Source organism: Enterococcus sp. AZ196 (assembly GCF_050498845.1).
GTDB lineage: Bacteria > Bacillota > Bacilli > Lactobacillales > Enterococcaceae > Enterococcus_A > Enterococcus_A murrayae.
Window position 1 is genome coordinate 2,612,844 of sequence record NZ_JBIPAM010000001.1, and the last position, 57,671, is coordinate 2,670,514.

Consider the following 57,671-nt stretch of genomic DNA (forward strand, 5'->3'; position numbering starts at 1 on the left):
CGTCTTGATATTCTCATAATTTATAAAAATAAAATAATTATCAATTGTGAGAAAAAAACGACTATTACATTAGTCTAATGGCACTTCCGAGAATCCTATTAAAACAAAAAGAGAGCGCTCTTTTTGTTTTTAACGAGAAGTATATGGATCTGTTATTAATAAGCCCCCTGCGATTGTTAAAAAGACCAGGCTGAATAGGATCGTCCGCTGAGCGAAATAAGAAACTAAAAATCCATTTAATAAAGCACCTAAGACAAAGCTGCCTAAAATAATCAAGGTGTCACGAAAAGCTGTTTGCTTAGCGGCATCATGTTTGATGTAGCCTTCAAAAAAGTTAGTTGAAAGATTTCGTAGATTTCCTGTCATCATCAAAGAAGTAAAAGGCTTGCCCTTCAGCTTTTGAAATTCCTGAAGCTGAGCAGCCGCTGCTGCAGAGAGCAAGGCGTTCGCTAACAAATTTGGCAGATGCGAAGAGAAGAGACCTACGAGTAATAGTAACGTGCTTTCAAAAATCAAAAACCAAAGCTGCTGATTTTTTCGGAGCTTGGTTTGCAGGTAGCGTGCCAGCAATGCACTAAAGGCAAAAGCGAGAATCGGTACCAAATAATGGACTAACGCACGCCAGTGGCCCTGACCTAAATGAACCCCCAGCAAAATAAAATTACCTGTTTGAAGTCCTGCGAATACTTCCCCATGCACCAGATAAGTATAAGCATCCAAGCCTCCAGCTGTTGCTGCTAAAGCCATCCCGAAGACCAGCCGTTCATGAACGTTTTCTTCCATTTTTCTGCACCTCTTTTTTCTTCATCAGAAGTGTACGTCAAATGAAGAAAAACGACAAAAAAAGTGTCTCGTCAGTATGTTCTCCACAAAAAACAGGACAAGCGATTTCTTTTCGCTTGTCCTGTTTAAGCAGTAACTAGTTATTCGCAAAATAGTCTTTGGCAATTTTTTGCCCTTGATCAATTTTTGCCCACTGTTCATCAAAGGTTAGATTGTTTCCGCTGTCGCAGGAAGCAAAGCCGCATTGGTGAGATAAAAATAGGCGCTCTTTTGGAATGATCGTACTGGCTTTGTCGAGATATTGAAGCACACGAGCTTCATCATCTAATGTATTGGTTTTACTAGAAAGCAGCCCAAGCACCACTTCCACATTTTCTTTGTCTTTCAAGACTTCTAGGGCAGATAAGTCGCCCGCACGTTCATCATCCCATTCCAAGAAGAAGCGATCATAGTGCTGCTCACCGAGAAATTTTTCAGCAATGGCTTGATAGGTGCCGCCAGAAGCATGTCGAGATTCATAATTTCCGCGGCAATTATGGGTCCAGACCTGTAACCCCAGCTCGTGCCCGAAATCAGCAATCTCATTATTCACTGCTACGAATTCATTTGCTAAATCAATCAAATCCACATTGCCTTCTGCGAAGAAGCTGTCTTTATTACTAGAATCAAAGAGCTCCCAGAGGCAGTCATCGAATTGCACGATCTTACCGCCAGCTGCCTGATATTCTGTTAGGAATTCTTTGTAGGCGTTGATCAGTCCAGCTTTTAATTCTTCTTTCGTTTTGTAAACCTGATCCGTACCGAATAATCCGTCAAAGACGGAGAGTTCAGTAAAGGCATGAGCAATGCTCCATACGGTGATTTTAACGTCATGGCCCTGAGCCTGAGCAGCGGTTTTCTTAAAAATCTCAAGAAAATGATGGTTTTTTCCCGATAAAGGAGCAACGATTCGAATGCCGATATCTTTGCGCGTTTCAAAAGAATCACCGTCAAAGTCCTTAAACTGATATCCATGGTCAGCGATGTAGCGTTCGATTCCCTGAAGTCCCCAAATAAAATCAAGGTGCCACATTGATTTTGAATATTCGCCGTCTGTAAGAACATCGATTTGATGGTCTATTTGATCATGAATGATTTGTGAGATTGCCTTGCTTTCAGTTTCCTCATACCCAGCAAAATCAGCATAAAAGGGATAGGTGATGTCTTCACGTTGCTCGATTTGATTTTTGTAGTCTAATAATGATTGCGGACGTAATAGCGATCCGACTAATTGAAATCTTGATTTTCCCATTGAAAAAGCCCCCTATTGATTTAAGTTCACTTATCTTATCAAAATTCCGGTATAATAAGTAATACGTATTGACTTTAATTAGTTATAGGCTTTGCCTATCGATAGGAGGAAGCTATGCGCATCCAGCAATTAGAATATTTAGAAAAAATCGCTCAGACGGGTTCAATGAATGAAGCGGCCAAGCAGCTTTATATCTCCCAGCCTAGCTTAACTCAAGCAATCAAGGAGCTGGAAACAGAATATCAGCTCCAACTTTTTTATCGCAGCAAAACCGGAATGACCTTAACGAATGAAGGGCGGGAGTTCATCAACTATACGCGGGGAATATTGGATCAGGTCAATCTGCTCAATGCGAAATTTAAAACGGAAACGGTCCGTAAGCAGGTATTTAGTGTTTCCGCACAGCATTATGCTTTTGTGGTACATGCCTTTGTCGAGTTAGTCAAACAGCTTGACGTTGAGGAATATGAATTTACTTTACGGGAAACACTGACAGAGAATACATTGAACGATGTTCAGCATTTTAAAAGTGAAATCGGGATCATTTATTTGAACCGCTTCAACGAGATGGTTCTGAAACGCTTGATTAATGAGAAGGAACTGGAGTTTATTCCACTGTTCGAAGCGCAGCCGCATGTTTTCGTCGGCCGTGACAATCCTCTGACCCAAAAGAAAAAACTAAGTCTGGAGGATTTAACAGACTACACGTACTTATCCTACGAACAAGGGGACACGAACTCTTTTTATTTTTCCGAAGAAATTTTAAGTACGATGCACTACAAAAAACATATCAAAATCAGCGATCGCGCGACGATTTTCAATTTGATGGTAGGGCTGGACGGCTACACAATCAGCTCAGGGATCATCAGCAGTGAGTTGAATGATGAAAAAATTGTGGCGATCCCATTGGAGGTAGAGGATAGTATGCTGCTGGGCTATTTGAAGCACAAAAAAATCGCTCTCAATCCAATGGGGCGAGAATACATTGACTTGCTCAAGCAGCACATCAGAAATTACGGCTTCGAGGTTTTTGATAAATAAAAAAGGATCGTCAAAGACAAGTATCCAATACTAGTTCTTTGGCGATTCTTTTTCGCCGCAATTTTTATCGATGATGGCGTAAGGGGGCATCAATCATTCGATTCCCTCGTCTTCACGGATATTTTTTTCCCCCGCAGGTACCAAGTCAGACCGATGACATGACCAAGATATACGATAACTAGACAAATGCGCATCCATGCGTTGTCTACTAAAAGCCCAGGGATTAAAAATACTAGGAAGATCATGAAAAACATCCTGACTATTCCAGCATTCGTGATTTTCTTTTTGACGATCGGCTCCTCCACTGTCCGTTGATAGAAGGAAGACTGAATAAACCTATTGTAATAGTTATCCGAACTCCGCAGCCAAAAGAAGGCCGTCAGTAAATAGAAGACAGTTGTTGGTAAAAAAGGAAGAAAAATACCTAAGGTTCCAAGGGCAAAGGTGATCCCGCCAAGAGAAAAATAAATGATTTTTTTCACACATCTGACCTCCGTTTATAACTATAGTAAAAAAGAGCTTACCAGCCTATCTTAGGATAAATGGAAATGATTCACAAGTGATTTTTTAGCTCAGAAGAGTGAGAAATAAAAATCAAAGAGAGTCTGTGTTTATATAGAAAAGGGTTAAACTATCGATTCCTATCTTTATCAATTTAACGTAAAATAGTTTATATAGAAGAAAGTTGTCGCGTTGCAAATGCCAATCGATCGTTACTTAGCTAGCGAAAAGAGGTTAGATTGTGAAGAACTTTTTTAAAATGAGCTTGATCATTCTTTTGTTTCTCAGCGGGTGCGGGAGTAAGGAGCCGGAAAAAAGTGCTAAGGACACGACCTCGGACGTGTCGAAAACGGAAGAGGCTTCTTCAGTGCAGTTAAATTTTTCAGCAGTAGGAGACAACTTGATCCATGATTTTATTTACGATCATTTGCGACAGCCGGATGGGACCTATCGATTTGATGAGATGTATGAACCTACGCAGTATTTAAATAAAGATCGAGACATTTCCTACATTAATTTGGAGACGATCTGCGGGGGAGAAGAACTGGGACTATCTGGATATCCCACCTTCAATGGTCCAACACAGGTGCTGGATTCTTTACATAAGGCAGGCTATAACTGGCTATCTGCGGCTAGTAACCATACCATGGATAAAGGGGAAGAGGGCATCGTCAGGCAGCTGGACTATTTGGAGAACTATCCTGATATCACTGTGACTGGATCGCAAAAATCGCCTGAAGCCAAACGTCTCCATATCAAAAAAATCAAAGGAGTCAAGGTTGGCCTGATGTCCTATACGTTCGGGCTGAATGGGATTCCGCTGCCTGAAGGCAAGGATTATTTAGTGAATCTGATCGACGAAGAGCAGATAAAAAAAGATATGAAGCAATTGAATCAGCAGAGTGATATTCAAATCGTCAGTATGCATTGGGGTGAAGAATACCAATTTGTTCCAAATGAAAATCAAACACAGCTGGCACAGCTTTTGAGTGATGCCGGAGTGGATGTGATCGTTGGCGGACATCCTCATGTGATTCAGCCGATGGACTATCTAAAAGGAGAAGCGGGGAATCAAACACTCGTGATGTACTCTTTGGGGAACTTCATTTCCTCACAAGCAGAAAATGATCGAATGCTTGGCGGCATGGGACGCTGGACGATCGATTATGATAGGAAGAAGAAGGACGTCAAATTTGAAGACGTCGAATTCTGGCCGACGATCACATACATTGGCGATAATTATCAAACCTATCAAACCTATGCCTTGAAGGATTATACGAATGAGCTGGCGAATCAGCACATGATCCATGTCAATCAAGGGCAGGACTTGTCACGGGAGTATTTTATAGAACGGACAAAGCAGATCATGAACGATAAAGTAAAAATCGTCTATTGATTAAAAGAGCAAGTCAAATCAAGCGGCGCCTCTTCCTGATTCCTATAATAAATGTAGGGTAGTCGAAACGGAGGAAATCAAATGTATGAGTGGCAAAGACAAATTCAGCAGATCGTCGATGAAATCGATCAGTGCATCGAGAACTACAATGATGAAGCACTGACATTGCGCAGATTATCTCGTAAGATGGGCTATTCTGAGTTCTATACGACGCGAAAATTCAAAGAAATTTCCGGCATGCCATTTCGCGATTATTTGCGTCAACGGAAATTAGCCTTTGCTTTAAAGGAAGTCCGCGACAATGAGAAAAGCTTTTTGGAAATCGCCTTTGATTATGGCTTTTCTTCCCATGAAGCTTTTACTCGTGCATTTAAACGAATGTATGGCGTTGCGCCCAGTGAATATCGGAAAAAGCCCAGGCCAGTCGTACTTCGCACAAAAATCAATCCTTTCGACCGCTACTTTTTAGGATTAGGAGAGATCGGTATGGTGAAATCAACCGAAGATATCAAAACGTATTTTGTTACGATTCCAGACCACAAATTCTTACACATTAAAAACAATCAGAGCAACGGCTATTGGGATTTTTGGGAGAAGCAAAGCCAAATTCCTGGGCAAGACTGTGATACGATCAGCGGCCTGTTGGATAGCATCAAAGGAAAGCTGGATGATGACGGCGGCACCAAAACGGACAGCAGCAGTGGACAGGCGATGGCGTATATCAGTGATCCGGAGGGACGTCTTTGTGATTGGGGCTTTTTGCGTTCGGAGTGCTATGGTGTCCGTTTACCAGCAGACTATCAAGGGGAAGTACCGGAGCAGATGAGGATGATTGATGTTCCCGAAGCGGAATATCTCGTTTTTGAGCATGGACCATTTGATTACGAACAGGAAAATCGCAGTGTCGAGGAAGAGGTAGAAAAAGCGATGGCAAGCTTTGATTTTTCTGATACGGACTATCAGTATGATACCACCCCTGGGCGAGTGATCTATTTTTATCATGACCCAGAACGATTTTGGAAGTATGTACGACCAGTAGCTAAGAAATAGCTGGAAATAAATAGGTCTAAAGAGCATCTCGTTTTTAGTCAATCATAAGCGAAACAAAAGCAGCTGACCGGCTATTCGGTTAGCTGCTTTTTGTAAGCTAAAGCAAAGATTATTTTCTGCTCAATGTCCCTTTCAAAAATTCTTCATCATTTGGGTCGCCAGAGCCGCGTTGGTTTTTATCAATTGCAGCGATGAGCGACATTTCTTCATCTGTTAAGGTGAAGTCGAACACATCGATATTTTGTGCGATTCGTTCAGCGTGAACAGATTTCGGAATCACGATGATATCGCGTTGCAAATGCCAGCGCAAGATAACTTGAGCAATACTCTTATTGTGGGCCTCAGCGATTTTCGCTAAAGTAGGATCTTCCATCACATTCCCTTTCCCTTGTCCAAGCGGACCCCAAGCTTCGTGGGCGATATCCAAGCTCTTCAAGTAGTCATGAAGCTCTTTTTGTTGGAAGTAGGGATGCGTTTCAATTTGATCCACTGTGGGTTTGATTTTTGCGGTCGTCAATAATTTTTCCATATGGGGCTTTTCAAAATTTGAGACCCCGATAGACTTGATCAGGCCTTCGTTATACAAGCTTTCCAGCGCACGCCATTTTTCGTTATAGCCTTCGCTCGGCCAGTGGATCAAGTAAAGATCCAAGTAATCAGTTTGCAGTTTCTTCAATGATTCGTGGAAAGCCGCGATCGTATCATCGTAAGTCGTATTATTATTCCAGACCTTTGATGTGATAAACAGATCTTCACGTTTAACGTCGCTTTCAGCAAGAGCTTCACCCAACCAAGCTTCATTGTGATAGATTGTTGCAGTATCAAAGTGACGATAGCCGTCTTTCAAAGCCGCTGCTACAGCACTTTTTAAATCATCTGGATCTTGCACTTTAAAAACGCCTAGCCCTAATTGAGGGATCGTTTGACCATTGTTTAATTTCAACTGTTCCATTAAGAAAAACCTCCTAATATAGTAGTTACATAAACTAGTATAACGCGGATCAGTTTCAATCGTAATGATTTTGCTTAGAGGAAAGGGATTTTTCTGATAATCCATCGATTATTTGACTAGAGTTACTGGATACCTTATCGTCATTACTAGCTGATGATTCCGTTTATTAAAACTGAAGGGGCATACACATGAATTTTACTGAAAAATTAAAACAACAAGTATCAAATAATCACTATCTCCTGGGTATTGCTACTGCTACAGGAATGACCGCTTTATATGGAAAACGAGCGGGATCAGATTTTACTCTAGTACTAAATTCAGGAAAGTTCAGACAGATGGGACGTAGTTCATTAGGAGGCTATCTTCCTTTTAACAACAGCAATGAGCTAGTGGCTGATATTGGAAGAACAGAAATTTTACCCATATTAGCCAAACAGCCAGTGTTTTTAGGGGTCAACGCAACAGATCCCTTAATGGATCAAGAAGCTTTATTTACTTATTTGACACGCTACGGATATGAAGGCGTAATTAATTACCCGACAGTATGTCTGTTTGACGGTCAATTTCGTGAAGCGCTAGAAGAACAGGGGTTAGGCTTTGAAAAAGAAATCAATTTTCTTAAAAAGGCTAAAAACAAGGGCTTTAGCACGATTGCTTTTATCTCAAACAAAGAAGAAGCATTGGCAATGAGCGTAATAAAACCGGATATCATTTGTATTCATTTGGGTCTGACAGAAGGCGGACTTTTAGGAGCTAAAAGAGTCCGAAGCTTCAACTCTATGTTGGAGAAGCTTTCGTCAATTTGTGAGGATTTAAGTGCGGCTGGTTCTACCTCGGTCCTGATGATTTATGGTGGTATATTAAATGATCTTAATGAAATTCGTTACGTCTACAATCAAATACCTCAAATCAGCGGATATATAGGCGGGTCTACATTTGAACGGATCAATTCTGAACAACAACTGATCGGACAAATAACTTCGTTTAAAAATGCGGAAATTACTGCGAATGATAATCTGACGTTACAGATACTAGATGGGGTTCATAAGTATTATGATTATGTTGATTTTGTGAAAAAATACATTGAAGAGAATTACTCTGCACCCATTTATCTATCTGAATTGGCGGAGCTAGCGCATCTTAATACCAGTTACTTAAGCACTCTTTTCAAGCAAAAAACAGGCACAAATTTTACAGAATATTTGATCCGATTTCGAATAAATAAAGCAATTGAGCTAATGCAAACAACAGATTTAAAAATCCATGCGATTGCTGAGATGGTTGGATATCCAAACTATGCACAATTCAATAAAATTTTCCGAAAGTATACTGATTATTCGCCAAGGAAATATAAACATCTAATATAAACACTACTTAATTAAATATGAAAACCTTTTCTTAACTATTTTATTTTCCTAAAATTAAGGTATTAAAAAAGCAAGGAGGGAAAATAAATGAAAACTATTGCATTAATCGGGACCTTTGACTCAAAAGGAGAAGAATTCCAATATGTAAAATCGTTGCTCATGTCAATGAACAATAATGTCCTTACAATCAATACAGGAGTTTTTGAACCTACGCTAAAACCAGATATCGATGCGAATTTGATTGCTGAGGAGGTAGGAGAGTCCATCGAAGTAATCAGGGCTAAAAAGGACCGTGCTTATGCGACAGAAGTTCTTTCTCGGGGTGTTGAAAAACTGCTTCCGCGCTTATACGAGGAAGGTCTTTTCGACGGCATTTTATCATTTGGCGGCACTGGCGGAACGTCATTGGTGACCCCAGGAATGCGTCAAATCCCTATTGGCGTTCCAAAAGTAATGGTTTCTACAGTAGCTTCAGGAGATACTAGTGCTTATGTTGGTACTAGTGATATTCTAATGATGCCGTCAATCGTGGATGTATCTGGTTTAAATACAATTTCTAGAACGATTTTTCAAAATGCGGCTGCGGCGATCTCAGGTATGGTCCATGCGAAGTTTGAAAAAGTAGAAGACGATCGTCCATTGATTGCAGCATCTATGTTTGGAGTAACTACACCTGCAGTTGATTATGCACGAAAATATTTGGAAGAAAATGGCTATGAAGTGCTTGTCTTTCATGCGACTGGCGTGGGTGGAAAGACGATGGAACACCTAATACGAAATGGATACTTTGCAGGGGTTCTAGATTTAACGACGACAGAATTAGCAGACGAGCTTGTAGGAGGCGTCTTATCTGCTGGTCGGAACCGTTTGTCGGCTGCTTCTGAAACAGGTGTTCCTCAAGTAGTTTCTTTAGGGGCACTGGATATGGTTAACTTTGGTCCGTATGAGACAGTTCCGCAAAAATTCTGTGATAGAAATCTATATAGGCACAATCCAACCGTTACATTGATGAGGACTACTAATGGAGAAAACATAGAGTTAGGCAAAATTATCGCCCACAAGCTGAATAAGGCTCACGATAAAACAGTACTACTGATTCCAAAGGCTGGGGTGTCATTAATTGATGCACCTAACAATCCGTTTTATGGACCGGAAGAGGATAATCAGCTATTCAATACCTTGCTGAATCATTTATCGAATGAAAAGGTACAAGTAATCGAGAGAAATGTAAATATTAATGATCCAGCATTTGCTGAAGAAAGTGCGAAGTTATTAATCAAATTAATCGAGGAGGATACTCATGAATAAACAATCAAGAAAAGAAATTATTAAAGCCTTTAAGGAACGGACAAAAAATGGGGATATCTTAGTAGGTGTGGGAGCTGGAACGGGAATTACTGCGAAGAGCAGTGAAGCTGGAGGCGCCGACATGCTGATCATTTATAACTCAGGTCGCTATCGGATGGCAGGCCGTGGATCACTTGCTGGGTTGTTGTCTTATGGTGATGCCAATGCAATCGTTGTTGAAATGGGTCAGGAGGTACTTCCCGTAGTGAAAGAGACGCCTGTCCTTGCAGGGGTTTGTGGTACGGACCCCTTCCGTGTTATGAGTGTTTATCTTGCTGACTTAAAAGCTCAGGGATTCAATGGTGTACAAAATTTTCCAACAGTAGGTTTGATTGATGGTGTGTTCCGTCAAAATCTTGAAGAGACTGGCATGGGTTATGACCTTGAAGTAGATATGATTCGTCAAGCACATGAATTAGACTTATTGACCACACCTTATGTGTTTGATGAAGAACAAGCCAAAAAAATGGCTGAAGCTGGGGCAGATATTTTAGTCGCTCATATGGGGCTTACTACAAAAGGAACAATTGGTGCGAAAACAGCATTGACTTTGGATGATTGCGTTGAAAAAATTGAGGCAATCATAAAGGCAGGTAAATCTGTCAATCCTGATATTATGGTTATTTGTCATGGAGGACCAATCGCAGAACCGGCAGACGCAGAATACATTATCAAAAAAACAGAAGGAATTGATGGCTTCTTCGGGGCCTCAAGTATTGAACGCTTTGCGGCAGAAAAAGGTATTCGAGAACAAACAGAAGCCTTTAAGAATATTGAAAAATAAAGATGATACTCAAAAAGACGTCATTGACTAATAAAAAGTCGATGACGTCTTTTTGATTTATCTCCAGCCTAAATCAGGCGCGATATCTTTTACGATTGTTTCAAGTAAATGCATATTGTATTCGACACCCAATGTATTTGGGATCGTGACAAGTACAGTATCAGCTTCCTTGATTGCTTCATCATCCGCCAACTCTTTAGCGATCTTATCTGGTTCGCCTGCGAAGGTTTTTCCGAAGATTGTCGGATTTTGATGGTAAGCCAGAAAACCAACTTGATCATAATTTGCCTCATCCCCTTGATGACCAAATAGTTGACGATCAAGATCTGTCGTGATGGGTTGAATAGAACGAGTGACTAATGTGCGCGGTTCGAAGTTATGACCGGCGTTTTTCCATGCTTCCTTATAAGCGCGTAATTGTTTGGCCTGCTGCACATGGAAAGGTTCATTGGTTTCGTAGTTTACCAAGGTTGATGATTGCAGGTTCATCCCAAGCTGCGCTGCCCATACCGCTGTTTGTGTGGAACCGGCGCCCCACCAGATACGCTGGCGCAACCCTTCAGAATAAGGTTCTAAACGCAATTTTCCAGGAGCTTGCGGGAACATGGGTTGCGGATTTTGTTCCGCGAATCGATCACCCTCGATCAACTTTAAAAACTCCAATGTCCGTTCACGCGTAATATCTTTGATTTCCTCTTCACTGTAGTCATAGCCGAAATATTTCCAACCATCGAGGACCTGCTCTGGTGAACCACGGCCTACGCCCAATTCTACTCTGCCTTGAGTAATGATATCGGTTAATCCAGCATTTTCCGCCATCATATAAGGATTTTCATAACGCATGTCGATCAAGCCAGTTCCGATTTCGATCTTGCTGGTTTTTGCTCCGATTGCGGAAAGTAGTGGAAAAGGTGAACCAATCTGATCCGCAAAATGATGCACGCGATAGTATGCGCCATCGATCCCGATTTTTTCTGCTTCGACGGCTAATTCAATGGATTGTAAATAGGAATCTTTGGCGGTTTTTACAAGTGAACCTTGATCCATCCAATGACCAAAACTCAAAAAGCCAATTTTTTTCACGATAGAAACCCTCCTTAAATCACTGTGATTTACTTACTATTAATAAGTTAATCTGATTCTACTACTTTCCATTTTTAAAAGCGAGGATTTGTTCTCGGGGGAGAAAATATTGAAAAAAAGACCGCTATGCCTGAGCAAGCGGATAGATTACTGTTTATTTTAACTAGGATTGAGGCGCATGGAATGATCTTGGATACATTGTCTGACTTGATCCAAACTTTGTTCGATTGTTTGAGTGGTTGTATCCAGCACGTGTGCTTCAAATTCTCCCAACTGATTGAATTGATCCCACATTGTTTGAATCAATTCCAGATTAGTTGCTTCATCTAATTTGTTTCGATTCCTGCCTCTAGTGAGTGTTTCCTCCTTCGAAGCTCGTAAAATAATATAATGGACATCGAATCCATCTTTTGCTGCTTGAAACCACGGGTCTAAAAACCAAGGTCCGACGATACCATCAACAATTACATCATATCCATTTTTAGCAAAAACCTTCGTAGCTTCTAAAAAAGCGTTAATAACGATCTTATTTTGCAAATGAGCTTCTTTCAAATGAGGTGCAATCCTGCCTTTTTTAATGAAGTGATAAAAATCATCTGTATGCATGTGGACAGATTTTTCTTTATCAGATTGATACGCAAGCAGTGAAGCGAGAGTGCTTTTCCCTGTCGCAGGTGTACCGGTGATGATGACGATTCTTCCTTGAGTCATAGATGCCTCCTGTTGTTCCCGCCCTATTTCCTTGGTGCCACTCCTTTAACTAAAACCTCTGTCCATTCCGCTGTATAAGGAAGGATTTGTTCATAAATCTGCGGATTGGAGATACCTTCGAGCAGGGCTTGAAAGAACAGCATTAAAAATTCATCGGAATACTTTAAATCAACTTTGCCTTCTTTGCGACCGCGATGGAACATATCCAACATGATTCCGAAGCTTTGATCCGTGTATTCCTGCATCATTCGAGTGAAGCCGTTGTCCTCTTTTTTGGTGTAATACTTCATTAGATCTAGATAGAATTGCTTATTGATTTTTTTTAGGTAGTTGATTTTATTTTGACTCATGGCGATCAACGTCTCTTCGAAGGGGGCGTTTTTCGCCATGATTTCTTTGGCAGTACGGGACATCTCATCCATAGAACGCATGAATACTTCATGGATGAGGTTTTCCTTGCTGCCGAAATATTTAAAAATCGACGTTTTTCCGACATTTGCTAATTTAGCCACATCATCGATCGTCAGATTCTCGATGCCATTATCCGTGTTCATCAATGTAAAGGCGGCCTGCAGCACCTGGTCTTTTTTCTCTTGTGTTCTTCGTTCAAACCCATTCATAAAAACGCCTGCTTTCTATAAAAAAGAACTTTTTGTTTTAAATAGTTCGTAATTCGATTTAATTATATTATATAGGAAAGAATACGAACTTACAATGGAATAGTAGTTTTAAAATTCACTGTTATTATCGTTGACTCTCTTGTTAAAAGGGGATATTATTGGAGTTGTAAATGAACTTTAGTTTGAAACAAAGGTTAAATCAGCCAATTATGAACTTTATACATATGATAAGTTCGTAAAATGGACATCGTTTTTTGTTTTGGACTGGAAAGCACGTTATAAAATTATGTCGAGAGAGGGAGTTTCGTACCATGACAGAAATTGTAAAAGTACAAGGCTTGCAGAAAAAATTTGGCAAATTCCAGGCATTGAAGGACGTGTCATTCACAGTGAATGCTGGTGAAGTAGTTGGATTTATCGGGCCAAACGGTGCAGGAAAATCAACGACAATTCGCACGCTGCTGGGAATCATCAACCGAGACAAAGGCGATGTCGAAATATTCGGCAAAGATGTTTGGAAGGACAGTTTGGAGATCCACAAACGAATTTCCTATGTTCCTGGAGATATTGCGCTTTGGGGCAGTCTTACCGGTGGAGAGATCATTGATTTATTCATTAAGCTTCATGGCGGCGGCAGTAAAGAAAAGCGAGATTACTTGATCAAACGATTTGAACTTGATCCAAAGAAAAAGGCCAAAGGATATTCAAAAGGAAATCGGCAAAAGGTTGGTTTGATCGCGGCGTTGTCGGTAGAATCAGATCTATACATTCTAGATGAGCCGACCTCTGGCTTGGACCCGTTGATGGAAGCCGTGTTTCAAGAGGAAATAGAAAAAATCAAACATGCTGGAAAAGCGATCTTATTGTCCTCTCATATTTTGAGTGAGGTGGAACGGTTAGCGGATAAAGTGGCGATCATTCGACGAGGGGAAGTAGTAGAAACAGGTACCTTAGACGAATTGCGACATTTAACGCGCTCGACAGTCACACTGACGACAGAAGGAGCGGTGTCTGAAATCGCCAATGTTCCGGGAGTTCATGATTTTGTTGAGAAGGATGGGAAAGCGACCTTTTCTGCAGATAATGAGGCGATGAATGCGATTTTGATCGAAGCGACCAAATTAGGAGTCAAAAAAATTGAATCTGTACCGCCAACGCTGGAAGATTTATTCTTGCGTCACTATGAAGGCTGATTGTCGGAACGGAGGAAAATGAGATGAATGAGAAATTTGCTCGTTGGAGCGTTTTGTTTATTCAGTACGTAAAACGTGACTGGAAAAAAATAATTGTTTGGATTTTAGGATTAGGAGTATTTTCTGGTGCTTTTGTTCCAGCCTTTGAAGAGATTGGCAAGGGGCAAGGTCTGCTGGGAATGTTTGAAACGATGCAGAATCCAGCGATGATTTCAATGGTTGGACCAACGCCGATTCAATCGGGTGCCGATTATACATTGGGAGCGATGTATGCTCAGGAGATGCTACTGTTTTGTGGATTATTTGCGATGATCATATCAGCGCTTCACGTTGTGAGCCATACGCGAAAAGAGGAAGAATTAGGATTAACTGAATTAGTCCGATCTTTTCGAGTAGGCCGCCAAGCGAATTCGTTGGCGGTAATCACGGAAATAGTTTTGATCAATTTATTACTAGGAGCTTTTATCGGCGGGGTGATGGCAAGCTTTGATGTGACAGCAATCAGTACTGAGGGTGCCTTTCTATTCGGAGCCTCCATTGCGGCCGCGGGGATCATTGGCGGAGTACTGGCTCTGGTCGTGTCGCAGATCATGGCAACATCTACTGGAGCAACGGGCTCAACCTTGGGGCTTATTGGACTCCTGTATATCGTACGTGCAGGAACAGATGTATCCGATGCGGATTTGTCGATGTTCAATCCAATGGGGTGGACCTACTTGACCTATCCGTTTACAGAGAATAATTGGACACCATTGCTTGCGGCGTTGATTTTCAGTATTGCTCTGACTGTGGCCGCCTTTATATTAGAAGGTCATCGGGACATGGGCGCAGGCTATTTACCCGAACGCGAAGGAAGAGCAACAGCTAAAAAGTCATTGCTTTCTGTTCCTGGGTTGATTTTCAAAATCAATAAGGGAGTGATGATCGGCTGGCTAATCGCTTTTGTCGTTATGGGCGCTGCTTATGGTTCGATTTATGGGGATATGCAGGTTTTCCTTGGAGGAAATGAGCTGATGAAGCAGATGTTCACTCAATCAGGGGTATCCATTGAGGAATCCTTTACGGGGACTATCATGATGGTGATGATCGGACTTGTATCGATTCTACCGATCGTCGTCGTCAATAAATTGTTTGCGGAAGAAACTAGGCTGCATCTCAGTCAGTTGTATGCAACAAAGGTAACACGTGGACAGCTGTATTGGACGACTGTAAGCCTGGCTATTTTAGCTGGAGTTATAGGAGTCGGCTTGGCTTCTGCCGGGCTGGGCGGTACCGCGATCGCGGCCATGAAAAATAAATCTACGATGGATTTGTTGGACTTCTTAGCTGCGGGCTATAATTTTTTACCGTCTGTGCTGTTTTACATTGGACTAGCTGCGCTTGCGCTAGGCTGGCTTCCTAAGTTTGGAAAAGTCATTTATGCGTATCTTGGCTATTCTTTTGCCTTGAACTATTTTGGCGGCATTCTTGATTTACCTGAATGGTTCGCAAAGACAGCGATCCAAAGCTGGATTCCTCGGATGCCGATGGAGGATTTTGATGGGACCGTCGTGGTGGTGATCACGATAATCAGCGTCGTCTTCATGCTTTTAGGTTATCTAGGCTATAAGAAACGCGATTTAGTAGAAGGTGCATAGAAAAAATATCTAATCAATGATAAATAAGACCGTCCAGCTTCACGAATTGTGAGACTGAACGGTTTTTTGGTGAATCAATTAGTATTCACGATTTTTTGAATCTTTTCTGCGAGATGGCGAATCACATTCGGCGCACTCTTTCGAAAATCTGTGGTAAATGAACCAGACAAGCTTTCGACAGTACCGACCTCTTTGTTCATGATGTCAAAAACGGCCAGTGTTTGGTCTTCTGGCTGCCATTTTACCTTCCAATAAGGCCCCTCTAAATCACCATCCAATATTTGCTGGCTATTATCAAGCACTGCTTGCCGAATCACTTCCTCTTCTGAGGTGTCTTTTCCTTTTTCTATTAGATAATTCAGCTTTTGTTCGACTTCATGCATATTTTCGGGAACGAATGAATACATTTTTGGGACGTCCTTTCTTGGCTAATCATGAGGAGCTATTTTCTACAGTTATACTCAAATTTTTGCAAATCCGCAAAGAAAAGCCCTTATACCACATTTGGTATAAGGACGTAAATATTCTACTCCCTTGGGAAAGCTCATTTTTTATAAAATATATTTTCAACCTTCGCTAACCATTTTTTTCGCGTTGCTTCTTTACTAGATTTAACCATATTGAAGCTGACCCAATGTACATTTTTAAAGCCGCTCTTTTTCAAGGTTCCCTTTACCATCGCCTTTTTTAATGCATTTCCGTAAATGGTGCTGTACATAATTTTCGGGGTATTCATCGTTGTGATAACTGTAGCGGTTTTCAAATTCGTTAATAATGTGTTCATGCCATATCCAGATTTTGTATAAGAATATGTTGAACCTGGGAAAATAACCTTGTCAATGAAGCCTTTCATCATCGCAGGCATTAGCTCCCACCAAATCGGAAAAATGAAAACTAAATGATCTGCCTGCCGGATGCGTGCAACATATTCTTTGGCTTTCCAATCAATCATTTCATGATTTCGAAAGGCCAGTAAGTCTGCTCCAGTCATTACAGGATCAAAGTTGTCCGAATCTAAATCAATAACATCTACTGTATTTCCGGCTTTTTCAGATCCAGCTACTGCTGCTTCAAGCAGAGCATGGCAAAAGCTTCCGTTATAGGGGTGGTTGTAAACAATGACTGTTTTCATAAATATCTCTCCTCAAAAACTTTAGTATCTGTATATTAAAATAGAAAAAAACAGAAGAAATTAACATTTGTTAATTTCTTCCATTTTTTTCAAGTCTCTTTTTAATCCGACTATATGAAACAGGCGTTATTCCTAGATACGAGGCAATATAGTAATTGGGGACTCTATTTAAAATGATTGAGTTTTGTTGGACTAAGCTGGAGTAACGTTCTTCCGGCGTTTCCTTTATTCTTGATAAGAAATATTTACTATAATCCATAAATCTTTCGGCAATCGCTCTTGTAAACAGATCATTCACAACGGGGTATTTTTCTAAAAGCAAGTTCAAATTCTTCTTACTTAAAACATAAAGCGCTGTTTCCTCTAGGCTTTCAATAGAGAAGATGCTTTCTTCTTCCAAATAAAAACTTTCAAAAGAAGAAACAATCTGATTTTCAAAAAAGAACTGAAAAGTGATGTCACGTCCATCATCATTATTCCATAGTCTTAAAGCCCCCTTGGAAATAAAGTAAATATTCCTTGCAATGTCTCCTTCATAAAGCAAAGTAGTATGTGCGGGGATGATCCTTTTGTAAAAAAATGATGAGATATCACTCCAGCTGATACCAGCCTGCTTCAAAATGCTGATAAATGAAGTTTTCATACAGTTCTCCTTGCTTATTTAATGATCGGTATACTAATCTGTCTTTATTATCAGCTGTTTGATCCGTAATGGAAAATCATTTGATCTTTAGAGACCTCGATATAAAGCGGAATCAACTGTGCTCCCTCCACAATTTATCAACTTCTTCCGTTGATAATTTAGTGGCTTTTGCTACTTGCTCTATGCTAACCCCGATTTTTAAGAATTCGATTGCTAATGCCTGTGAAACGTACCCTATGTCAAGGACACTTTAAGAAAAAGGGAGATAACTTTTCAGGTAGATATTGCTATAGCTACTTAACTATTTTTAGGTGGTGTGATTCCTTTTAATGGATACTTTCCCGTTGTTATGTATTGATAGTATTCATTAGGGGATAACTTAGCTAATTGCCATTGATAGCGTTCATTATTATAATAGGTCATCCAATTATCTATAATTGCTTTTACTTCATCAAACCCTGTATATTGACTAATATCTATTTCGTCTTTCATATGACCATAGAAACTCTCTTGAGGAGCATTATCCCAACAATTCCCTCGACGCGACATTGATTGTCTCATGTTTTTGTCTTTTACTAGTTGAATAAAGCTACAGCTCGTATAGTGAAACCCCTGATCACTGTGAATTAAAGTTTCCATCGTCAAAGTTTCACCGTGATTTTCCATCATTTGATCAATTGTTTCTAAAACAAAATCCACTTCCAGCGATTTACTGAGAACATATGCTAGTACTTGCTTGGTATAAGCATCCAGGATCGTTGATAGATAACAGAATCCCTCATTATACGGAATATATGTAATATCTGTTAGAAGCACAGCTCTTGCACCGTGCGCTGTGAATTCCCGGTTTAATAGATTTTCTGCTACATTGCTTGTTTTTAATGCCTTAGCCATTCTTCGATATGGATTTGCCTTGCGTACAGGGCAAATTAATCCATACTTTTTCATTAAGCGCCTTATTTTTTTAACATTCATCACTATTGGCGGTGTTTGATGTAATAAATTCATATGTATACTACGTGCACCTTTGGCATACCCTCGGCAATTATAGGCTTTTAAAATTTTTTCAAAATCGGCTTTATCATTATCCTCTTTTTCTTTGCGCTTAGGTGCATTTTCTACCCAGCGATAATAACCAGAGCGTGATACCCCTGCAATTTCGCAAAGCATAACGACGGACAATACATTGTCTTCTTGAGTCAACATCTCATGGATAACCTCAAACTTACGGCTAGATTCACTCATGTTTTGTCGATTCATTTTGAATTGTTGATTTTTGTAATTTTTTTTAGAAATTCGACTTCTTGGCGCAAGTATAAAAGTTCGTGTTGTATTTGTTTTAATGATTGTGGTGAAAGATCTTCTTGTAATTGAATTTTTTTAATAGCTACTCGTTTACTGTGATCTTCACCTTCTTTAAAACCTTCTCCTGACATTGCTTGATGTTTTATTCTTTGAACAAGACTATCAATTCGTTTTTGAGGAAACATGGATACATCGTATCCAAAATCGCTAATAATTTTTCTCGGTGCATTTCCAGCTTGATAACTAATCCAGAAATCTTTTTTAAATTTTGCAGTAAAGTACATTTTTTTTGAGGTGACCTTTAAAGTGTATTCATTAGACTCTAGTTCTTTTATTTGCTTCTTGGTATACTCTCTCATTTCTTCTCTCCTACTAGATGCTTTGTTATATATTAACATCTTCCCGAAGATATTTTCTGTGTCCACTTTAGTGGGAACACCCCTTTGTCTAAGTGTCTACTTTAAGGGAACCCTCTTTCTAAATCTGTCTACTTTATAGGGTATATTTTACTGTTTCTCTTCCTGTCGCCCTTTTTCGAGCCCCTTTTCAAGCCCTTTTTTATGCCCTTCTTTATGTCCTTCTTCCATAGCAGTCACAAATACAGCGTCAGAAATAGCTTTGGATTTTTCGATGTTCATGATCATTTCTTTTTCCTCGCTTTCCAATGTTAAGAAATCAATTTTTCTTTTTGCTTCTTTGATATAGTCGGGAGCTTCCGACTCAACTTCTCCGGTTTTTAGAAAATATTGCCAATGATAGGCGGCCTTTTGTTTTTCAATCGTTTGATTTTTTAGACTGAGGAAACAGAGAATCAATAATTCCTTGTTCTCTTCATTGAAAAAAGGCTGATGTGTTTCTTCATTTAATAAGCGGAACAGCTGTAAGGCATTGTCTTTTCGATCAAATAAATGGAAATCCACAATATTGATTCCATAAGCAGGTCGCAAACTAGAAAAGTTGTTCTTTTTCCCTGCTTCTTTTTTGTCGCTAGACCCAAAAGGTGAGCGGAAGGCCTCGGCCAGATAAAAGAGTGAACGCTCATGGAAATAGCTATGCGGCTGGATTTGGCATTCGATAGTGGCATGGCTGCCATCTTCTCCAATGGCTAAGATATCCACTTCTGTTCGCAGGATCTCCGTTTGCATGTGATCGATTTCGTTGAACTTTTTCTTATAGCTGTCGATATGATAGGTTTCTTTTGGCATAAGGGACTGGAATTCGATGCCTAGCAGGTCTTTGACAAAGGCTTTCAGGATATACAGGGAGTCTTCAGAGGTTAGCAGTTTGCGAAATAACAGGTCATTCGTTGGTAAATACTTTTGCATTTTTTCCACACCTTTCAGCTGGTAGACGCCATGCTGAGAGGCATTTCTCGCCCCAATTATAGCATGGTTTCTCAGCAGCCTTCAAAATTTATTTGCTCTAAGATACGCAAAAGACACCGTAATAACCGAGTAAGAAAGAAATGCGTATATTGTATTCTCTATAAAAAATATATTTTTTGCGAAAAATAATTCTTGCATTGCACCCCGTTTCATAAATTAGACTAAGGATAACAGAAAAAAAGGGAGTGACTCAGATGAACACGATGGTAGAAATTACAGATATGCTGGGTGTCGATTATTATTATGTTGCGATAACATTTGAGGAAAACGCACTGTTGCTGGAAAAGCCAAAAGGGCTCTTTGCGAAGAATATCAAGCGCAGGATCGAGCTATCGAAGGTGGAGAAAACTTGTACGACGAATGAAAAAGGAATCGACAAGCTTTCCTTTTTTTATGAAAGAAACTGGTACACGTTTATCGATTTTGGGAATAGCCTCATGCCCTGTTTAAAAGAGAGGCTGATTTTCAGTTAGGAAAGTAGGGAAGCTTATTGGGTACTTTGACGAAAAAAATGGTTGTTTTTGATATTGATGGTACACTGTTAGGAAGTGATAAAAAAGTTCTGCTATCCACATTTGAAGCATTAGCAAAACTAAAAGAACAAGGGCACGCTTTGTTTGCGGCTACAGGCAGAAGTTTATTCTATGCAAAGCCGATTCTTCAGCTGCTGGATTTTCAAAATTATATCGTGTGTAATGGTGCCATCGGATTCATTGAGCATCAGCAAATATTCAGCAACGAATTGAAAGCCGACGATCTGCTCAGCCTGCTGGACCGATTCGCACAGCTGAAGGTCGATGCTGCGATTGTGACTTTACAGCAGCTGCAGCGAGTTTCCAGTTTTGATATAGAGAAAATGCGTCGGGCAATGAGCTATGTAGGTGGGGATTTGCCGTCGATGTATAATAAAAGCGAAGAGCCGATTTACCAGGTTTTAGCCTTTTATGATCATACATTGGAAAGTAAAATCGAACCGTATTTTTCAACTTTTGAATTTGTCCGCTGGCATGATACCGGTGTGGATATTATCCCTGTTGGCGGAACAAAGGCGACGACCATTTTAGAAGTTGCCGGGCAGTTAGGTTTTGAGTCAAAGGACATCCTCTCATTTGGTGATGGATTAAATGACCGAGAAATGCTGCAGGTCTCAGGAGTAGGTGTAGCCATGGGGAATGCAGCGCCAGAGGTACAAAAACATGCGGACCTGATCACTGATACAAATAACGATGACGGCATTTTTAATGCTTTGAAGAAGTTATCTCTCATTTGATAAGGAGTTTGATATGGTAACGATTAGAGAAATAGCCAAGCTTTCAGGATATTCGACCACGATGATCTCACGAGTCATCAATAATTATCCCTATGTCGATGAGGAAAAAAGACGTGAAATTTTAAAGCTGTTAAAAGAGCTGGATTACCGGCCGAACTCGATCGCCAGAAGCTTGAGTATTGGGAAAACCTACAATATCGGTGTGATCGTTCCTTATCTCAATATTGCCTATTTTGAACAGCTGGTCAGCGGGATAACCGAAGCAGCCTTTCACCACCATTACAAAGTCACGCTCTTGCCTACAAATTATAATCCGGAAACGGAATTAAATTACTTAGAAGAATTTTCGACCAAATTATACGATGGGCTCATTATTACCTCTAAAGTAAACAGCTTAGAGAAAATACTCGAATACCAGCAATATGGTCCGCTGATTTTTTGTGAATATGTTCCAGAGGAGAAGATAGCGAGTGTGTATATTGATCGAGAGAAGGCCTTCATGGATGTCATGGCCTACTTCTCTGAGCACAACGTGAAAAAAATCGGTATAACGGCAGGAAGGAATGAACGCTATAGCGACAGCACCAAGCTTCTTTTACAGCTGGCAGAGAAAAATTTTGAGACCTTCGAGCCAGCCGATGTCGTTCGAAACTGTCTAACCTATGAAGATGGCTATCGGGCTGCTCAATTTTTTTATGAAAAAAACCAAGTCGAAGGTATTCTGGCAAATGGTGACGAAATCAGTGCAGGCATTTACGATTTTTATCGCGATAAAAAGCTCCCGCTTATCGTAGGTCAAGACAATCTGCTAGTGAGTAAATTACTGAATCTTTCAACGATTGATTACCATATGACTAAATGCGGCCGTGAAGCCTTTCTGCAATTTATAGAAAATAGAAACGAAAAGCTCATGATAGAATCGACTTTTATAAAACGGTAAGCCGAAGATAAAATAAACACCCGCGAACAACATCGCGGGTGTCACTGTATTTCAGCCAATTTCTTAAAATTGCACATTCATTAAAAAAGCAATTTGTTGAAACAGCTCCTCTGGGATCTCAAAATGTCCAAAACGCAAACGTTGACGATACTCAGCCCACATGGGAAATTGACTGACCTGCTGCAGCGTACAGCTTTCAGCATCTTTTAAATACTGCACATTCTTTCGATAAGGGAAGAAACCAGGAAACATCTCCACTTGATAGACCTCATCAGAAATGACTTGACCGATCGCCACAAATTTTTGACAAACCTCCGATCCCTTTAACTGGACCTTTGGCGCATAATAGATCAGCCAATCGTCAGGTTTCATCCGTTTCAGCGGGGCGCTCTTGCCATGACATAACTGACTAAAGCCGCCTGCCACGCCGATCTGCACATGCTCCTCAGAAGCGACACCAATCCAATACTTCATCTGTTCACCCCTTACAGCTCAATGACCGCCTGATTTTCCATATCTAGGATTACCTGAGCTTGGTTAAAGGTGATCTCATAGACATCTAGCATTGTACCGGCCTGATCGATATTTTGCTGAAAAGAAGGGATTTTTTTGACCCAGGGTTCAGCCAGCTCATAAAGGGATTTTGCACTCTTAGCAACGGTACCTTGAGCACGGATATGACCTGTTTCCTGTCCTTTTGGTACTGTGGTAAAGGCAACCTGAGGATTTTGAGAGAATTCTTTTACCTTGTCATTGCCTTTAAATGTTGAAAAATAAAGACGGTTGGCTTTCTTATCGTATAAGAAGTTCACGATTCGGACATTCGGCTGATTCGCCACGCTTGTCGCCAGAGCGATTTCCAATTGTTCCTCCATCATTGTGTGAAAAGCTTGATTCATATCTGTCATAGTGATTCCTCCTAATTTTGTATTACAAACACTAGTTTAGCAATAGAACCTTGACAGCTATCTGTCAAGGTTCTATGCTTTTGTAAAGGAGAAAAAATGAAAACAGAACGATTACTAGCCATTACGATGCTTTTGATAGAAAAGAAACAGATTAGCGCTCCTGCTTTAGCCGAAATATTTGAAGTCTCCGTCCGCACGATTTACCGAGATATCGACTCCCTCAGCCAAGCAGGCATCCCAGTCACAGCTCTGCCTGGAAGTAAAGGCGGGATTCGGATCATGGAGAACTATAAAATCGATCAAAGCTTTTTTACTTCTGCGGATTTGATCTCTTTGCTGATTGGATTGAACAGCATTCCTTCAGAGCAAATTTCTAAGCAGGCCAAATTCACTTTGGAAAAGCTGAAAACCCTAATTCCCAATGAAGCAGAGCAGGAAATCAATGATCGATCCTCTCAGCTGATTGTTGATTTGTCTCCTTGGACCAGCACAGAAAGCTCGCCGCCCTTTTTCAAAGAACTACAGGAAGCCATTCATCAACGGCAGCTCGTTTCCTTCGAATACGCGAACCGCTCTGGTCAAAAGACAACGCGAATCATTGAACCCTATCGACTTATCTTGAAAGAAATCAGCTGGTATGTACAGGCTTACTGCCACGAGAAAAAAGACTTTCGAATCTTCAAATTGATTCGAATGGAAAAGTTACACGTGCTCCAGCAGCGATTTGATGCGAAAAAAGTTCCAGAGGCAGACTTAGGTAAGAACGTTGCTCATCAATTTATTACCATTCATTTAGAGGTAGATTTCTTTGTTAAAGATCAATTAACCGACCGCTTTGGGCAGCTGAACTTTATTCCGATCGAAAACGCACAGCGCTTCTCGGTCCAGTTTCCCTTTATCCCTGATGAATTCGGCTATCACTTATTATTAGGCTTCGGTACCCGCTGCAAATGCATAGCCCCTGAATTTGTGAAGACAGAATTAAAACGCCGCATTCAGCGAATGCTGGCGACCTATTCAGATGATTAGGAAGAAACTGAAAGCTCATCGTCCGATCTTCTTTTAGAAGTAGGCGATCAATTTAAACACCTGCGGCAACCGCCGCAGGTGTATTTGTGTTCAGTCGTCAAGGCTCGCGCCCGCTTAGCCAATGATTGACAAGGGCAACGATCAACCCCACAAAGAACGTATCGAATCCCTCACTTTCAAAGTGGAGGCTGATGACGTGAGTGTATTTAGTTTGAGAAGGGCAGAATTTAACAGCGAGCTCAATCGTCTGCGAATGTGAGGATATAGCCATATAGGGTCTTATTCATTTATAAACGAAAGTTGATTCGGTATCCACTGGGTTATCCACAAGAATAAGTAGAAATAAATAGTTTTCCTCAGGTTTTTCCACATTATCCACAGGTTTTTTAGTAAGATGTGGATAATAGGGGATTGATCAACCACAGATTCTATTTATAGGAATGACTCTTAGACATCTCAGGTTACAGTGTTGACAAGTCAGCACTCATTTCTTAGCTTCATACTTGCTAGTTATTTACAGCATTGATGCAGGTCATGTTCAAATCAAGATGTATGGTCTGTTTAACAGCTTGGAGTGGGAAATTATGTATTTTTTCTAGAACCATCAGTAAATGAATTGATCTGAAACTCCCTGCAATTGGAAAATCGCAGAGAGCCTATTTTTCAGTCGTCATGGATCACGCCCACTCAACCAATGGTTGACGAGGGCGATGATCAGCCCCACAAAGAGCGGAGCGAGGACATATCGAATCAGCTCGCTCAAGGTGCATCACCTCCTCTCAAAAGTGGAGGCCGACGACAGACATGAGCGGGGATACCTACGCAAAAGGTATTCAATTGTGAAAGGGCAGAAGTTGACTAAATTATTCTAGCTTATGCGACTGGCTATCTGGGTCATCCTTGTTTCGATTTTTCTTTCGCCGAAGCCAGGCAAGAAACCTTTTTCGTGTGCTGAGTTGCTCCGTTTCCTCAAGTTGTGTTGCTGAATTGGTTGTAGGGACGCTGGCAGAAAAATAATTATCATCGATTGTGTGCTTTAATCCACTTGTTTGATTTTTTATTATTAATGAAGGGTGATTACTCCTCGATTCTGCGGGTCCTTTCAATGCCTGTTCAAGCGCGTTTCTTGAGGAATTGTACAAATAGTCATAGCTTCTTCCTGCTTTGACAGGAGTGAATGAAGAATCATCCAGCTTAATTGAAGAGGTAGACATTTTTTCCTCTTTAAAAGACGGTTCAGTTATTGTTTCTTCTTTACTCGATTCTTTAGATGAATCCTCTCCATCATTTTTTGGTGCAGCTTCTTTACTAGGCTGCTCAGTAGGAGCTGCTGGATCATTCTCCACATCAAAAATATCGGTTTCGTACGTGGTGACGAACTTTGCCGTGACAACAGTATCAAATAGTTTTACGCCATTTTTTTCAAAAATATCCAATTGAGTCAGTAGTTCGCACGCTTCTTTGATCTGCTCTACAGGCAAATCCGCATTCACATTTTTATAGGTCCAGTCGTGTTCTTTGCCTAGACCGTTGGTAAAGGTCGTGACTAAATCATGGGTCATTGTTCTGCTTTCCTTTCATTCTTTTTTTTCTGCGTAGGTAGTTTTTTTATCAAGGTTCGTTAGTTTCTGTAGGACGAACTTTTGCAATAAGAGAACGGACAAGTGAGATGGCTTTTTCGCCAAAGTTACGGATCGGAAATACTCTTGCAGCTAATGAGCGCCATTCAGGTGCCATGAAATAATCTTGGAAATAATAGAAAAATCGTTTCATGGTGCGAGTGGCCTTGGTATTCATAAAAATCTCACGGACAAGATCCTTCAGAATGAAGGCAAACTCCTCCGCACCGAGTTGAAACCGCACGCGTAACGTCAAAATATATTTGATCGTTAGGCTGCTATTTTGAGTTTGGTAATAGTATTCAGTAATTCGTTTTTCTAAGGTCTTTGGTGTTAAGTTAAACAATTGTCGGCAAGTTAGTGTTTGTTCATTCATGGATCGTGTCCTCCTTATTTCTTGAGTTCTATATTTTTTTAGTTAGAGAAGCGGCGATTGCGCCACCGCTTCTCATTCACATGGTTTAAAAGATAATTGTTTCAACAGTTTCGACGTACTTTGCGCTGACGACTTGGTTGAACAGCTTTTCGTCGTCTTTCTTGAACAGACTTAACATCGTTAACCGTTCCAAGAATCCTCGAATTTCTTCAGGCGCTTTTCCTTCGCCGGGAGTTGGATAACTCCAGGTTTGCGAACGTCCTGTGCTGGTTTTAAAGATCGCTACTAATTTTTTCATTTCTGTTTTCCTCCATTTCCTAATTCTTCGTTACTCGTGATTGGCTAGTGATGATCACGCCGTCTACTAATGAGTCTTCGTGGTCAAGCGCTCTCATGATCTCACCTAGTTCGATGATTTCCGCTTCCTTTGGTTCGTCTACGACATTTGGGAAGGTCACTTTCTTTAATTTCTCTACACCAGGGACAGCGATCTGCACTTGTAATTTTGTACTCAACTTCTGAATCATAATGTAATACCTCCGTGTGTTTGATTTTTTGTATCGGCCGGTGACTACAAGATAATCGATTTTGAAAAAGAATGCGAACCGCAAAATTGCACTCAACCCCTCAATTTTGCAGGTTTAAAACGAAAGAATAGGCTTTATAGACTGTCAACAGGTAAATTTGAGGGGTCACGTGCAATTTTGCGACTTGAAAAGGAATCCGGCTATTTGTTATAATGTAAGGTTTTGACTTCTTAACAAACGAGTAGACAGTAACCCATCCACCCGTGAAAACGGGTGGATGGGTTACTGTGCGTCAAGAATCAATGAAAGAAGGCAATGAGTAGTTATCGATCATGAGCTAGTTGAGAAAAATCAATCATTCACACTATCTATGTGAATTGACCGTTAGGAGAATTTTAACTACCTTTGACGTGTTATATTCGTCCGTTTGAGAATTAAGAATAAATATTTATTATTATAAACAGTTATATTTTAATCTTTTTATTTGAATGTTTATTGAGAATTATACTAATTAATGTTAAATTATAAAGTGTGGAACAGATGTTATAAAATAAGGTAATGGGAGTTCAATTTGAATAATTGGATGAAGCAACACGGGCGTTACTGTAACCGAAGCTTTTCGGTCGGTATATTCAGTACTCCAAGTAAAAGAAGCGAAGTACCTTTAGTACCATGAAAAATAAGTTAGTTTAGATAACACTTGTGTTGTAGATATTTAAAGTGAGGGATAATAATGGGAAAAAAAGTATTTATTAGTCATTCAAGTAAAGATAGTTGTTATGCAGTTCATTTTGTGGAATTATTGAAAAGTTTTGGTTTTCAAGAGAAAGATATTTTTTGCAGTTCAGATTATTCTACAGGAGTCAATTATGGAGAACGAATTTTTGAACGCCTGAAAAGTGAACTGCAATATAAGCCTGTCATGATTTACTTATTGTCGAAAAATTATTATAAAAGTGTTGCCTGTTTAAATGAAATGGGAGCCTCTTGGGTGATGAGTGATGACCATTACCCTATAACATTACCCCATTTTGATGTAAAGGATATACAAGGGGCAATCAGTCACGATCGATTAAGCTTAGTTGCAGGAGAGCAATTTCAAGTAAAAGATTTATTTCGATTAATTCGAGAAGTTAGTTCGAGTGCTGATGTAGAGTGGCCAGAGTCAGTCGAATTAAATGCCATTGAATACGTAGAGCCTATTCAAAAGCAGTTGAATGAAGCATTTTTAGAAAGTGAATCATTGTGTCCTATTAAAGATGGATGGTTTGAGACAGTCTTGGGAGAACGAAGAGAGGTATTAGGAAAGTACAAAGATAAGGCTTTCTGTTTTGAGCTTCCAAAGACCATTTTGCCAAAACACTTGAAAGTAAATGATGAAGAAAATGAAAAACGGCAGTTTCTGTTTATTTGGAACACCCAAGGTGAATTTGAAAGTGGAGAAAAAGTTAAATTTCAATTGAAAGATAGCACACAAAAAAAATTTAAAGATATTGGACTATGTAGAAATATTTATGTGCATTCGATTGACAAAGTATGATGAATAGTTTGTCAGACTAATTCTACGAGAGTGGATTCTCTAGTAGGATTTTTGGTGAAAGAAGAAATTTCTAGAATTTTGCTGGAGAAAATTAGTGGAAAACAAGATTCAAATGATAAATAAGTGATTAAATGAATGCGAGTGGAAAAGTGTTAATCCTTGGGAATGGGATTTAAGCTTGAGCTGACGAAGAAATATAAAAAAGTAAATACGATACTCGATTATAAAAAAATCCAAATCTCCGAACGACATTGTACTATCGTTATTGATAGCTACAAGGTCGTTTGTTTTTTGTGATTATTCAATTGAAATACTGTTTTCAGGTATCAAAAGTTTAGAGCGATGAACAATTTATACTATATAATAAATTTTTGAATTTTCTTTAAGTATGATGTTCTAAGGACCCTAGAGAGTTTCTACTATCTGGTGATAGTACTAGATATTCAGTACAAAAACTAAAAGTAACGATATTTCATAAAAATATTTTTATAGCATTGTATTGAAATATCATTTCTTTTGAGTTATACTTTCGTTGTAATTGATAGCGTTAACATTTTGAGGAGGGAAAAAAATGCATCTATCATTAGCAATTATTTTAGTTTTGTGCTTCTACACAGTAATAGGAGTACTGGATCAAATCTCAATTCAAATAGGCCCATATACCCCATTGTTTGCTGCAGTTTTCACTGGGATGGTCATGGGTGATTTGAAAACAGGATTGATGATTGGGGCAACGTTGCAATTGATGACTTTAGGGGTTGCGACCTACGGTGGAGCGACAGTGCCAGATTTTCTATCAGGAGCGATTATGGGAACTGCGTATGCTATTATTTCTGGCAAAGGAGTCGAGTATGGTATCGGTATTGCAGTACCAATCGGGTTATTATTAACACAATTGGATATTTTAGGAAGAATGGCGAACACCTTCGTACAGCATCGTGCTGATCACTTTGCAGAAGAAGGTAATTATCGCGGTGTTGACCTTTGTAATGTTTTAGGAATATTGCCTTGGACCTTGTCACGAGTGATTCCGGTTTTTATCGGTCTTTATTTTGGAGAACAAGTAGTTAAAGTGATTAATGAAATGATTCCTGCTTGGATTATGACTGGTCTAAAAGCTTCTGGAGCTATTCTGCCAGCGATGGGGATAGCCATCTTGATGCGTTACTTGCCAATAAAAAAATATTGGCCTTACTTTTTAGTCGGATTTGTCATGTTAGCTTTTGGTGCAGAGTTTTTCTCAGTATTAGGAGTTGCTTTAGTTGGTCTAGCTTTAGCCGCGATGTATGTGATGAACCACAATAATTCGACACCTGCCGCAACAACAACTGGTGCAGTCTACGAAGATGATGAGGAGATTGAGATCGATGACTAAAAAAATAACTAAACAAGACATCAATAAAATGTATGTAAGAAACTTATTTGGATTTCAATGGGGTTGGAACTATGAAAAAATGCAAGGGCTTGGCTATGCATATTCTATGATGCCGATTATGAAACGTCTTTATTCAGATGATATAGAAAAAATGAAAATCGCTTTGAAGACACATCTTGGATTCTTTAATACAACACCTGCGATGTCTAGTTTGATTGTTGGAGCAGATGCAGGTTTAGAGGAAGAATTTGGAATGGAAGATCCTGAAGCGATTGTAGGTTTGAAAACAGGATTGATGGGACCTTTCGCGGGTGTTGGAGATACTGTCTTTATTGCGATTTATCGTGCGATTGTTTTTTCAATTGCTGCTTATATGGCTCAAGCAGGACAAGTTTTAGGTTTGTTGATTCCTTTGGTTACTGGTGGGGTAGTCTTATGGATTCGTTACAAATTTGTTCATCTTGGATTTGTGCAAGGGAAAAAAATTGCTACTGAATTTGCTGATAAGATGAAAATTTTTACCGAAGCAGCAGCTATTCTTGGTTTAACTGTTGTAGGCGGCTTGATTCCTTCTGTCATTACGTATAAATTGGAATTGGATTACAAAATGGGTGAAGTGACTCTCTCCGTTCAAGAAATGTTAGATAAAATTTTACCAGGCTTAGTTCCTTTAGCCATTGTATTTCTTTCTTATTGGTTATTAGGAAAGAAAAAAATGAACTCGACTCGATTGATTTTTGTTTTGATCTTATTAGGAATGTTATTAGGCAATATGCAGAGCATTTTAGGCGCTATCGGCGGCCTATTCTAAAACTATTTATTGGAGGAATAACAAATGAGTATTATTCATGCACGTGTGGATGAACGTTTAATTCACGGACAGGTTGCTACTGTCTGGACAAATTCTTTAGGAGCGCAACGTATCATGGTAGTAAATGATCATGCGGTGAAAGACCAGATTCAAATCGGTGCTTTAAAGATGGCAAAGCCGGTTGGAGTGAAATTGTCAATTTTATCCAAAAGAAAAGCGGTTGCGAATATTTTAGAAGGTAAATACGATGATGAAAAGGTTTTCTTGATTACTAAAAATATTGAAGATATGGGCGAGCTAATCAATCAAGGAGTTCCTTTGACTTCTTTCAATGTTGGGAATATTTCACAAAAAGAAGGTAGTAGAGCAATTAAAAAATCGGTAGCGGTGACGGATGAAGATATCGCCGTAATCAAGCAGTTAACAGATAAAGGGATCAAGATCACAGCCCAGATGATTCCTTCCGAGCCAGCTGACTCGATACTAACGTTCTTAAAATAATAGGATAAAACCACCAGGAGGAAAATGCGATGGAAGTACTAACTAAAATCAGAAAAGAATATGCAACATTCTCGAAAGTTAATAAACGAATAGCTGATCATATCCTTCATTTTCCAAATGAAGTGATTAAACAAACGGCTTCTGAAATAGGTGAGGCTTCTGAGTCATCTTCTGCTACGGTGGTTCGCTTTGTAAAGAAAATTGGCTATTCTGGACTGGAGGATTTAAAAGTATCATTAGCCTCGGAACAAGCAGTTAAGGAAAGCGAACATATTATTGATCCAATAGTTTCTAGCGATGATTCACTTGATGTTTTATGTGGAAAAGTTGAAACTTTAATCAAAGAAACTGCTACAGATGTTTTTGTGAGCATGGATAAAGATGCGTTGAAAAAGGCTATTGAAAGTGTTAAGCAATCTCGAAAAATCCATCTTTTCGGGATTGGCTCCAGCTCATTGGTCGCATACGACTTGTTCCATAAATTCAATCGAGCAGGCAAAGAAGCAAGCTTTGTTTTTGATACCCATATCGGACTTGAGACACTAACGTATGTTACTGAGAAGGATGTTGTTATTGCGGTAACCTATAGTGGACATACGAAAGAGATACTGTTAGCTTGCGAATATGCCAGACAAAAAGGGGCTCACCTAATAATTATTACTAGAAATAAGGGCAAACGTATTTCGAAGTTAGCGGATGAGGTTCTTTTAGTGCCTGATAATGAACATTTGCTGCGGGTAGGTGCTATCTCTTCTTTGTATGCGTCGATGATTGTTGGAACAGTTCTTTATTTAGGAGTTATTCAAGAAGATATTGAGAACAGTATTGAAGAAAATATGATTATCACTAAAAATTGGGTTAGCCCACTAAAGGAAGAATAATGTATGAAAATTAGTCACTTGGCGACAGAACGACGAAACGAAAATAGTATGAATATAGATCGAATGGCTACGATTGACCTTGTCCAAACAATTAATAATGAAGATAAAATGGTAGCAGATGCCGTTGAAAAGGTTCTACCAAATATTGCTGAAGCGATTGATCTGGGCGCAGAAAGATTCAATGCAGGAGGACGCTTAATCTATATAGGTGCGGGAACTTCGGGCCGCTTAGGTGCTTTAGATGCCATTGAATTAACACCAACCTATAGTGTTTCTCCTAAAAGAGCATTTGGTATTTTAGCTGGCGGTAAGGAAGCGATGTACGCTGCGGTTGAAGGAGCTGAAGATTCTGTAGAATTGGCAGTGAAAGATTTAAAGGATGTTCGCTTAACAGAAAATGATGTAGTCATTTCGATTGCGGCAAGCGGAAGGACACCATATTCACTTTCTGCTATTGAATATGGAAATGAGATCAACGCACTAACTATTTCTGTTACTTGTACAGCGGACAATCCAATGAGTCGGGCGGCACAAGTGGCGATTGCGCCGATCGTTGGACCGGAAGTAATCACTGGTTCGACAAGAATGAAAGCGGGTACTGCACAAAAAATGGTTTTAAATATGCTTTCTACAGGAATTATGATTAAGACCGGAAAAGTTTATCAAAATCTGATGATCAATGTGCAACCGACGAATAAGAAGTTGATTGAACGCTCAATCAATATTTTAATGCAAGCTCTTTCAATAGAACGTGATGAAGCGGCAAAACTTTTTGAGTCTGCTGATAATAAAGTCAATGTTGCTATAGTTATGCATGAAAATCAATTATCTGCTGAGCAGGCAGTATCATTTTTAGCAGAAAATGATAATCGGATTTTTCATAAGGCTTATGGAAAATAGTCTACAGGAATTTATGAGGAGAAGTAAAATCAGTGGGTTATCTGCCGCTCAAATCGATGTAGTCAATAAAGATTTTTATCTTGGTGTTATGGGGAAAGTTCCGCCATTTGCAACTATTCCAGTAGCGGCAGGAATGCTATATGACTTGGCTTCTTTGACCAAAGTCCTCGGTACGACGACACGCATCCTACAAATGATTGATTCTGGATTGCTGAATCTGCAGATAGAATGCCGTGAGGTTTTGCCAGAGTTTCCGAGATTGCGAATGACTATTGAGGATTTACTATTGCATCGAAGCGAACTACCTTCCGATTTTAAAGAAAAACAGTTGTTCACTGAGGAAACAATGTATTCCTTTTTAAAAGATTTTACACCTTATAAAACTAATGAAACGATTTATTCCGATATCGGTTATTTGTTACTAGGTTTAGTGATAGAGCAAATTGATGATCAAAATCTAGAAAATACCTTCAAAAGGCATATTTTTGAACCTTTGGGAATGAAGAACACCACTTATTATCCAGATTTTCAGCAATTTATCCTACCAACAGAAATCACTACTTCAAGGGGGATCATCTTAGGGACCGTTCATGATTCAAAGGCAAATCGTTGGTCACGTCCTGCTGGGAGTGCCGGATTATTTGCGCCATTAGAAGACATTATTCGCTTTACACAAGGAGTTATGCTGAATAAAAAAATGGATGGAAGTCAGTTGTTTTCGACAGACATCTATCAAAAACTGAGAGATGTCTCGATTTCTAATCGAACTCTAGGATGGGAAAAGTCTTTTGGCGAAGGGATTATATATCATACTGGATTTACGGGAACGTCGATGGGCATCGATTTAGTAAAACAACGAGGATTGATTTTATTGACCAACCGTGTTCATCCATCAAGGGAGAATACAGATTATTTAACGTATAGACATAAGTTATATCAAGATTTTTTTAAGGGAGCGTAATTAATGAGACCTACATTGATTGTTACTAGTCACGGGGATATGGCAGCAGAAACCTTAAGTTCTGCCAAAATGATTGTTGGCGAAACGGAAAAAGTATTTGTTGTTTCTATGAGAGATGATGACGGACTGGTAGGAACAGCAGAAAAATTTGACGCAATCCTTGCTAAATTGAGCCCAGAAACAGAAATAGTTGTACTTGCAGACCTAAAAGGCGGCACACCATGTAATGTAGCTATGATGAAAGCGTCAACTCACCCTACTATGGAGGTTGTTTCGGGTCTGAATTTGGGTATGTTGATTGAAGGATTGTTTTCTCAAATGGAAACTGCTCAGGACTTGGCAAAGTATTTAGAAAATATAGGAAAAAATGCAGTTAGTCATCTTGAGAAGGTTGTACCCGATGAAGATGATGAGGAATATGAAGAATAATCCAAAAAGAGGTTGTGCCAAATTAATTGGTACAACCTCATTTTCTGAGGTTGTTTCTTGTAATAAAAATGATCCATCAAGCCTATCTTCATTGATATTTAAAGAAAGGAGGTTGAATTAATGATCGGACTTTTATATTTTTTTGTTATTATCCTCGCTAATTCAATCGGGGCTGTGTCTGGTATGGGAGGCGGGGTAATCATTAAACCTGTCTTTGATTTAATCGGTGCGCATTCAGTTGCATCAATTTCTTTTTATTCAACGATTGCTGTATTCACCATGTCAATTTCTTCAACATTGAAGCAGCTAAAGAGTGGTCAAGTCTTTGATATGGGAACGATTTTTTGGATATCTGGAGGAGCAGTTCTTGGAGGTATATTAGGAAATTTCTCCTTTGAACGATTATTGGCAAATTTGGGAAGTGAAAAACAAGTGACGATGATCCAAATTTTACTAACGATAATAACATTGGTTTTTACGTTCCTTTATTCGAAATATGAATGGCGGAGCTATACATTTAGGGCTCCTATCTTTTATTTTGTCTGCGGATTACTGCTAGGATTTTTGGCAAGCCTCTTAGGGATAGGTGGAGGGCCAATTAATGTTTCTGTATTGATGTTGCTATTTGGATTTCCAATAAAAAAGGCAACCAGTTATTCGATTTGTACGATTTTCTTCTCTCAGTTAGCAAAGCTTGTATCCATTGCCGTAGGCTCGGGATTCTTACAGTATGACTTAACGATGCTGTATTTTATTATTCCAGCAGCTATTTTAGGAGGGATTTTTGGAGCGAAGCTTAGTCAATTGCTTCCGTCCAAAAAGGTTGCTTTTATTTTTCAATCGGTAATTCTACTTGTACTGGGTATCAATTTATTTAACTTTATTCAGCTTTTATAATTATATCCATCGATTACTAATTTTAAGAATATTAGAAAAATTTTTTTAAGACCATTTCGCAGTTATGAGATAAAAATAAACTGATTAAGTTTTCTATGCAATAGATTGACTGTTTTCCTTCTTTTTATTTTTGTAGGGATTAATTGAAATCCCCTAAGTATTTTCTGAGCAAACTTTATCTTAAGCAGTATGGATAGTATCACTTGATTTGAAAAGTAAAATCATTAATTGCATTTTCCTTTACTGAGAAAGTATACTGGTTGCTTCAACAACTATCCAAAATTTTATTTAGATAGATGTGATTCCAAGTTATCATTTATTTAGAATGAAACACCGCCACATCAACGATGCTTGCAATTCGAGCTTGTCTTTTTTGCGATGCTTTGGTACGTTGCTTGTAGAGTAGCTTTTCAACGGTTAGTTTTGATGTAGGGGGAATGTTCAATTGCTAGGAGAAAAATTAAAAGCACAGCGGCTGTCTTTGGGATTGACTCAACAGGAGGTCGCGGAGCATCTGCATGTATCGCGGCAGACGGTCTCGAATTGGGAGGTGGGGAGAAATTTCCCTGATATTCCCATGATCATTTCGATTAGTGATTATTACCACATCTCCTTAGATGAATTGTTGAAAGGTGATGAAGGATTCATGGAAAAAATGAAGAAGGATGCGGAGCTGGTCAAACGGACCAAGCGGCGGAAGGTTTTTGATGGAGTATTTGTCGGGCTGTTGCTGCTGACGGTTCTTTTTGCTTTTGTAGTGAGCCGCCTACCAGAGGTTGCCGATCAAAAACTGTGGCCGATGCTGGTGGTGGGCGTAGTGTTCATCTTTTCGATCGTTCGCTTTTTTATAGTCATCCCCAAAGAGGATGCCGTCAGCGGAATGCAGGCGCCTTTGATTATTCCGAAATCATTTGGTGTTGGTTGGGCAATCAACCCGTATCATCCATTAGGCAAGGTGCTACTGATCGGAATTTTTATTGCCATCGAGGTTTTGATTTTTTGGGGATAATTAGGAAGGGCTTTGCGAATGTGCTTAATAGCAGTTCGCAAGGCTTTTTTCGCGTGGTGTTATGTCTGTCTGAGTCAGTCAATGAAATTTTTTTGCATGACTTTTCTATTTAGTGAACGAAGAGGAATAATAGTGAGCTCAGATGAAAAAAGTGAAAGACGAAATAATATTTATTTGTTCAGTTTATTAAATAATAATAAGGATGCTCTCTTTTCGAAAGAAAGGTTTTCATGAAAATGAATAAGAAAATCTTTAAAATCAAAGTAAATAATATTATAAACTGTAATTTTAAGGATGTTCAAACTCTGTTAAATAGACAAAAATGTAATTATTTTTGTTATTGAAAGGATTTTCGTATATTGCTATAATAAGAAAATAGGGGGTGAAAAAATGAAAACATCAAAGGAGTTAAAACAAGAAGCTAGAATGATCTTGCAGGGAAGATGGGGTAAAGCAGTTCTATTGAATGTCATACCGAGTCTGATAATTATTGGATTCTCGTTGGTATTTATAGTACCTGCTGTAGTCTCTCAAGTCATTACAGTGATGAGCATGAACAACGGCTACTATGATTATGCGGCTACAGCTGGAACGGGCAATTATGGAACCGTCAGCAGTTTCTTTTCTATGGTAGTTGGTGCGCTATTTACAAGTGGGATTTCGTGGACCTACCTTGATCTAATCAGAGGGACTCGAAGTGAGATTTCGCCACTGAAGGATGCGCTGCGGGCGTTTAATGGGAAAACGCTGGTAACCGTTGCTATTTTAGCTGTACTAGTTAATTTATTTAGCGGATTATGGGGACTTCTGCTAATTATTCCAGGTATTGTAAAATCTTATTCTTATTCTCAAAGCTACTATATTTATTACGATAGTACTTTGAACGAGAAAGAAGGGCTTAGTGCCTTAGACACGATTACGGCTAGTCGAAAAATGATGAATGGCTATAAGGGAAAATTATTCTTATTGGATCTTTCTTTTATCGGTTGGCACATTCTTTCTATTGCAACGTTAGGTTTAGGGTATTTATGGCTATCGCCGTACATTCAGGTAACGAAATCGGCTTTCTATGAAAATTTAGCTAAAAATGATTAAGTGTGATTAATAAATAGATCAAACAAGAAGAAGCGAATTGGACAAAATGTCTAGTTCGCTTCTTCTTTTGCTTTTCATACTATCGTTTATTGTTTGGTGATTTTATCGGTGTAGAGGTTATACAGGACAGAAAACAAATCGTTCTTTGCTTCATGGGAAATCTCATTCGTGCCGACTAAAAAGAAGGCTGATGTATGGTCTGGGATCAAGGCTTCGAATGTGCTGATGAATAGATCGATCTCCGAATCTGGTTGATTGCTAAAGGAAACATCCACGAACGAAAAGAGGGCTAAGAATTCTTGTAGTTCGGACATTATCCTCTGATTTGGGATGGGCACGATAGCGACTTTAACGTTCGCTGATTTCTTCACTACATAGGCCTGTAAGACATGGTAAACATATTTATAGAACTCGTAAGGATAATCAGAAAGCCACTCAAATCCTTCCTTGGTTGAAATTTTCGAGAAAAAGGTTTCCACAGGCACGATCGTCTGGGGTGTGAAATTTGGAAACAACACCTCATAGTTCGAAAATTCCTTCATCCAGGGCAGCGGTCTATGATTGAGCGAGAAGCTAAAAAAGATCGATATCAGATTGACTAGCGGAAGCATCGTGTCTTGCTGGACCTTCAGATCCACTCGTTTAAATAATCGATCTATTATAGGGATAAATTTACCGTCCCCTTTCTTTTCCAGATAGTAGGATGAAAGATCTTTTACTCGAACATCGTCTTTATGATAATAGAGGTTCGAAAAATAAAGCTGAAAGGCTAAGCTTCTCACTTCTGCCTCTAGATAGGTATTCGAAGGGACAAAATCGCTTAAATAGTCAGTTAATATATTGATGGTTTTGCTAGGGATAAAATCATCAACTGGTAGGGAGCTCTTTTCAGGAAAGCCGCCCTGTATTCTAAGCTTTGCAATTAGAAGAATCGTCAGAATATCATCATTATTGATGTAAGAACAATCGGCAATCCCCAGCTGTTTCAAGACCGCTTCTTCTTTTTGCGTAACCTCTTCTACCTCCAGTATTCCTTGGCCTAACGAACAGGCCCAAAGGATTGTGTGAAACAGCATCCTTATTTCGTACTCATTTCCTTCGAGCCTCATAGAGGACAAATTTATTTTTATCTCAAATTTTTTTAAAAAGGTTAAAAATGGCTGCAGCGTTCTTCGGATGGTTGACGTGCTGATGAAATTGGCACTACAAAAATCATTCAGTGTTTTCCCGGGATGCAGCAAGATAAATAGAATGAAATTGTAGGGAAGTGATTTGCGCAATAAAAATTGATTGTAGCGATTCATATCGAATGCTTTTTTCGACCAAATGATCTTTCCATTCTTATCAAACAGCTCGTAACCAAAGAGTGATTCTAAGTCTGCGGCAATTTTCTCCAACAGTTGATAGACGGTATTTTTTGAAAACCGGAACAGTTTGATGACAGAGCTAATAGGATATCTGCCGTCCTCCAATTTATTCATTTCAAAGAAAATCTCCAATTTTTTCTTTGATTCGTCACTTAATAATATTGATTTCATCCATTTCTCCTTAAAAGTGTATTATTGGTTCGTTCATAATAACAAAGTGTTTTATTAATGAGAATAAATCTTTTTTCATTTTTTAACTATTATTTGACCAATAAGTAATAAAAAAACTAGCTACTTTAGACTTATTATAAAAAGAAGTCTGTTATTTCAACGTTTCGAAAATAGAAAACTACTAAAAAAACCGTGATTATCGTTAATTTAATTGATAAAACAAATATTTACAGTAATATACTTTTATTGTTACACTATTTTTGTAACTAATTCATCAAAAATGCAAATAAAATAATTTTTTTATAATTTAATTTCTTTTTGAACAATTAAATCTAGGGAATGTTTCCTTTCTCGCTAATAAAAAAATTATGTGTTGCTTAAGGAGGTGAACTGAATGAAAAAAAGGATGTTTGGAAAGATGTTCTTTGTAGGGCTTGTCGGAATAAGTGTCGGTTTTAATGCTTTAGGGTATGCGGCAGTAAGCTCTGATGGAGAAATCAACTTAGTGGAGAATAAATCTCCGACGGCACCTAAAGATCCATTAGATCCTTCGAAGCCGCAAGAGCCTGCAGACCCAAACAATCCACCAACAAATGAGAAGGGGCCGTTATCAATCGATGCTGCTCCAAAAGGCTTCTACTTTGGTACACAGAAGATGTATCATGCAGCTCATGAGTATAAGGCAGAGGGTCTCGCTGATCACAGGCAGTGTTTGCAGGTGACGGATAATCGAGAGGCTGAGACCTATGGGTGGACGTTGAAGGTTCGGCAGGATGGCTACTTGCGGGATGAGAAGACGAATTATGAATTAAAGGGTGCTACCTTGACACTTCCTGCAGGGGAAGCAAGGAATAGAAACAATGGAGCCGGCTCGACTGAGCTTGCGTTTGATTTAGTCACTTACGGTGTTGAAGTAGGCAGTGAAGAAAAGGTTGTCTTTAGCGCTCCGAGTGACTCGGCAAAAAAGGCAGGGAAATCGACATCAACGAATTCTTGGCAGTCTCAAAGTGTGTCTCTCAACATCCCGAAAGATACAGCGAGAGCTGGTAATTATTCAAACAAAATATATTGGATACTAACTGATGGCGGTCCAACTAATTAAAAAAGGAGAATTTATTTTTATTATGAAAAAGACGAAATTAATGGTTGCAGGTTTAATGATTAGCACAATGCTTTTAGGAGGAGTCTCTTCAGCATTTGCGGCAGACTCAACAGGTACGATCGAATTTACTGAGAATAAAGGCGGAGGCGATCCAAGTGATCCGGAAGAACCGGATGAAAAAAATCCAGATCCAGTTAAGCCGACACCTGAGGTAGGTCCTTTGATCTTGAAGGTTGTTCCGATCTTCGACTTTGGTTCTCATGAAGTAAACCAAGCGGGCGGTACTTACGATGATACTGAAACGGTAACGAACTATCTTGAGGTTCGTGATAACCGTGATGCTGGAATGAACGGCTGGTCTGTAACGGCAAGCCGTACAGAATTTACTAGCGGATCAAAATCGTTAACGGGTTCAGCTTTAGCGTTGCCAAAAGGGGTCGTACGTAACAGTATCGCAAATGCGACACAAGGAAATGCAGCAACAACCGATGCAATCGCTGATGACACAATTTTAGCGACTGCAGCAACTATTCCTCTAACAGGTTCAACTGTTGAAGTATTGAAAACAGTGAAAAGAAATGACCTGATCGGTAAAGGCAATACAACTAGCAACATTGCAGAAACAACGCCAGCGTCATTGACTGTAGCACCAGGTACGGCTGCTATTGGAACATTCACGTCAACGATCACTTGGACTGTGACTGCTGCGCCATAAAAGTTAGTATCACAATAGTGAATATAGTAGTTGGAAAGGAAGAGCATTTGTGAAACGTTTAAGTCAACTTTTTTTTACGCTGGCGTTCATTCTTACAGTGACGCCTGCTGCCACAGCATTTGCGGAAGAAGAAGGTGAAAGTGCCGGATATAGTGTCGCTAAAGTAGCGCCAACCACACCTCAAGTAGATGAAGCTAGTTCATTTTATGATTTGTTAGTCAAGCCTGGGGATGAAATCGAGATTCAAGCAGAGGTGACGAATCATAGTTCTTCTGAGGCAAAAATTAAAATGGGCGACTATACGACCTATACAAATTCTAATGGCGAGATAAATTACTCGGCGCCTTTAGCAAAGAAGAAAAAGGACAAAAGTCTAAAGATTCCTTTTTCCGATATTGCAGAAATCAAAGGAGCGTCTGCCGAGACGCTTTCACCAGGGGAGAAAAAAGTTGTTGCGATGAAAATAAATGTTCCGCAGGATGCGCCGGAGGGTGTCATTTTAGGGTCATGGTATTTTGAAAAGGAGGATCAAGCTTCTTCTGATCCTAAAAAAGAGGAAAAGAAAAAGACAGGGATCAATATTGAGAATCGCTTTGCTTATGCGATGGCTGTTAAATTAACGGTTCAAAAAGAAATAGCCGCTCCAAATATGAACTTGTTAAAGGTCTTTCCTGATTTGAACAATTATCAGAAGGTTATCAACGCCAATGTTCAAAATGACCAGCCCGCGATTATTTCAAACCTGAATTTCACTGGGAAAGTAACCAAAAAAGGCAGTTCCCGTGCGTTGATTACAGGGCAATTGAAGGATCGTAAAATGGCACCCAATTCCAACTTTAATGTGCCATTTTTCTTAGGAAAGGAACCATTAAAAGCGGGAAAATATACGCTTCATTTGAAAGCAACAACTACGGATTCTAAGTGGGAGAAAAAGACGTGGCAGTGGACCAAGGATTTTACGATCACAAGAGAAGAAGCGGACAAGTTGAATGAAGAAGCGATCAATGATCCAGAACCTGAGCCGAACTATCTGATCTATCTTTTGATAGCGATCATTGGCTTATTGGTGATTTTATTACTCGTGGTTCTATTTCGTAAGAAGAAGGAAAAATGATGAATCAAATGGGAGGAAGATCAAGCGATGAAACGTCTTTCAGTAATCGTCAGTTTAGCTTTACTGGGGTTTCTTTTAGCAGCTTCTCCTGTTCCGGCAAAGGCTTCGACATCTAATGCTGAATCAGAAACGACGATCCAGCTATCTGGTTGGGGAGATGAGGCGGAGGATACGAAAAATAATGAAGCAAGTGGTTCAAACACTGCCAATCTTCCTAAAACCGGCGGCGGCTCACGCTCTACTTTATTAGGAAAAGTATTACCGAAAACAGGAGAGCTGCTAAGCAGTAAACTGTTCCTTTCGGGAATGGTCCTTGTTTTAGGCATACTATTTTTCGTCTTTAAAAAACGAAGTGAGGAGGAAACGAATGAAGCACAAAATTTCTAGCCTATTTTTCAGCTTAATCTTAGTGCTAAACGTTCTCCTTCCTTTTGGTAGTGCAGTTGCAGCAGAGAGCGATCCGGCTGTCATCGACCCGCAGGTACAATTATTAGTGGATGGTGGTTCTAATGTATCACTCGATGTGAAAACTGAGCAGCTTTCCTTGGAAATTCATTACACCCCTGTCGAATTAGATCAGCAGGAGCGTCAAAAAGATCGTTTACAGCTTGAGCTTCCAAAAGGGATATCCTACTCGGAAGAAAAAAATCAGCATGCAAAAGAAGCGATCATCGTTGATGAACAGACGAAAGTGTTGGAGCTTGATTTGCAGAAGTTAAACAGCGTGAACTTAATGCTTGATATTGATTTTGATACTTTATCCAATCAAACATCAATAGAAGGGACGCATGCGGTAAATGATCAAGTGATTGGCAAAACTGAGGCTTTGCAAATTGAAAAAGAGGTTGTAACGGAAGCGGATGAAGCAGCAACAGAAGATACAAAAGAAGAAGCGCCATCCGCCGTAGAAGAAGATAAAGAAGTGGATGCAGCATCCGAAGCTGAAGAGGAAAAGCCTTCAGAAAAACGTACGACACGAGCAGCGTTGGACCTGGGTATTCCAACGACAAGAACATTGCCTGTCGCTCAATTAACGGATGGACAATTTGATAATGTGAGCTATTTTGATGTAGGCTCTCGGGCTGAATGGGATGCGGCATTGTCTGTTGGTGTCAGCGCCACAAATGCAGGTAACAACAACAATAAGACAGAGATAACCTACATCAATCTCACGGACAGCTTTAAAATGACCGATAAAACAAGCGGCGCGAGTACCGCGGATATTCGTACGAACCGCAGTGATAAAAAACTGGTCGTTAATGGAAACAATCAAACCATTGATTTTCGCGACATCACCTTCTATTTTAATTCAAGTGACTGGGACGTCGTTTTCCAAAACGTGACGGTTTACAACGGAAATGACTGGGGAGTTGCCGATATGTGGAATCCCGGCCAAAAAACGATAGTAACGGTTCATAATTATACGCAATATGGCGCTCAGGCTTTTGAAGGTGCCAGAGGGAAGCTGATTCTTTCTGGGGATACGTCGCTGGAAAGCTCACCGACAGAATCTTATATCTCTCCGATTGATGGGAATGATATTACCATCGACAAGCGCTACACTGGCGGAAGTGCCAATGTTGCGGTTGGGGAAATCTACGTTAAGGCGGGTTCCAATATTATGGTGGATAACGGTCGCTTAGGAGCGAATTTCGTTTTCTATCCTAAAGGAAACTTCTATGCGGAAGACGGTGCAGGCACGAAAATCACATTGAGTAATTTGAAAACACCGACTAAAACGGGACCTTGGAGTACAAATGATTATGCGCCAGGAAGTATTTCGCTTGTTTCAAATCTGGCAAGCAGTACGAATACTTGGCCGAGTAACTATCGTCCTGCTTCATTAATAGGGAGAGAAGATAGTATCTATTTTGGCGATAACACAGAGGTAGAGATTCATAACGGCGCGCCTAGAAGAGATCATGCGACGGTACTTCAAGTGGAGAGAGCTGGCGGTACGATTGAATTAGGCGAAAATGCAAGTTTTACGGGAATGGTAGATGAGACTACGGCACCGAGTGGTGAAGACGAAACACCGATCTATTTCAGTAGTTCAGGGTCAATCAGGCTTGGAAAAAATGCAGCCTTTGATTTGAAAATTGGTGAAACGAATGATCCATCTAAAGCGGTAGGTGACGCTATTTCTTTTGCTGGTGGAGCTAATCTTGAGTTAGCCGAAGGATCGATGTTCAAATTACAAAGTGCCAGCGGCAATGCCGACGGTCTTTTAAAGATGACTACCGCGGGTTCAGCGATCAATATTGCGGACCAAGCCACCTTTGACATTGGATTTACTCGTCCATCAAACGATCCCTTGTTCTCACTAAATGGTACGTTGAGCATTCCCGCAACAAATGGCTATGTGCATCGAATTCGTTTGTGGGATAACGGTGAGTTTGATGAAGCAACTCCATCTAATAGCTTCCATCCGTTAGACAATACCAAGATTACGTATAGTAGAACAACGCTAGGATCGAAAACAACAAGTTTAGCAGTTGGCTTTGTCGATAACGGGACTGTTAGTGAATTTAATACTAAATATACGTCTAATGCACAGAGGTTAATCGTTGATCCGGTCGTATTTGATGTGAAGACGATTGATGATCTTACCAATGAAGCGAAAACAGAGTATAGGGTTGTTGGAACTGCGGAGCCGCCCGGTGGAAAAGTGGAAGTATCCGGCGGACCGTTGGATTTTCTACCGGCTGATCAGAGACAGGTAGTGGTTCAAGCGGATGGAAGCTATGAATGGAAGGGCAATCTGTCCCGACCGTTTTATTGGGGAGAAACCATCAAAGCAAGCTATGTCGGTCATCCAGATAAGTATTTTAAGACAGTCGTAGCAGACGTAACGAAGCCTACAGGGAAAGGTCGAACGATTCATGTTGTGGAGGGAGATGAGATCCCTCCTGTCAAAGATTTCATTGCGAATGTTGAAGATACGAATGCTTTGGAAACGGATAAAGACAAATTTGGCTATACCTATGTTGGTAATGGGATTGCTTCAGGTGGGACAGCAGCGATTACGAATGGTCAGGATATGCAAGAATATACTGAGCAAGTAATCGTTGATGATACTCGCGGAAATGATTCTGATCCAGTAGATGTGAAGCTGGTCGTCCATAAGGCGGACACGATCGACACTATTTTAGCGAATGATTTGACTGTTCGCTGGAGCGATGTTTCAGGCTTTACTGTCGGTTCAACGAATTATGCAGACTATTTAAAAAGGGTCATGGGTGCTAAGGCGCAAACAATCATTGACGGTGATTTGATTGACCTGGAAGTTGAAGTAGATAATAGTGCTTCCATTCCGAATACAGCAGGCGGTCCTTATGTTGTGAGCTTTGTGGTTCGGGCGACTGGAGCAAATAAATTACCTTCTGACTTGAAAAAAAACGTGAATTTGACTATAATACTGAACTTAGTTGAACCGAGAGATCCTTCTGTATCGGACCCAAGTGACAAAGAAAACGAGGGGACAGGTGCACATGGTGAGCTTCGTTTAGACTATGTTCCATCGGCGTTCGATATCGGAACGAAAGAAGTTCAATGGAAAGACACAGAGTATCAAGCACAAGGAACATCCGATCAGTGGGTGCAGGTCGCGGATGAGCGGCCTGCAATGTCGGGCTGGACATTAAAAGCAGCAGCCACATCCTTTGTTTCAGGCGCAGATCAGCTGAACGGTGCTACGCTGATACTGCCTAGCGGTGATATGTACAACAAAAAAACAGCAGCAGCTATGAATCCAAGCGGGTTGAGTTCTAATGGTGAAGTTGCGTTGACCTCAACCCCCTCTTCTGTTTTCAAAGGCGATGGTGAAAACTCTAAGGATGAATCCACCTATGTTTGGAAGAAAAATCAAGTGAAATTGAAGGTTCCAAAAGGTCAAGGCAAAGCTGGGAAAACCTATCAATCAACGATTACTTGGACAGTTGAAGCTGGAGTAACGAATTAACCACCGATGAATAAAAGATTTGTCGTCTAGAGCCGTTAGCGGTTCTAGAGGACTACATAGAAAACTGAATACGAGTTATTTAGAAAGTGAAGAGGGGCTTACCGCTCAGCTACTGTATGGAATGAATCACAGTAGCGAAACGTGACGTATTCCCGCATTCTGTTCATTTGCTGTGTAAGTATAAAATAAACAAGGGGCGAACCTAAGTGAAAAAAATTCTATTCTTAACCAAAAATATTCTTGTCGATCAGAAATTTCAAAATGAGCTGCAGCAATTAAACTTTGAAGTCTTCTGTTCAAGCCTCTTATTAGAGAAGTTGTTAGATAATACCTCCTCATTTGATAATCTTGGTATCAGCACCTGCTATGAAATCATTCTTCTGAGCGATACGATTTCAGATAAGGAAGCGATGTTTCTTTTAAAGAACCTTCAGCAGTATTCTTTACCGATGGTAAGGAAGGACAATCTTAGTCCAACAAAGAAGATAATGGAGGAATGGTCAGCCTATGGCTTGAAGGGCTGGATACATGCAGAAACAACCAAAAGCGAAGTTCGAGAGCTGCTCAGCAATTTAGATTATATAGAAGAGAACAGACAAAAAAATTACCAAAGTAGACTATTGAGTGTTCACGATGGGCCAAGCTTTTCCAGATTGGAACGCTTGTTGATCGATATCTTGTGCCAGAGTCCCAAGCAGACGGTCTCAAGAAATGAACTATGCCACAAATTGTGGGAAAGCGATGCAACGAACTCCAATTTATCCCATTTGTCCTTTTTAGTTAGTAAGCTAAAGAAGAAGCTTGAACTAATTGGCTTTGACAAAGAGTGTATTGGCACTATATGGGGCAAAGGGTACCAAGTCACGCAAGAGGTCTCAGATTGGTGGGGAGCCAAAGTAGAGTTGAAAGTATGACCGTAATTAGAAAACATTTGTACGGAGCTTGGGCAAATCAAATGACTAAGCTCCATACAAATGTGAACAAGAGTAAAAAAATAGGAAATGAAGAGGAACCAACCTGAATTTTGTCGGGTTGGTTCCTTTTTTTCTCGTAATGTAAAAGCAGAACGTTGTCAGAGAAGTTGATTAAGAAAAAATTCAATTCTTTTTTGATTATCGTACTAAAAGATCGAAAATATAAAAATAAGAATATTTTTATACGATCGTTATATTCTAAAGTGATTTTTAACTAGAAATAATCTTGACAAAACTATTGTTTACTAGTATATATAAATAAACTAGTGAGTGCTAGTTTATATATTAGTTAACTTTTGGTTTAAATATAAACCAAAAATAAAATGTATGAAAAAGCACAAATGACACTTGTGCGGTGTTTTATTTCAATAGGGACTTTTGAACGGTGTAAGCGAACGGCTTCTTATACCCAAGTGTTTGTCTGAAATAAGAACATCTAAAAAAGGAAAAATTAAGGGAGGAATCAAGCAATGACAAAAGTGTTGCTGCTAAGCAAAAATCATATGATTGAATCTAATCTTCAGAATATTTTGCAACGTGTAAATGCCGAGTTCTATTGTTCTTCAAGTCTATTTTATCAAGCAAAGGAACAGGCTCAGGTCATACAATATTTTTCACTGGTGATTGTTTGCGACACGATTTCCAACGTTGAGCTGACCCAGTATATCAAAGGAATAAAGAGCTGTGGCATTCCGATTTTTAGAATGGGAAACAAAAAACAAATTAACGCAACAGAGTTTTCATGGTTGGACGATGATATCGACTATTGGATCGAGCCTGGCGACAGCGATTCAGAGATTATCGATAAGATTGCCAGAGCAAGTTTTTACAAGCCGCAACCAGGACGGCCTTCGAAGGAAGAGGGGTTCACGGGTCAGAATTATTCAAACTTTATTAATCGCTTATCTAAAAGAGAGCTGCAGCTGTTGGTATATCTCTATGAAGCAAACGGCGAAACCATCTCGAGAGAACTGCTTTGCCAAAAAATGTGGAAAACAGAGATGTCTCATGCTGGATTTTCCAACCTGTCTGCTATCGCGAAACGTCTGAAGCTGAAAATGCTGGCTGCGGGTATTGATACTGAGGGGATGGGCTCTAGTTGGGGACAAGGGTACTTCCTCCAAGCACCATTTCTTTCATTTCTAAAAAACAATGATTTTGATAAACATTTTTCTGCTATTTCAACGCATGTTGAAGCACCTCATGAGGAAACAACGTAAACAAAAATACGATACTCAAGGAGAGAATACATGAAAAAGTTAGGTATGAAGTTGGTAGTGTTATTATTTTGCTGTAATGTTGCAATGGGCGGATGGGGGCCGATTCTAAGCGTATCTGCTGTCGAGAGCAATAGCAGAGCGAGTGAATCAGTCGAAACATGGATGCCGGATCCCAATCTAAGAAAAGCTGTTGCTTATTATTTGGGTCAGATCGATCCCAATGATATAACCAAAGAAGCAATGGCTGAGCTGGATATGCTGACCTTTGATCAATATACCTTAGATATACCTGAAGGTACGGTCGTTGATTTTACAGGTCTTGAGTATGCCGGGGAACTGTTGACCTTGGACAGTACGTATATCATTGCTGAAAATGTGCCCACTATTAAGGTGGCCGAAGATTCTTTTGTCTATGTGATGCCGAATGTGCTGAAAAAGCTGGAAAATTCCGGTAATGTTGCACAGCTTCAAATTGGTAGCCGGTATGGAGAAGGTGTTCCAGCAAGTGAACTTGTCGGATTAGGGGAATACATTCATCGATTGAATCCAACGAATTATCTGCGTATTTTTTCAAAAGACATGGCTGATTTTTCAGCGATTGGTATCCAGTCGGAGACCCTGACAGAGATTTGGAGTGCTGAATTTGTGACGCAATCACAATTACAGCTGCCAGAATTAAGGGTGGAGCACGGTCATACTGGTGAGGTTCAATACAAGCAGGAGACCCTCAAGGATTTCATGGGGAATTCCCTACTTTCAGCTGCAACGCATTCAGCGCCAGGAATGGTCTGGTTTTTGAATGAGAATAAGGAAGAGATTGAGTATCCTTCTGTTGATTACACAGAGGAGGGGATGGTTTTTGAGGCTATTCCAGAAGAGGCTGCTTATGTTTTGGTTGAATTCATGCAGCTTCCTACTGCTTTATCCAACAGCACCAACACAAGGGCTTTAACCTATGCGACCTATACGCTAAGGGCATTGGTCCCAATAACAAGGTTCCAGCCGGCAGCCGATGTGACAGTAAGGTATCATGACGAGGCTGGCGAGCAGATTGCTGATGAAGAGATATTAACGGGAAATGTCGGAGAAGAATATATCTCTGAACAAAAGGTAATTGGCGGTTACACCTTTAAAGAGGTTCAAGGGAATCCCACGGGTCCATTCACAGATCAGCCTCAAACAGTCACTTACGTATATACGAAGAATCCAGTACAAGCAGGAGATGTGACTGTAAAATACCAAGACACAGAAGGCAATCCGATTGCAGATGAAGAAATATTGACGGGAACTATCGGAGAAGAATATGTCTCTGAACAAAAGGTAATTGATGGTTATACCTTTAAAGAGGTTCAAGGGAACGCCACCGGCCCATTTACAGCTCAGCCCCAAACAGTCACTTATGTATATACGAAAAACACAGCTGAAGAATCAAGCGTGACTGTAAATTATCAGGATGAAGCTGGTAAGCCGATTGCTGACACAGTTACACTGTCAGGAAAAATAGGAGAAAAATATACATCTGAACAAAAGAAAATTGCTGGCTATACATTTAAAGAAGTGCGGGGGAATGCAGCAGGAACATTTACCGAACAGGCGCAGACGGTTACTTATGTATACAGCCGATCAGCAGAAAAAGCCGCAACAGTGACCGCTAAATATCAAGATGAGGATGGCAAACGTATTTCTGATGATGTTGTGTTGACCGGAAATGCTGGAGAAGATTATAAAACGGAACAAAAAGAAATCGCTGGCTTCACCTTTAAAGAGGTGAAAGGAAATGCCGCTGGGAAATTCACAGACCAAGCACAGGAAGTCATTTATATCTATAAAAAGACACCTGCTGCCACAGGTGGTGTGACGAACACTGGAGGAAACAGCGGCACAACAGTTGTCCATTCAATCAATACGATCCATGGCGGGTATGGTAAAAACCTACCCAATACGGGTGCAGATACAACGCTCTCTCATGCGATGACCTTAGCTGGCGTCACTTTGATGTTCAGTTTAGGCACCTGTCTGTTTGTTCTAAAAAGAAGAAAAAGATAGCAAAACAGAAGAAGTCTCGACAAAACTGTCGGTGCTTCTTCTGTTTTGCTTTACTTAGAATCAGCGCGATAAATCTGATCAAATTGTTTGATGTGATGTTCTAAATAGACAATGTTTTCTTCTTCTAAATCAGGCCGAATATCGCTGCGCCGAATGAGAGAATTAAGCGGAGCATAGAAATGCATCGCAGTAGTATAAGGATCCGCTTTGATGAAGGTTCCTCGCTGAATTAAATCAGTAAATAAGGCAGTCAGGTATTTCATTGGAGAATCGAAGAACAACTCATTATACAAATCCCCAACATGCTGATGCATATGCTGTTCAGTGATCAGCAATTTTCGGAATTTAGAGGCTGTTTCATTTCTCAAATAAAACTTAAAGGCATCCACATACATCTTAGTCAAATCCTCTGCAGAGCTGTTTGTGTAGATGTCTCCCGCATCACCAGCTAAGGGTAAAGCGAAGGTATTGTTTGCTTCTTTTAAAATGTCACACACCTCAAATAAGATAGTATCAAAGATTTCTTGCTTGCTCTTGTAATGGTTATACAGCGAACTATCTTTGATTCCTACTGCATGCGCGATTTCCTTCACCGATACCCCATCAAACCCATGTTCAGAAAAGAGTGTTAAGGCCTCTTGCCATATCCGTTCCTTGGTATTCTTTATAATCATTGCCTCCTTTGATCGTTTTGCAGAAAAAATATTTATTATAAAAAAAATTAGTTCGGTAGTTTTTTTCAACAACGATTCAGTATTTGACGCTTTATATACAAACTATTAAACACATTTAATATCATATATACTAATATTTTTTTGCGTTGTCAATGGTCGGTGGATTAGGGTTCAAATGTTTTATTTGATTGGGAATAATAATTATAACGTTGGTTATTTATTTAGGCGATACAATAGTAAGACATCAAAAAAGCATGGAACGACCGAAAATTGCGTCGTTCCATGCTTTATTTGCTGTTAACTATCTGGATAGAGTGCAGCCTCGATCTCTGCACGTTGCTCTGCTAAAAATGGCGGCAGTACAAAGTCTTTCCCTAAGCTGTCTAATGGCTCATCGATCGTAAAACCAGGGGCAAGAGTAGCGAACTCTATCCGATTTCCGCCTGGTTCACGAATATAAAGACTCTTGAAGTACCCACGAGAGACCATTTTTTCGATTTGCCAGCCTTGATCCTCCGCTCTATGATAAAGCTCATCTAGCTCCGTCTCATTCGCGACTGCAAAAGCGATGTGATCGGCACTGCCTCGTCCCATTCGCGATGTCTCATCAGATTCGGTAGGCAAAATCTCGAAAAAGTCGGTCCCATTCAGATGGATACGCTGATCAACTATCTTCCATCCAAGAAAGGTCTCAAAAAAAGCACTCGTTAATTTAGGCTCCCGAACGTGGATCTGACTAGAATTCAACCCTAAGATCTGCTTCTCAGCGGGAATCTCATTGGCAACTTGGTAGGACAGTGCTAATGGCGGCTGATCCGTTTCCGTCAAAAGGATCTCTACTTGATCCGCATCGAAAAAGCGCAATTGCCGATCCATTGAGGTGAAGGATACCTGATAATGCTTCAGGCGTTCTTTCCAATAGGACAAACTATTGCGAGGCAGCTTCAGACCAATCGTTGAAATAAAATTCTGCTTCTCATAGCGATGCCCCAAATGCGGCACGACAAAAAACGTAACGACACTGCCAGGAGTGCCTTGATAATCTCCGTAATAGTAATGGAGCATCCGATGATTTTCTTGATTGACTGTATTTTTCACAAATCGCAAACCTAGGATTTCCGTATAGAACCGGACATTTTTATGCCGATCCTTGGTCAATAATGAAATATGATGAAATGACGACATAAAGCCACCTTCTTTTACTTACTTTTTATTAGTATAGGTGAAGTATGATCGTTAGACAAGCCAAGCGACTTCTATTTACAAAAGTATAAGTGACTCTTGGCTAAAGGAAATCAGAATAATGAAAACGCTGAGCATGGAATTTTACTTACAAATAGTAAGATGTTAATGTGAACTCAAGGAAGCAGTAAAAATTATTCGATTGACATCGTTTATTCAGGAGGAGTTACCATGACAGTTATTATTCCAACTTTTCAATTAAGCGCTGCTGCGCACATTGGCAACGTAGCTTTGAAAGTAGCCAATTTAAAAAAAATGACTCGATTTTATCAAGAGGTGATCGGGTTACAAGTATTAGATCAAAGCGCAGTCAAAAGCACCTTAGGAGTCGGAGAGACGGTATTACTAGAGTTACATAAGGTACAGAATCCTCTACCAGTGACGCCTAAAACAGGGTTGTACCACGTAGCCTTTTTATTACCAAGTCGAAAAGATTTAGGAAATGCCCTGTTTCACTATTTAAATGTTAAGGCTCCTTTGATTGGTGCCAGTGATCACGGCTATAGTGAAGCCTTATATCTAAATGATCCAGAAGGCAATGGCATCGAAGTCTACCATGACAAGCCTCAAAATGAGTGGGATATTCGTGAAGATGGCGAGATAGTTGGTGTGACTCTCGAAATGGATGCCGAAGGAGTGCTCGCTGCGGGTGATCGGACATGGACAGGATTTCCAACAGGATCAAGCGTTGGACACGTTCACTTGAAGGTAGCCGATCTACCACAAACGGAGAAATTTTTTACCGAAGTTTTAGGCCTGTCCTTGAAAAATAATTTTGGCAATCAAGCCAAATTCTTCGCTACCGGTGAGTATCACCATCATATCGGTTCCAATATCTGGTTAGGAAAAAACATTCCGGCGATGACTGATAAGGATTTAGGATTAGATTATTTTAGTTTCTCTGTGCCAAATCAAGCAGAGTTGGATCGCTTAGAAAATCACTGGAAAAATCAGATAGAATATATCAAAGATGAAACCGGCAGCTTGTGGGTCGTTGATCCGAATGGGATTACGATGAAGTTTGAAAGGTAGGCTTGTCATCAGAAAATTTTGCATGATTCGGGATTCCTGCATTTAGGGATTTTGTCCAAATACTAAATAGACCCAACCAGCACCTGCTCAGTCAGTGATTGACTGGCGCAATGACTAAGCCCACAAAAGGAAAAGCATACATCTTTTTTTGAAGGGATGAGAGTTTAAAACTATTCAATTTTACTATACACGATGCAAAGATCAGATTTGTGTATAATTGGTTTATAGATTCTAATTCTATGGTTTGATCAAAGATTTTCGTAAAATATTTGAAGGTAGGTGTGTATCTTGGGATTAATCGATATTGCCAAAGAACTATCAAAAAACGCGCATCAAAATCAATTTGATAAAGCGGGGCAGCCGTATTATTTACATCCAGAAAGGGTTGCAAGTTTTGTTGAGACTGACATGGAGAAGGCGGTGGCTTATCTTCATGATGTGTTAGAGGACACCGAAACAACTGTGGAAGATTTTCGGAAAGCTGGAATTTCTGAGGAGGTTGTCGAGGCTGTTGTGTTGCTAACCCATAAGAAGGACGAACCCTATTTTGATTACTTAAAAAAGGTGAAGCAAAATGACTTAGCAAGAGAAGTCAAACTAGCGGATCTAAAGCACAATTCGGATATTTCTAGACTTGAGAATCCAAGTGAAAAAGACTTTGAAAGACTGGAAAAATATAAGCAGGCTCGAAAATTCTTAATGGAATGAAATGTAAAAGATGAGACTAGAAAATAAGTCATCGCCCCGCCCTTGAATTTCCCCCGTCTTAAAACAATCCTAGATTTTTCATGCTATATTTATAGGGCATGGATAAACTATCTAGGAATGGGTGAGCCTATGGTAAAGATATTAATGGTTGAAGACGAGCAGGAAATCAGTGAGCTGGTTGTTTTCTATTTGAAAAATGAGAACTATGAAGTGATTCCTTGTACCAATGGACAGGAAGCTTTGGAAAAGATTCGCACGCAGGAATTCTCGATGGCGATTTTGGATGTGATGCTGCCGGACATTAGCGGTTTTGATATTTGTCAGGAGATTCGTAAGAAATATACTTATCCAATCATTATGCTGACAGCAAAAGGGGAAGAGATCGACAAGATAACGGGTCTGACTCTTGGAGCGGATGATTATATCACTAAGCCATTTCGGCCATTGGAGCTGGTTGCTCGGGTGAAGGCACAGCTGAGAAGGGTGACTCAGTATAGTAATTTGGGTCGGAATGTTTTAACGGTAAAAGGGATAGAGCTGGATGTTGATAAGCGAAAGGTTTTTCTCAATGAGCAGGAGCTGTATCTGACACCAATCGAATTTTCGATTCTGCGTTTATTGATGGAGCGGCAGGATCAAGTGGTGAGCTCAGAGGAAATCTTTAAGGAAGTTTGGGGCGAAAAATACTACGTCAATTCTAATAATACGATTATGGTACACATCCGCCATTTAAGGGAAAAGATGCAGGACACCGGTGAAAAGTATAAGTACATTCAAACGGCCTGGGGCATTGGATACAAAATCTAACTCCTTAAGAGAACTTAAGATAGAAATAAGTGAATATTAAAAACTGGCTTTTCTATAGATGCTTAAATGTAGCTATAGGGAGGTCTTTTTTTATGAGAAAACAGTTTAGAATGTGGATGGTCTTTCTTTTACTACTATTTTTCGTGCTCGGTGGTGTACTTTTACAACGAGCAGGAAAAACGATGGGTGTCGCTGGAGTTTCAAAACCAGATGCAAGAATTTCATCGAAGCATTATTTATTGAAAGAGAGAAATGGATCGGAAATCTATCGGAAAGGTGAAAGGCAAAGGATTTCAATCGCTTCGCTGACGAAAATCATGACCGCCATCTGTATTATCGAAAACGTCGATGATTTTGAAGAGATCACTACTGTACCTCAAAGTATCTTTTTTGAGATTGAACAGAATAATCTAGCCACGGCTGGTCTGATTTCTGGCGAGGAAATCAATTATTGGGATTTATTGCATGGCATTATGTTGCCGTCGGGTTCAGACGCGGTAATGACCGCAGCTTTATCCCTTTGCGGCGATGAAGAATCCTTTGTGGAATTGATGAATGAAAAAGCCGCGCAACTTGGGATGACCGACACACATTTTACGAATCCAACGGGCTTAGATGAAGCCAATCATTATTCGACGGTCTGGGATATGATGATTCTTTTAGAGTACGCGTTAAAAAATGAATCTTTTTATCAGCTATTCACCTCATTGAATTATCAGGGGCAAACGACGAACTTGCATCCAGAAGGCAATTATTTCACCAGCAGTATGATTAGTCGTGGCGAGAGTCTGGAGCTTTCCAATGGAAGGATTATTGGCGGGAAGACCGGCTACACCTCAAAAGCGGGTCTGTGTCTGGCGAGCTTAGCCGAAATTGACGGCAAGGAGTATCTGCTGATCATCGCCGGCTGCAAAGGCAACGAGGAATCTAAACAGTTCAATGTGGTCGAGAGCCGTCAGTTGTATAACAGCATAAACTAATTGGGCAGCATCATTATTGTTTCCAATCCAAAAAAGCGCGCAGAATTTTCTACGCGCTTTCTAACGGCAAGGTGATCGTGAATTTAGTGAGTCCATTGTCGCTGGCGGCTGTAATCGTGCCTTGATGAGCCAAGATGATTTCTTTAGCGATCGCCAAGCCTAAGCCTGCGCCACCTGTTTTTGTTGAACGAGATTTGTCTAGACGATAGAATTTTTCAAAAATATTCGCCAATTGATTTTCTGGAATGGTGATTCCTTCATTTGAAATACTAAAGATCATATTCTCGGCATCGCTTGAGAGCCTCAAATGAATCGTTGAGTTTGTTGTTCCATAGTTCATCGCATTTTTCAGCAGGTTATTCAAGACACGAGCCAATTGCTCATTGTCTGCTAAGAGAGTAAATGATTCAGGACCATCGTAGGTCAGCGACTGATTCTTTTCCTTCAATAAAGGATAGAACTCATCCACCATCTGATTCAATAGAAAGACAAAGTCCAGCTTCTCTTTATACAGCTGGATATCATGAAGATTAAAGCGCGTGATATCAAAAAAGTCATCAATCAAGTGTTCCAATCGGGTCGATTTTTCCAGTGTGATGGCTAAAAAATGCTTCTTTTGTTCCTCGGTCAAATCCTCCGAATCGATCATCAAATTAAGATACCCAATCACAGACACTAAAGGAGTCCTCAAATCGTGAGCAAGATAAGTGATCAGGTCCTTTGTTCGTTGCGTCTCGCGTTTCAGCAGCAGTTCATTGTTTTCAATATCCGATTTGATCTTCAGCAATTCATTGTCGATCACGACCTCACCTGTCGAAGCAGCGGAAGGGTCTGAAAAAAATTGAGCGATCTTCCCAGCAAGCAGGTGAGTATTCTTAGCCATTTGGTTCCGATAAATCAGGTAGCTGGCAAGTGAGACGATAAAAATAATCGTAAGGGCAAAGAGAATCAGGAATAATTTTACTGTCGGCCAGTCGATATATTGCTGTCGATAGCCCTCTTCATCAGCAGTCGACTGAATCAGGACATTATAAAAACCATCAAGAATCGTATGATGCAGGTTGGTTCGAATAAAGAGAAAATACAGCCCGATGATCAGAGCGACACTCAATAAAATAAAGGAGAAGATACTTAGCTTTCGTCTCATTGGCTCCCGCCTTTCTAACGTGAGATTTTAAACTAAGTGTATCAAACAGACTGAGGATAAAAAAGTTGAGAAGTCTTAAGTTTTCTTCATTAATTCAATTTATTTTTAGTTTTGATCAGAACGCCAGGAATTGAACTTAACTTCATTTTTCTATTTTTTTCGACTGAATTTGAAGTTAAGTTCAAATTTAGTATGATTGAAGAAAATGATGAAGGAGGCGACCAATGTTTAAGCGACCATTTTACTTAGATCAAATCATTAAGTTTATAGATGAAATAAAAATTGAGTATATAGTGGATTGGCTGTTGAAAGGTGAAGAGAATAGTTAGATTTTCATAAAATGACTCTAGTAAAATGAACCCCGCTAAGAAAATTCTTGGCGGGGTCTTTGGTGGATACAATTCAGTCAATAATGCGAAGAAAGACTGGTAAATCAGTCTTTTGGGAATAAAGGTATTTTGTGCTTTTATTCCCACTCTAAGTTTGCTAGTGATCATAAACCCTTTCATATCAAGGGTTTTGGCTATATCTAACAAGCTCGGCGGAATTCTGGCGGAACTTATTTTTTTACTGCATGATTTCCGTTGAAATTTATTCTTGTTTTTGGAGCGGTTTGTATCTGGATATTGCCAGACATGACATCAGCAATGGTTTCATCAATACCTGACCACATGTGCGAATAGTGCTTCAAGGTAATATCAGGACTTGAATGCCCCATGCGTTTTGACAAAATTAAAACAGAGACATTAAATTCATTGATTAAGTAAGAGGCATGAGAATGGCGTAGCCCTTTTGCTTGGATTCTTGGAACATTAGCAAATGTTGAGTAACGCTCAACGATTCTTGAGATTGTTGATTTGATCATTGGCATGCCATCGTAGCTAAAAATAAAATCATGAATACCCATTTCATTTTGTCGCTTTTTCCAGTCTTTTAAAATCTGGATCGTGTCATCATCTAGAGAAATGATTCGTTTACCATCGGCGGTTTTGGTGTAATTTTTACGCGTCCAATCATTTTTGCTTCGGATAAAAAGGGTGTGGTGAACTCGGAGACGTTTATTTTTAAAATCAATATCGTCCCACCATAAAGCAGTTCCTTCACTGACTCGAATACCAGTCA

General features: G+C 39.9%; 60 protein-coding genes (1 of these 60 only partly in view). 35 read left to right on the plus strand and 25 right to left on the minus strand.

Features of this window, described 5'->3' with window-relative positions:
- Window positions 1–129: 129 nt before the first annotated feature.
- Window positions 130–783, minus strand: a complete 654-nt coding sequence (locus IGI67_RS12580) for a YoaK family protein (RefSeq protein WP_429957914.1) — start codon at window positions 781–783, stop codon at window positions 130–132.
- Window positions 784–919: 136 nt separating this feature from the next.
- Entirely contained in the window at window positions 920–2,074 is a 1,155-nt protein-coding gene (locus IGI67_RS12585) for a cobalamin-independent methionine synthase II family protein (protein WP_429957915.1), read from the minus strand.
- 114 nt (window positions 2,075–2,188) lie between these two features.
- On the opposite strand from IGI67_RS12585, the gene IGI67_RS12590 reads away from it, so the two are divergent.
- Window positions 2,189–3,115, plus strand: a complete 927-nt coding sequence (locus tag IGI67_RS12590; RefSeq protein WP_429957916.1) for a LysR family transcriptional regulator — start codon at window positions 2,189–2,191, stop codon at window positions 3,113–3,115.
- Window positions 3,116–3,204: 89 nt separating this feature from the next.
- On the opposite strand, the gene IGI67_RS12595 is transcribed toward IGI67_RS12590, so the two are convergent.
- Complete coding sequence (locus IGI67_RS12595) at window positions 3,205–3,597, minus strand: YbaN family protein (RefSeq protein WP_429957917.1); 393 nt, start codon at window positions 3,595–3,597, stop codon at window positions 3,205–3,207.
- A gap of 260 nt (window positions 3,598–3,857) precedes the next feature.
- On the opposite strand from IGI67_RS12595, the gene IGI67_RS12600 reads away from it, so the two are divergent.
- Entirely contained in the window at window positions 3,858–5,012 is a 1,155-nt protein-coding gene (locus IGI67_RS12600) for a CapA family protein (protein ID WP_429957918.1), read from the plus strand.
- A gap of 81 nt (window positions 5,013–5,093) precedes the next feature.
- Window positions 5,094–6,062 carry a helix-turn-helix domain-containing protein gene (locus IGI67_RS12605; protein ID WP_429957919.1) on the plus strand — a complete coding sequence of 323 codons (969 nt, stop codon included), beginning with the start codon at window positions 5,094–5,096 and terminating at the stop codon, window positions 6,060–6,062.
- A gap of 109 nt (window positions 6,063–6,171) precedes the next feature.
- On the opposite strand, the gene IGI67_RS12610 is transcribed toward IGI67_RS12605, so the two are convergent.
- Window positions 6,172–7,014, minus strand: coding sequence for an aldo/keto reductase (locus tag IGI67_RS12610; protein WP_429957920.1), 843 nt, complete (start codon window positions 7,012–7,014; stop codon window positions 6,172–6,174).
- 188 nt (window positions 7,015–7,202) lie between these two features.
- Between IGI67_RS12610 and IGI67_RS12615 the strand changes: the two genes are divergently transcribed.
- From IGI67_RS12615 to IGI67_RS12625, 3 genes are all read left to right on the plus strand, one after another.
- Complete coding sequence (locus IGI67_RS12615; RefSeq protein ID WP_429957921.1) at window positions 7,203–8,381, plus strand: phosphoenolpyruvate hydrolase family protein; 1,179 nt, start codon at window positions 7,203–7,205, stop codon at window positions 8,379–8,381.
- Between the two features lie 87 nt (window positions 8,382–8,468).
- Window positions 8,469–9,689 carry a Tm-1-like ATP-binding domain-containing protein gene (locus IGI67_RS12620; protein ID WP_429957922.1) on the plus strand — a complete coding sequence of 407 codons (1,221 nt, stop codon included), beginning with the start codon at window positions 8,469–8,471 and terminating at the stop codon, window positions 9,687–9,689.
- Complete coding sequence (locus IGI67_RS12625; protein ID WP_429957923.1) at window positions 9,682–10,512, plus strand: phosphoenolpyruvate hydrolase family protein; 831 nt, start codon at window positions 9,682–9,684, stop codon at window positions 10,510–10,512. The genes IGI67_RS12620 and IGI67_RS12625 overlap by 8 nt, the downstream gene beginning before the upstream one ends.
- Before the next feature lie 57 nt (window positions 10,513–10,569).
- Here IGI67_RS12625 and IGI67_RS12630 read toward each other — a convergent pair whose 3' ends face one another.
- From IGI67_RS12630 to IGI67_RS12640, 3 genes are all read right to left on the minus strand, one after another.
- Entirely contained in the window at window positions 10,570–11,595 is a 1,026-nt protein-coding gene (locus tag IGI67_RS12630; protein ID WP_429957924.1) for an LLM class flavin-dependent oxidoreductase, read from the minus strand.
- 159 nt (window positions 11,596–11,754) lie between these two features.
- Window positions 11,755–12,306: an AAA family ATPase gene (locus IGI67_RS12635; RefSeq protein WP_429957925.1), complete on the minus strand. Its 552-nt coding sequence runs from the start codon at window positions 12,304–12,306 to the stop codon at window positions 11,755–11,757.
- A gap of 23 nt (window positions 12,307–12,329) precedes the next feature.
- Window positions 12,330–12,926: a TetR/AcrR family transcriptional regulator gene (locus IGI67_RS12640; RefSeq protein ID WP_429957926.1), complete on the minus strand. Its 597-nt coding sequence runs from the start codon at window positions 12,924–12,926 to the stop codon at window positions 12,330–12,332.
- A gap of 311 nt (window positions 12,927–13,237) precedes the next feature.
- Between IGI67_RS12640 and IGI67_RS12645 the strand changes: the two genes are divergently transcribed.
- Complete coding sequence (locus tag IGI67_RS12645) at window positions 13,238–14,119, plus strand: ATP-binding cassette domain-containing protein (protein WP_429957927.1); 882 nt, start codon at window positions 13,238–13,240, stop codon at window positions 14,117–14,119.
- A gap of 23 nt (window positions 14,120–14,142) precedes the next feature.
- On the plus strand, window positions 14,143–15,756 hold the full coding sequence (locus IGI67_RS12650) for an ABC transporter permease (RefSeq protein ID WP_429957928.1): 1,614 nt from the start codon (window positions 14,143–14,145) through the stop codon (window positions 15,754–15,756).
- A gap of 74 nt (window positions 15,757–15,830) precedes the next feature.
- Here IGI67_RS12650 and IGI67_RS12655 read toward each other — a convergent pair whose 3' ends face one another.
- From IGI67_RS12655 to IGI67_RS12680, 6 genes are all read right to left on the minus strand, one after another.
- Window positions 15,831–16,163: a hypothetical protein gene (locus IGI67_RS12655; RefSeq protein ID WP_429957929.1), complete on the minus strand. Its 333-nt coding sequence runs from the start codon at window positions 16,161–16,163 to the stop codon at window positions 15,831–15,833.
- A 137-nt stretch (window positions 16,164–16,300) separates the two neighbouring features.
- Window positions 16,301–16,888, minus strand: a complete 588-nt coding sequence (locus IGI67_RS12660) for an NAD(P)H-dependent oxidoreductase (protein ID WP_429957930.1) — start codon at window positions 16,886–16,888, stop codon at window positions 16,301–16,303.
- A 70-nt stretch (window positions 16,889–16,958) separates the two neighbouring features.
- Entirely contained in the window at window positions 16,959–17,531 is a 573-nt protein-coding gene (locus IGI67_RS12665) for a Crp/Fnr family transcriptional regulator (protein ID WP_429957931.1), read from the minus strand.
- 297 nt (window positions 17,532–17,828) lie between these two features.
- Window positions 17,829–18,776 (minus strand): IS3 family transposase, encoded by a 948-nt coding sequence (locus IGI67_RS12670; RefSeq protein WP_429956937.1) that lies wholly within the window; start codon window positions 18,774–18,776, stop codon window positions 17,829–17,831.
- Window positions 18,777–18,787: 11 nt separating this feature from the next.
- On the minus strand, window positions 18,788–19,195 hold the full coding sequence (locus IGI67_RS12675) for an HTH domain-containing protein (protein WP_429956938.1): 408 nt from the start codon (window positions 19,193–19,195) through the stop codon (window positions 18,788–18,790).
- A gap of 147 nt (window positions 19,196–19,342) precedes the next feature.
- Complete coding sequence (locus IGI67_RS12680; RefSeq protein WP_429956940.1) at window positions 19,343–20,161, minus strand: Rpn family recombination-promoting nuclease/putative transposase; 819 nt, start codon at window positions 20,159–20,161, stop codon at window positions 19,343–19,345.
- A gap of 254 nt (window positions 20,162–20,415) precedes the next feature.
- On the opposite strand from IGI67_RS12680, the gene IGI67_RS12685 reads away from it, so the two are divergent.
- Genes IGI67_RS12685 through IGI67_RS12695 form a run of 3 tightly spaced genes read left to right on the plus strand, consistent with a single transcriptional unit; the run spans window position 20,416 to window position 22,431 of the window.
- Window positions 20,416–20,694, plus strand: coding sequence for a hypothetical protein (locus IGI67_RS12685; protein ID WP_429957932.1), 279 nt, complete (start codon window positions 20,416–20,418; stop codon window positions 20,692–20,694).
- A gap of 17 nt (window positions 20,695–20,711) precedes the next feature.
- Window positions 20,712–21,491, plus strand: a complete 780-nt coding sequence (locus tag IGI67_RS12690) for a Cof-type HAD-IIB family hydrolase (protein ID WP_429957933.1) — start codon at window positions 20,712–20,714, stop codon at window positions 21,489–21,491.
- 13 nt (window positions 21,492–21,504) lie between these two features.
- Entirely contained in the window at window positions 21,505–22,431 is a 927-nt protein-coding gene (locus IGI67_RS12695; RefSeq protein ID WP_429957934.1) for a LacI family DNA-binding transcriptional regulator, read from the plus strand.
- 63 nt (window positions 22,432–22,494) lie between these two features.
- On the opposite strand, the gene IGI67_RS12700 is transcribed toward IGI67_RS12695, so the two are convergent.
- Together IGI67_RS12700 and IGI67_RS12705 are read right to left on the minus strand one after the other, a co-directional pair.
- The gene (locus tag IGI67_RS12700; protein WP_429957935.1) at window positions 22,495–22,905 is read right to left on the minus strand and encodes an EVE domain-containing protein; all 411 of its coding nucleotides are present in this window, start codon (window positions 22,903–22,905) and stop codon (window positions 22,495–22,497) included.
- 11 nt (window positions 22,906–22,916) lie between these two features.
- Window positions 22,917–23,339, minus strand: a complete 423-nt coding sequence (locus tag IGI67_RS12705) for a pyridoxamine 5'-phosphate oxidase family protein (RefSeq protein WP_429957936.1) — start codon at window positions 23,337–23,339, stop codon at window positions 22,917–22,919.
- A gap of 96 nt (window positions 23,340–23,435) precedes the next feature.
- On the opposite strand from IGI67_RS12705, the gene IGI67_RS12710 reads away from it, so the two are divergent.
- Window positions 23,436–24,368 (plus strand): helix-turn-helix transcriptional regulator, encoded by a 933-nt coding sequence (locus IGI67_RS12710; RefSeq protein WP_429957937.1) that lies wholly within the window; start codon window positions 23,436–23,438, stop codon window positions 24,366–24,368.
- Window positions 24,369–25,038: 670 nt separating this feature from the next.
- Here IGI67_RS12710 and IGI67_RS12715 read toward each other — a convergent pair.
- The 5 genes from IGI67_RS12715 to IGI67_RS12735 all read right to left on the minus strand — a co-directional run bounded on the left by IGI67_RS12715 (window position 25,039) and on the right by IGI67_RS12735 (window position 26,890).
- Window positions 25,039–25,131, minus strand: a complete 93-nt coding sequence (locus tag IGI67_RS12715) for a type I toxin-antitoxin system Fst family toxin (protein ID WP_111945260.1) — start codon at window positions 25,129–25,131, stop codon at window positions 25,039–25,041.
- 100 nt (window positions 25,132–25,231) lie between these two features.
- Window positions 25,232–25,930: a DUF2922 domain-containing protein gene (locus IGI67_RS12720; RefSeq protein ID WP_429957938.1), complete on the minus strand. Its 699-nt coding sequence runs from the start codon at window positions 25,928–25,930 to the stop codon at window positions 25,232–25,234.
- A 49-nt stretch (window positions 25,931–25,979) separates the two neighbouring features.
- Window positions 25,980–26,363 carry a hypothetical protein gene (locus IGI67_RS12725; RefSeq protein WP_429957939.1) on the minus strand — a complete coding sequence of 128 codons (384 nt, stop codon included), beginning with the start codon at window positions 26,361–26,363 and terminating at the stop codon, window positions 25,980–25,982.
- A gap of 85 nt (window positions 26,364–26,448) precedes the next feature.
- Window positions 26,449–26,661, minus strand: coding sequence for a DUF2922 family protein (locus IGI67_RS12730; RefSeq protein WP_429957290.1), 213 nt, complete (start codon window positions 26,659–26,661; stop codon window positions 26,449–26,451).
- Window positions 26,662–26,680: 19 nt separating this feature from the next.
- Entirely contained in the window at window positions 26,681–26,890 is a 210-nt protein-coding gene (locus tag IGI67_RS12735; protein ID WP_429957940.1) for a hypothetical protein, read from the minus strand.
- Between the two features lie 733 nt (window positions 26,891–27,623).
- Here IGI67_RS12735 and IGI67_RS12740 point away from each other — a divergent pair.
- The 11 genes from IGI67_RS12740 (at window position 27,624) to IGI67_RS12790 (ending at window position 37,289) form a co-directional block, all read left to right on the plus strand.
- Complete coding sequence (locus tag IGI67_RS12740; RefSeq protein ID WP_429957941.1) at window positions 27,624–28,430, plus strand: toll/interleukin-1 receptor domain-containing protein; 807 nt, start codon at window positions 27,624–27,626, stop codon at window positions 28,428–28,430.
- Window positions 28,431–29,001: 571 nt separating this feature from the next.
- Window positions 29,002–29,805 carry a PTS mannose/fructose/sorbose/N-acetylgalactosamine transporter subunit IIC gene (locus tag IGI67_RS12745; protein ID WP_429957942.1) on the plus strand — a complete coding sequence of 268 codons (804 nt, stop codon included), beginning with the start codon at window positions 29,002–29,004 and terminating at the stop codon, window positions 29,803–29,805.
- Window positions 29,798–30,616: a PTS system mannose/fructose/sorbose family transporter subunit IID gene (locus IGI67_RS12750; RefSeq protein WP_429957943.1), complete on the plus strand. Its 819-nt coding sequence runs from the start codon at window positions 29,798–29,800 to the stop codon at window positions 30,614–30,616. Before IGI67_RS12745 ends, IGI67_RS12750 begins: the two co-directional genes overlap by 8 nt.
- Window positions 30,617–30,640: 24 nt before the next feature.
- Entirely contained in the window at window positions 30,641–31,117 is a 477-nt protein-coding gene (locus tag IGI67_RS12755) for a PTS system mannose/fructose/N-acetylgalactosamine-transporter subunit IIB (RefSeq protein WP_429957944.1), read from the plus strand.
- A gap of 29 nt (window positions 31,118–31,146) precedes the next feature.
- Entirely contained in the window at window positions 31,147–31,998 is an 852-nt protein-coding gene (locus IGI67_RS12760; protein ID WP_429957945.1) for a MurR/RpiR family transcriptional regulator, read from the plus strand.
- 3 nt (window positions 31,999–32,001) lie between these two features.
- On the plus strand, window positions 32,002–32,898 hold the full coding sequence (gene murQ, locus IGI67_RS12765; RefSeq protein WP_429957946.1) for an N-acetylmuramic acid 6-phosphate etherase: 897 nt from the start codon (window positions 32,002–32,004) through the stop codon (window positions 32,896–32,898).
- A gap of 13 nt (window positions 32,899–32,911) precedes the next feature.
- Entirely contained in the window at window positions 32,912–33,859 is a 948-nt protein-coding gene (locus tag IGI67_RS12770; protein WP_429957947.1) for a serine hydrolase domain-containing protein, read from the plus strand.
- A 3-nt stretch (window positions 33,860–33,862) separates the two neighbouring features.
- Window positions 33,863–34,288, plus strand: a complete 426-nt coding sequence (locus IGI67_RS12775; protein ID WP_429957948.1) for a PTS sugar transporter subunit IIA — start codon at window positions 33,863–33,865, stop codon at window positions 34,286–34,288.
- A gap of 120 nt (window positions 34,289–34,408) precedes the next feature.
- Window positions 34,409–35,185, plus strand: coding sequence for a sulfite exporter TauE/SafE family protein (locus IGI67_RS12780; protein WP_429957949.1), 777 nt, complete (start codon window positions 34,409–34,411; stop codon window positions 35,183–35,185).
- Between the two features lie 445 nt (window positions 35,186–35,630).
- Window positions 35,631–36,194 (plus strand): helix-turn-helix domain-containing protein, encoded by a 564-nt coding sequence (locus IGI67_RS12785; protein WP_429957950.1) that lies wholly within the window; start codon window positions 35,631–35,633, stop codon window positions 36,192–36,194.
- A 390-nt stretch (window positions 36,195–36,584) separates the two neighbouring features.
- A complete protein-coding gene (locus tag IGI67_RS12790; RefSeq protein WP_429957951.1) occupies window positions 36,585–37,289 on the plus strand; it encodes a DUF975 family protein in 705 nt (234 codons plus the stop codon).
- Window positions 37,290–37,375: 86 nt separating this feature from the next.
- Here IGI67_RS12790 and IGI67_RS12795 read toward each other — a convergent pair whose 3' ends face one another.
- A complete protein-coding gene (locus IGI67_RS12795; RefSeq protein WP_429957952.1) occupies window positions 37,376–38,827 on the minus strand; it encodes a helix-turn-helix domain-containing protein in 1,452 nt (483 codons plus the stop codon).
- A 394-nt stretch (window positions 38,828–39,221) separates the two neighbouring features.
- On the opposite strand from IGI67_RS12795, the gene IGI67_RS12800 reads away from it, so the two are divergent.
- From IGI67_RS12800 to IGI67_RS12835, 8 genes are all read left to right on the plus strand, one after another.
- A complete protein-coding gene (locus IGI67_RS12800) occupies window positions 39,222–39,929 on the plus strand; it encodes a WxL domain-containing protein (RefSeq protein ID WP_429957953.1) in 708 nt (235 codons plus the stop codon).
- A 22-nt stretch (window positions 39,930–39,951) separates the two neighbouring features.
- A complete protein-coding gene (locus IGI67_RS12805; RefSeq protein WP_429957954.1) occupies window positions 39,952–40,644 on the plus strand; it encodes a WxL domain-containing protein in 693 nt (230 codons plus the stop codon).
- 49 nt (window positions 40,645–40,693) lie between these two features.
- On the plus strand, window positions 40,694–41,758 hold the full coding sequence (locus IGI67_RS12810; protein ID WP_429957955.1) for a DUF916 and DUF3324 domain-containing protein: 1,065 nt from the start codon (window positions 40,694–40,696) through the stop codon (window positions 41,756–41,758).
- Between the two features lie 27 nt (window positions 41,759–41,785).
- Window positions 41,786–42,145 (plus strand): LPXTG cell wall anchor domain-containing protein, encoded by a 360-nt coding sequence (locus tag IGI67_RS12815; RefSeq protein WP_429957956.1) that lies wholly within the window; start codon window positions 41,786–41,788, stop codon window positions 42,143–42,145.
- Window positions 42,126–45,719 (plus strand): WxL domain-containing protein, encoded by a 3,594-nt coding sequence (locus IGI67_RS12820; RefSeq protein WP_429957957.1) that lies wholly within the window; start codon window positions 42,126–42,128, stop codon window positions 45,717–45,719. The genes IGI67_RS12815 and IGI67_RS12820 overlap by 20 nt, the downstream gene beginning before the upstream one ends.
- A gap of 206 nt (window positions 45,720–45,925) precedes the next feature.
- Window positions 45,926–46,633: a winged helix-turn-helix domain-containing protein gene (locus tag IGI67_RS12825; protein WP_429957958.1), complete on the plus strand. Its 708-nt coding sequence runs from the start codon at window positions 45,926–45,928 to the stop codon at window positions 46,631–46,633.
- Window positions 46,634–47,163: 530 nt separating this feature from the next.
- Window positions 47,164–47,913 (plus strand): winged helix-turn-helix domain-containing protein, encoded by a 750-nt coding sequence (locus tag IGI67_RS12830; protein ID WP_207107162.1) that lies wholly within the window; start codon window positions 47,164–47,166, stop codon window positions 47,911–47,913.
- A gap of 30 nt (window positions 47,914–47,943) precedes the next feature.
- Window positions 47,944–49,959: a MucBP domain-containing protein gene (locus tag IGI67_RS12835; RefSeq protein WP_429957959.1), complete on the plus strand. Its 2,016-nt coding sequence runs from the start codon at window positions 47,944–47,946 to the stop codon at window positions 49,957–49,959.
- Window positions 49,960–50,009: 50 nt separating this feature from the next.
- Here the strand turns inward: IGI67_RS12835 and IGI67_RS12840 are convergent, their stop codons facing one another.
- Window positions 50,010–50,633, minus strand: a complete 624-nt coding sequence (locus tag IGI67_RS12840) for a TetR/AcrR family transcriptional regulator (protein WP_429957960.1) — start codon at window positions 50,631–50,633, stop codon at window positions 50,010–50,012.
- 297 nt (window positions 50,634–50,930) lie between these two features.
- A complete protein-coding gene (locus tag IGI67_RS12845) occupies window positions 50,931–51,818 on the minus strand; it encodes a VOC family protein (RefSeq protein WP_429957961.1) in 888 nt (295 codons plus the stop codon).
- Between the two features lie 228 nt (window positions 51,819–52,046).
- Between IGI67_RS12845 and IGI67_RS12850 the strand changes: the two genes are divergently transcribed.
- The 4 genes from IGI67_RS12850 to IGI67_RS12865 all read left to right on the plus strand — a co-directional run bounded on the left by IGI67_RS12850 (window position 52,047) and on the right by IGI67_RS12865 (window position 55,402).
- Window positions 52,047–52,907 (plus strand): VOC family protein, encoded by an 861-nt coding sequence (locus IGI67_RS12850; RefSeq protein WP_429957962.1) that lies wholly within the window; start codon window positions 52,047–52,049, stop codon window positions 52,905–52,907.
- A gap of 288 nt (window positions 52,908–53,195) precedes the next feature.
- A complete protein-coding gene (locus IGI67_RS12855; protein WP_429957963.1) occupies window positions 53,196–53,615 on the plus strand; it encodes a GTP pyrophosphokinase in 420 nt (139 codons plus the stop codon).
- Between the two features lie 129 nt (window positions 53,616–53,744).
- The gene (locus tag IGI67_RS12860) at window positions 53,745–54,422 is read left to right on the plus strand and encodes a response regulator transcription factor (protein WP_429957964.1); all 678 of its coding nucleotides are present in this window, start codon (window positions 53,745–53,747) and stop codon (window positions 54,420–54,422) included.
- Between the two features lie 92 nt (window positions 54,423–54,514).
- The gene (locus tag IGI67_RS12865; protein WP_207107168.1) at window positions 54,515–55,402 is read left to right on the plus strand and encodes a D-alanyl-D-alanine carboxypeptidase family protein; all 888 of its coding nucleotides are present in this window, start codon (window positions 54,515–54,517) and stop codon (window positions 55,400–55,402) included.
- A gap of 49 nt (window positions 55,403–55,451) precedes the next feature.
- On the opposite strand, the gene IGI67_RS12870 is transcribed toward IGI67_RS12865, so the two are convergent.
- Both IGI67_RS12870 and IGI67_RS12875 read right to left on the minus strand, forming a co-directional pair.
- Entirely contained in the window at window positions 55,452–56,549 is a 1,098-nt protein-coding gene (locus IGI67_RS12870; RefSeq protein WP_207107169.1) for a sensor histidine kinase, read from the minus strand.
- A 559-nt stretch (window positions 56,550–57,108) separates the two neighbouring features.
- Window positions 57,109–57,671, minus strand: the end of a protein-coding gene (locus IGI67_RS12875; RefSeq protein WP_207107170.1) for a tyrosine-type recombinase/integrase. It continues 646 nt past the right edge of the window; 563 of the gene's 1,209 nt are visible here — the last part of the coding sequence; its start codon lies off the right edge, out of view — the gene reads right to left on this strand; its stop codon occupies window positions 57,109–57,111.

Bases quoted from the DNA above. Each gene is read 5' to 3' on its own strand.
- IGI67_RS12680 (WP_429956940.1), bottom strand. From the start codon at position 20,161: ATGCAAAAGTATTTACCAACGAATGACCTGTTATTTCGCAAACTGCTA.
- IGI67_RS12835 (WP_429957959.1), top strand. From the start codon at position 47,944: ATGAAAAAGTTAGGTATGAAGTTGGTAGTGTTATTATTTTGCTGTAAT.
- IGI67_RS12790 (WP_429957951.1), top strand. From the start codon at position 36,585: ATGAAAACATCAAAGGAGTTAAAACAAGAAGCTAGAATGATCTTGCAG.
- IGI67_RS12840 (WP_429957960.1), bottom strand. From the start codon at position 50,633: ATGATTATAAAGAATACCAAGGAACGGATATGGCAAGAGGCCTTAACA.
- IGI67_RS12800 (WP_429957953.1), top strand. From the start codon at position 39,222: ATGAAAAAAAGGATGTTTGGAAAGATGTTCTTTGTAGGGCTTGTCGGA.
- IGI67_RS12805 (WP_429957954.1), top strand. From the start codon at position 39,952: ATGAAAAAGACGAAATTAATGGTTGCAGGTTTAATGATTAGCACAATG.
- IGI67_RS12755 (WP_429957944.1), top strand. From the start codon at position 30,641: ATGAGTATTATTCATGCACGTGTGGATGAACGTTTAATTCACGGACAG.
- IGI67_RS12850 (WP_429957962.1), top strand. From the start codon at position 52,047: ATGACAGTTATTATTCCAACTTTTCAATTAAGCGCTGCTGCGCACATT.
- IGI67_RS12830 (WP_207107162.1), top strand. From the start codon at position 47,164: ATGACAAAAGTGTTGCTGCTAAGCAAAAATCATATGATTGAATCTAAT.
- IGI67_RS12675 (WP_429956938.1), bottom strand. From the start codon at position 19,195: ATGAGAGAGTATACCAAGAAGCAAATAAAAGAACTAGAGTCTAATGAA.
- IGI67_RS12590 (WP_429957916.1), top strand. From the start codon at position 2,189: ATGCGCATCCAGCAATTAGAATATTTAGAAAAAATCGCTCAGACGGGT.
- IGI67_RS12635 (WP_429957925.1), bottom strand. From the start codon at position 12,306: ATGACTCAAGGAAGAATCGTCATCATCACCGGTACACCTGCGACAGGG.
- IGI67_RS12795 (WP_429957952.1), bottom strand. From the start codon at position 38,827: ATGAAATCAATATTATTAAGTGACGAATCAAAGAAAAAATTGGAGATT.
- IGI67_RS12780 (WP_429957949.1), top strand. From the start codon at position 34,409: ATGATCGGACTTTTATATTTTTTTGTTATTATCCTCGCTAATTCAATC.
- IGI67_RS12650 (WP_429957928.1), top strand. From the start codon at position 14,143: ATGAATGAGAAATTTGCTCGTTGGAGCGTTTTGTTTATTCAGTACGTA.
- IGI67_RS12670 (WP_429956937.1), bottom strand. From the start codon at position 18,776: ATGAGTGAATCTAGCCGTAAGTTTGAGGTTATCCATGAGATGTTGACT.
- IGI67_RS12815 (WP_429957956.1), top strand. From the start codon at position 41,786: ATGAAACGTCTTTCAGTAATCGTCAGTTTAGCTTTACTGGGGTTTCTT.
- IGI67_RS12655 (WP_429957929.1), bottom strand. From the start codon at position 16,163: ATGTATTCATTCGTTCCCGAAAATATGCATGAAGTCGAACAAAAGCTG.
- IGI67_RS12745 (WP_429957942.1), top strand. From the start codon at position 29,002: ATGCATCTATCATTAGCAATTATTTTAGTTTTGTGCTTCTACACAGTA.
- IGI67_RS12860 (WP_429957964.1), top strand. From the start codon at position 53,745: ATGGTAAAGATATTAATGGTTGAAGACGAGCAGGAAATCAGTGAGCTG.
- IGI67_RS12615 (WP_429957921.1), top strand. From the start codon at position 7,203: ATGAATTTTACTGAAAAATTAAAACAACAAGTATCAAATAATCACTAT.
- IGI67_RS12775 (WP_429957948.1), top strand. From the start codon at position 33,863: ATGAGACCTACATTGATTGTTACTAGTCACGGGGATATGGCAGCAGAA.
- IGI67_RS12870 (WP_207107169.1), bottom strand. From the start codon at position 56,549: ATGAGACGAAAGCTAAGTATCTTCTCCTTTATTTTATTGAGTGTCGCT.
- IGI67_RS12845 (WP_429957961.1), bottom strand. From the start codon at position 51,818: ATGTCGTCATTTCATCATATTTCATTATTGACCAAGGATCGGCATAAA.
- IGI67_RS12645 (WP_429957927.1), top strand. From the start codon at position 13,238: ATGACAGAAATTGTAAAAGTACAAGGCTTGCAGAAAAAATTTGGCAAA.
- IGI67_RS12585 (WP_429957915.1), bottom strand. From the start codon at position 2,074: ATGGGAAAATCAAGATTTCAATTAGTCGGATCGCTATTACGTCCGCAA.
- IGI67_RS12750 (WP_429957943.1), top strand. From the start codon at position 29,798: ATGACTAAAAAAATAACTAAACAAGACATCAATAAAATGTATGTAAGA.
- IGI67_RS12760 (WP_429957945.1), top strand. From the start codon at position 31,147: ATGGAAGTACTAACTAAAATCAGAAAAGAATATGCAACATTCTCGAAA.
- murQ (WP_429957946.1), top strand. From the start codon at position 32,002: ATGAAAATTAGTCACTTGGCGACAGAACGACGAAACGAAAATAGTATG.
- IGI67_RS12695 (WP_429957934.1), top strand. From the start codon at position 21,505: ATGGTAACGATTAGAGAAATAGCCAAGCTTTCAGGATATTCGACCACG.
- IGI67_RS12820 (WP_429957957.1), top strand. From the start codon at position 42,126: ATGAAGCACAAAATTTCTAGCCTATTTTTCAGCTTAATCTTAGTGCTA.
- IGI67_RS12735 (WP_429957940.1), bottom strand. From the start codon at position 26,890: ATGATTCAGAAGTTGAGTACAAAATTACAAGTGCAGATCGCTGTCCCT.
- IGI67_RS12705 (WP_429957936.1), bottom strand. From the start codon at position 23,339: ATGACAGATATGAATCAAGCTTTTCACACAATGATGGAGGAACAATTG.
- IGI67_RS12730 (WP_429957290.1), bottom strand. From the start codon at position 26,661: ATGAAAAAATTAGTAGCGATCTTTAAAACCAGCACAGGACGTTCGCAA.
- IGI67_RS12605 (WP_429957919.1), top strand. From the start codon at position 5,094: ATGTATGAGTGGCAAAGACAAATTCAGCAGATCGTCGATGAAATCGAT.
- IGI67_RS12580 (WP_429957914.1), bottom strand. From the start codon at position 783: ATGGAAGAAAACGTTCATGAACGGCTGGTCTTCGGGATGGCTTTAGCA.
- IGI67_RS12700 (WP_429957935.1), bottom strand. From the start codon at position 22,905: ATGAAGTATTGGATTGGTGTCGCTTCTGAGGAGCATGTGCAGATCGGC.
- IGI67_RS12725 (WP_429957939.1), bottom strand. From the start codon at position 26,363: ATGAATGAACAAACACTAACTTGCCGACAATTGTTTAACTTAACACCA.
- IGI67_RS12720 (WP_429957938.1), bottom strand. From the start codon at position 25,930: ATGACCCATGATTTAGTCACGACCTTTACCAACGGTCTAGGCAAAGAA.
- IGI67_RS12660 (WP_429957930.1), bottom strand. From the start codon at position 16,888: ATGAAAACAGTCATTGTTTACAACCACCCCTATAACGGAAGCTTTTGC.
- IGI67_RS12610 (WP_429957920.1), bottom strand. From the start codon at position 7,014: ATGGAACAGTTGAAATTAAACAATGGTCAAACGATCCCTCAATTAGGG.
- IGI67_RS12740 (WP_429957941.1), top strand. From the start codon at position 27,624: ATGGGAAAAAAAGTATTTATTAGTCATTCAAGTAAAGATAGTTGTTAT.
- IGI67_RS12865 (WP_207107168.1), top strand. From the start codon at position 54,515: ATGAGAAAACAGTTTAGAATGTGGATGGTCTTTCTTTTACTACTATTT.
- IGI67_RS12665 (WP_429957931.1), bottom strand. From the start codon at position 17,531: ATGAAAACTTCATTTATCAGCATTTTGAAGCAGGCTGGTATCAGCTGG.
- IGI67_RS12640 (WP_429957926.1), bottom strand. From the start codon at position 12,926: ATGAATGGGTTTGAACGAAGAACACAAGAGAAAAAAGACCAGGTGCTG.
- IGI67_RS12770 (WP_429957947.1), top strand. From the start codon at position 32,912: ATGAGGAGAAGTAAAATCAGTGGGTTATCTGCCGCTCAAATCGATGTA.
- IGI67_RS12620 (WP_429957922.1), top strand. From the start codon at position 8,469: ATGAAAACTATTGCATTAATCGGGACCTTTGACTCAAAAGGAGAAGAA.
- IGI67_RS12685 (WP_429957932.1), top strand. From the start codon at position 20,416: ATGAACACGATGGTAGAAATTACAGATATGCTGGGTGTCGATTATTAT.
- IGI67_RS12710 (WP_429957937.1), top strand. From the start codon at position 23,436: ATGAAAACAGAACGATTACTAGCCATTACGATGCTTTTGATAGAAAAG.
- IGI67_RS12625 (WP_429957923.1), top strand. From the start codon at position 9,682: ATGAATAAACAATCAAGAAAAGAAATTATTAAAGCCTTTAAGGAACGG.